The sequence below is a fragment of the Streptomyces sp. NPDC035033 genome (assembly GCF_040636735.1).
Lineage (GTDB): Bacteria > Actinomycetota > Actinomycetes > Streptomycetales > Streptomycetaceae > Streptomyces.
Map to the genome: position 1 here is coordinate 1 of NZ_JBEZUZ010000058.1, position 47,824 is coordinate 47,824.

The following is a 47,824-nucleotide window of genomic DNA, read 5'->3' on the forward strand; positions in this document are numbered from 1 at the left end:
AGCGTTAGGGAAACGCCCGGTTACATTCCGAACCCGGAAGCTAAGCCTTTCAGCGCCGATGGTACTGCAGGGGGGACCCTGTGGGAGAGTAGGACACCGCCGAACAATTCTTCAGGACCCCTGGTCCCAGCGTTCACGCTGGGACCAGGGGTCCTTTTGTTTTTGCTTGACTTTGCCGAGGCGCGGCTGGGTGCCGGCTGCGCGAGAATGACTGCAGTACCCGAAGACAGGAGTCACACCGATGTCCACCAACTCTCCCGACGACCGTCCGGAGCGCGAGCCGCGTCGCAGGGACGGTGCCGGTGGCGACCGGGGCGGCTTCCGTGGGCCGCGCCGGGACGACAACCGTGGTGGTGGCGGCTTCCGCCGCGATGACAGCCGCGGCGGTGGCTTCCGTCGTGACGACCGTGGCGGCGACAACCGCGGTGGCGGTTTCCGTCGTGACGACCGCCGTGACGACCGTGGTGGTGACCAGCGGGGCGGTGGCTTCCGTCGCGATGACAACCGTGGTGGCGGCTTCCGTCGCGATGACCGTGGTGGTGACCAGCGCGGTGGCGGCTTCCGTCGTGACGACAACCGTGGTGGCGGGTTCCGTCGGGATGACCGGCGTGATGAGCGGCCGTCGTCGTTCCGTCGGGACGACCGTCCGTCCTTCCCGCGTGACGACCGGCGTGATGACCGTCGGGACGACCAGCGTGGTGGTTTCCGTCGCGATGACCGGCGTGATGACCAGCGCGGTGGGGGGTTCCGTCGGGACGACCGCCGCGATGACAACCGTGGTGGTTTCCGTCGGGATGACCGTGGCGGTGACCAGCGGGGTGGTGGGTTCCGGCGCGATGACCGGCGTGACGACCAGCGCGGTGGCGGGTTCCGTCGGGATGACCGGCGTGATGAGCGGCCGTCGTCGTTCCGTCGGGACGACCGTCCGTCCTACCCGCGTGACGACCGGCGTGATGACCGTCGGGACGACCAGCGTGGTGGCTTCCGTCGGGACGACCGGCGTGACGACCAGCGTGGTGGCGGGTTCCGGCGCGATGACCGGGGTGGCGACCAGCGCGGCGGTGGGTTCCGTCGGGATGACCGGCGTGATGAGCGGCCGTCGTCGTTCCGTCGGGACGACCGTCCGTCCTACCGGCGTGATGACCGTCGGGACGACCAGCGTGGCGGTTTCCGTCGGGACGACCGGCGCGATGACCAGCGTGGTGGCGGGTTCCGGCGCGATGACCGGGGTGGCGACCAGCGCGGTGGCGGGTTCCGGCGGGACGACAGCCGCGGTGGTGGCTTCCGGCGGGACGACCGGGGTGGCGAGCGCGGCGGGTACCGGGGTCGGGACGACCGGGGTGGGTACGGGCGTCGTGACGACCGCGGGGACCGGGAGCGGAGCGACCGCGCGCCGATCAAGCGGCTGCCGATCCCGCCGGAGGTCACCGGTGAGGAGATCGACGCCGATGTGCGCCAGGAGCTGATGAGCCTGCCCAAGGGGCTGGCCGACGACGTCGCCCGCAACCTCGTCATGGTCGCGCAGCTGATCGACGAGGACCCGGAGAAGGCCTACGGGTACTCCCGGGTGGCCCTGCGGCTCGCCTCGCGCGTCGCCGCCGTCCGCGAGGCCGCCGGCTTCGCCGCGTACGCCAACCAGAAGTACGCCGAGGCACTGGCCGAGTTCCGGGCCGCGCGGCGGATGAGCGGCGGCGTGGACCTGTGGCCCGTCATGGCCGACTGCGAGCGCGGCCTCGGCCGGCCCGAGCGGGCGCTCGCCATGGCCGGCGAACCCGAGGTGCAGAAGCTCGACAAGGCCGGGCAGGTCGAGATGCGGCTCGTCGCCGCCGGCGCCCGCCGGGACATGGGGCAGCTCGACGCCGCCATCGTGACCCTGCAGAGCCCCGAGCTCGCGTCCAGCGCCCACCACCCGTGGACCGCGCGGCTGCGGTACGCCTACGCCGACGCCCTGCTCGCCGCCGGGCGGGAGCAGGAGGCCCGCGAGTGGTTCGCCAAGGCCCTGGAGGCCGACAAGGACGGGGCGACGGACGCCTCCGACCGGCTCGCCGAGCTGGACGGGGTCGAGTTCGTCGACGCCTTCGACGAGTCGGACGACGAGGCCGAGACCGAGGACGAGGCCACGGACGTCGTCGACGAGGACGTCGAGGACGACGAGAGCTGAGAAGCGGTGACATGAGGAAGGGGCGGCACCCGTCGGGTGCCGCCCCTTCTGTCGTTCTGCGTCGTTCTCCGCCGCTCTCCGGGGCGTCAGTCGAGGGCGAGGCTGCGGAGGACCAGGCCCGTCGCCGGCTTGGGGCCGAACGAGGTCGACTTGCGGGGCATCGTGACGCCCTGGCGGGCCAGGTCCCGGACGACCTCCTCCCGTACCGGGTGCATCAGGACCGCCGTGCCGCCGCGGCGCTCGGCCTGGGCGACGGCCGCCGCCGTGTCGTGGATGTAGGCGATGTCCTCGGGGGCGTCCGGCACGTGCCAGACGTGTTCCAGGAGCGTGGCGTGGAGGACCGTCGCGTCCAGGGTGCGCCACGCCTCGGGGCGGTCCGCGCGGACCGTGCGGGCCAGCAGCGCCGGGTCGGGGCGGTCCAGGAGGTGGAAGGCGCCGTCGCCGGCGAGGAGGAAGGCGTTGCCCTCGGCGGCCGCCCCGGCCAGGGCCTCCAGGGCCTCGGGGAGCGGGCGTTCGACGCGGCGGACCCGGAAGGCGTCGCCGACGGCGTCGAGGGCGTCGGCGACCGGCAGGCGGCTGAGGAGACGGTGGATCGCGCGGACCCGCAGCGGATAGCGGGCCGTGTCGATGAGCAGCACCAGGCCCTGGCCCCAGGGGCCGGGCGAGGGGTGCTCGTCGCGCAGGCGCAGATAGGTCGCCCAGCGGTGGTGGCCGTCGGCGATCAGCGCCTGGTGGCGGGCGAGTTCGGTCGCCACCGCCGTCTGCTCGGCCGGGTCGGTGACCGCCCACAGCCGGTGCCGGAAGCCGTCCTCCGTCGTCGTCGCGAGCAGCGGCTCGCGCAGGACCGCGCGCTCGATGACGGCGTCCGCGCCGTCGCCGTCGCCCGGGTAGGTGAGGAGCAGCGGCTCCAGGTTGGCGGCGGTCGTGCGCATCAGCGCCGCGCGGTCCTCGACGACGTGCGGCATGACGTCCTCGTGGGGGAGGACCACGCCCTCGTCGGGGGTGGAGAGTTCGAGGGCGCCGATGATGCCGCGCTGGAGGACGCCGTCGCCCCGCTGCTCGTACACGTACAGCGCCGGGTCCGGGTCGGGGGCGAGGACGCCCTCGGCCAGCCAGCGGTCCAGGGTGACCGCCGCCTTGCGGTGGCGGGTGCCCGCCGTGACCGCCTGGGGGAGGATCAGCCGGACGATGTTGTGCGGGTCGGCGGACTCCAGGTGGAGCAGTCCGTCAGGTCGTACGACGACGTCGTAGGGCGGGGACGTCACGGCCGCGAGGCTGCCGACCCGCTCGGGGACGTACCGGATGCCGCGGAACGGATGCAGGCGCAGCCCCGCCGTGTCGTCGCGGACGTCGCTGGCCGCGTGACCTGAGGTGTTCATCTCGTCATCGTAGGCGCGCGGCGGCGATGAGCGATGATCGGGGGAGCGGGGGATTTTCCGGCGGTGGAGTGAGGAGCGGTGGTCATGGCGCGAGACGGCCAGGAGCGGCGGACGTGGCGGAGCCGGCCCGGCGGCAGCGCGGTCGCGCTGAGCGAGGCGTACGACACGGCGCTGCTCGACCTCGACGGGGTCGTGTACTTCGCGGGCGGGGCGGCGATCCCGCACGCGGTGCCGGCGCTCGGGGCGGCGCGGGACGGCGGGATGCGGCTCGCGTACGTGACGAACAACGCGCTGCGGACGCCGGACGCGGTGGCCGCGCACCTCACCGAGCTGGGCGTGCCGGCCGAGGCCGGGGACGTCGTCACCTCGGCGCAGGCCGTGGCGCGGCTCATCGCGGAGGACGTGCCCGAGGGCTCCCGGGTGCTCGTCGTCGGCGGCGAGGGGCTGCGGGTGGCGCTGCGCGAACGCGGGCTCGTGCCCGTCGAGTCGGCCGACGACGGGCCGGTCGCCGTCGTCCAGGGGTACGGCGGCCCGGACATGGCCTGGGGCCGGTTCGCGGAAGCCGCGTACGCGGTCGGCCGGGGACTGCCCTGGTACGCGTCCAACACCGACCTGACGATCCCCGGGGCGCGCGGGATCGGGCCCGGCAACGGAGCCGCCGTCGAGGTCGTCCGGATCGCCACCGGCGGGCGGGCCGAGCCGAAGGTGGCGGGGAAGCCGCTGCCGCCGATGCACCGGGAGACCGTGCTGCGGACGGGGGCGGAGCGGCCGCTGGTCGTCGGGGACCGGCTGGACACCGACATCGAGGGCGCGTTCAACGGGGGAGTCGACTCGCTGCTCGTGCTGACCGGTGTCACCGACGTGGCGGCGCTGCTCGCGGCGGTGCCGGAGCACCGGCCGACGTACGTGGCGGCCGATCTGCGAGGGCTGCTCACCGGGCAGCCGGAGGTCGTGGCCGACGGCGACGGCGCCTTCCGGTGCGGGCGGTGGCGGGCCTCGGTGAGCGGCGAGCGGCTCGTGCTGGAGGACTCCGGCGGGACCGACGTGCTCGACGGGGTGCGGGCGCTGTGCGGGGCGGCGTGGACGCGGGCCGGGGCCGGGGCGTGCGGTCTCGACGCGGGGAAGGCGCTGGCGCGGCTCGGGCTGTAGGGGCTTCGGGCGGTGGCCTCCGGTGTTCGGGGCCACCGACCCCTCCTAGATCAATGTTGGGTAGGCTAACCTAACTGCGTGTTGGTCGAGACTCCTTCCCGTACGAGCGCGGAGTCGACGAAGTCCGGGCAGTCTCCGAGGCGCCGGAACACCGTGCGCGCCCTCGGGCTGCTCGCGGCCGTCGGCGCCCTGCTGCTCGTCTGTGTCCTCAGCATCATGATCGGCGCCAAAGCGGTGCCGGTCGGCGACGTGTGGCACGGACTGTTCCACAACAGCGGCGTCGGCAACGACGTCGTGATCCACGACGTGCGCGTGCCGCGCACCCTGCTGGGGCTGCTCGTCGGCCTCGCGCTGGGGCTGGCCGGCGCGGTGATGCAGGGGCTGACCCGCAACCCGCTGGCGGAGCCCGGGCTGCTCGGGGTCAACGCCGGCGCGGCCGCCGCCGTCGTCTCGGCCATCGCCTTCCTCGGCGTCACCGACGTCCGCGACTACGTGTGGTTCGCCTTCGTCGGGGCCGCCGTCGTCTCCGTCGTCGTGTACGTGCTCGGCGGCAGCCGCAGTGCCACCCCGGTGCGGCTCGCGCTCGCCGGCACGGCCGCCACCGCCGCCCTGTACGGCTACGTCAACGCCGTCCAGCTGCTCGACGCGGCCGCCCTCGACCGGCTCCGCTTCTGGACCGTCGGCTCGCTGGCCTCCGCGGACATGGACACCGTCGGCCGGGTCGCGCCGTTCATCGCCGTCGGCGCCGTGCTGGCGCTGGGGATCGCCCGGCCGCTCAACGCCATGGAGATGGGCGACGACGCGGCCCGCGCGCTCGGCGTGAGCATCAACCGGACCCGGATCCTCGCCATGGTCGCCGTCACCCTGATGTGCGGCGCCGCGACCGCCGCGTGCGGCCCGATCGTCTTCCTCGGCCTGATGGTGCCGTACATGGTCCGGGCGGTCACCGGGCCCGACATGCGGTGGATCCTGCCGTACGCGGCCGTTCTCGCGCCCGTGCTGCTGCTCGGCTCCGACGTCCTCGGCCGGGTCGTCGTCCGGCCCGCCGAACTCCAGGTCGGCATCGTGACGGCCCTCGTCGGCGGGCCCGTCTTCATCCGACTCGTACGCCGCAAGAGGATGGCCCAGCTGTGACCACCAAGACCCTGCGGACCGGCGGCGGACTCTCCGTGCGGTACGCGCCGCGGGCCGCGCTCTGCGGCCTCGGGCTGATCCTGCTCACCCTCGCCCTCGGCACCGTGCTCGTCGGCACCGGCGACTTCCCGATGACGCCGGGCGAGGTCCTCGACACGCTCCTCGGCCGGGGGACGGCCGTCCAGGAGTTCGCGGTGATGGAGCTGCGGCTGCCGCGGGTCCTCGTCGCGATCCTCGTCGGCGGGGCGCTCGCCCTCGGCGGGGCCGTCTTCCAGTCGGTCTCCCGCAACCCGCTCGGCAGCCCGGACGTCATCGGCTTCGGCCAGGGCGCCACCGTCGGCGCGCTCACCGTCATCGTCCTCTTCCAGGGCAGCGCCGTCGCCACCGCCCTCGGCGCGGTCGTCGGCGGCGTCGTCACCGGCGCCGCGATCTACCTGCTCGCCTGGAAGCGGGGCGTGCACGGCTACCGGCTCGTGCTCGTCGGCATCGGCGCCGCCGCCATGCTGACCTCCGTCATCCACTACCTCATCACCAAAGCCGACCTGGTGGACGCCACCCGCGCCACCGTGTGGATGACCGGCTCCCTCGACGGGCGCGACTGGACCCAGTTCTGGCCGCTGCTCGCCGTCTGCTGCGTGCTGGTGCCGCTGGTCCTCGGCCACGGCCGGGCGCTGCGGATGCTGGAGATGGGCGACGACGCCGCGTACGCGCTCGGCGTGAAGGTCGAGCGGACCCGGATCGTGCTCATGGCCTCCGCGGTGCTGCTCGTCGCCGTCGCCACCTCGGCGGCCGGCCCCATCGTCTTCGTCTCCCTCAGCGCGCCCCAGCTGGCCCGCCGGCTCACCCGCGCGCCCGGCCCCAACCTGGCGGTCTCCGCCGTCATGGGCTCGGCGCTGCTGCTGAGCGCCGACTGGATCGCCGGCAACGCCTTCGGCGAGCGCCAGCTGCCCGTCGGCGTCATCACCGGCATCCTCGGCGGCTGCTACCTGCTCTGGCTGCTCGTCAGCGAGCGCAAGGCAGGCCGGATATGACCCCGCCCCCGACCCCGCACGCACCCGTCAAGGACACCAGGAGCACCCCCATGAGCGATCGGCAGCAGCAGCGCCTCGGGGCCGAGTCGGTCACCCTCGCGTACGAGCAGCGGGTCATCGCCCGCGACCTGTCCGTCGAGATCCCGGACAACTCCTTCACCGTCATCGTCGGCCCCAACGCCTGCGGCAAGTCCACGCTGCTGCGCGCCCTGTCCCGGATGCTCAAGCCGACGCAGGGCCGGGTGCTGCTCGACGGCCAGTCGATCCACTCGATGCCGGCGAAGAAGGTCGCCCGGACCCTCGGCCTGCTGCCGCAGTCGTCGATCGCCCCCGACGGCATCACCGTCGCCGACCTCGTCGCCCGCGGCCGCTACCCGCACCAGGGCCTGCTGCGCCAGTGGTCGCCCGAGGACGAGCGGATCGTCCGGGAGTCGATGGAGTCCACCGGCGTCGCCGAGCTCGCCGACCGGTTCGTGGACGAGCTCTCCGGCGGCCAGCGCCAGCGCGTGTGGATCGCCATGGCGCTCGCCCAGCAGACCCCGCTGCTGCTGCTCGACGAGCCGACCACGTACCTCGACATCCAGCACCAGATCGACGTCCTCGACCTCTGCGCCGAGCTGCACGAGACGCAGGGGCGGACGCTCGTCGCCGTCCTGCACGACCTCAACCACGCGGCCCGGTACGCCACCCACCTCATCGCGGTGCGCGGCGGCGAGGTCGTCGCCGAGGGCCCGCCGTCGGAGGTGGTGACCGCCGAGCTGGTCGAGCGGGTCTTCGGGCTGCGCTGCCAGGTCATCGACGACCCGGAGACCGGTACGCCGCTCGTCGTGCCCGCCGGGCGGCAGGCACGGGCCCGGCGACCGGTCCCCGCGCAGGAAGCCGCGCAGGGGACCTCCCAGGAGCCCGCCCTACAGAAGTGAGCGCAGCCGCAGCAGGTCGCGGAAGCCGGCCTCCAGCCTGACCCGGCCGGAGGCCCACGCCTTCGCGAAGTTCAGCCGGCCGTCCACCAGCGCGACCAGGTCGTCGCCGGTCATCGCCAGCCGGATCTGCGCCTTCTGGGGCGGCGGGCCCGCCACCGTCGACTCCACGGCCATCCGGCCGCCCGAGAGCCGGCCGGTGAAGGTCGTGTCGAGGTCCGTGAGGTGGCAGCTCAGGGTGCGGTCGAGCGCGGCCGCCCCCCGGACGTCGCCGCCCGCCCCCGCCAGGTTGTCCGCCAGCTTGTCGAGTGCGTCGCGGCACTCCGTGATCGTCGCCATCGCCGTCGACCGTACCCCAGGGCTTCGCGATAGCGTCGGGGCATGAGCGAAGCGATGACGGACGCCGGCGACCCCGGTACGGATCCGGCGACCCGGGACCGTACGGGTCCCGCGGGCGGCGACGGCGGGGCGGAGGAGCCCGCGGCCCCCACGCCCCTGGGGGTCCCCCGGGAGCCCACCGGGCTGCCGGCCGTCGACGCGCTCCTGGAGCGGCTGGCCGAGGCCGACCGCCTCCCGGCCGACGGACACCTCGCGGTGTACGAGGATGTACACGGAGGACTGCGCGCCGAACTGACCTCGCTCGACGCGCACCCCGCCTCCGCGTCCCGTCCGCACGACCCCAGGAGCTGAACCCACCGTGGCAGGAGTGGCACGCCGCCGCCTCGACGCCGAGCTGGTCCGGCGCAAACTCGCCCGCTCGCGCGAGCACGCCAGCCAGCTGATCGCCGCGGGCCGGGTGACCGTCGGCAAGACCGTCGCCACCAAGCCCGCCACCCAGGTCGAGACCGCCGCGGCGATCGTCGTCTCCCAGGACGACTCCGACCCCGACTACGTCTCGCGCGGCGGCCACAAGCTGGCCGGCGCCCTCGCCGCCTTCGTCCCGCGCGGACTGCGGGTCGAGGGCCGGCGCGCGCTGGACGCCGGCGCCTCCACCGGCGGCTTCACCGACGTGCTGCTGCGCTCCGGCGCCGGACACGTCGTCGCCGTCGACGTCGGCTACGGACAGCTCGCCTGGTCGCTCCAGAGCGACGAGCGGGTCACCGTCAAGGACCGCACCAACGTCCGCGAGTTGACACTCGACGCCATCGACGGCGTCCCCGTGGACCTCGTCGTCGGCGACCTCTCCTTCATCCCGCTCGGCCTCGTGCTGCCCGCGCTCGTCGCCTGCACCGCGCCGGACGCCGACCTCGTCCTGATGGTGAAACCCCAGTTCGAGGTGGGCAAGGAGCGGCTCGGCTCCGGCGGCGTCGTCCGCAGCGCCGAGCTGCGCGCCGACGCGGTGAAGAACGTCGCCCGGCAGGCGGCGGAGCTGGGACTCGGCGTGCTGGGCGTCACCGCCAGTCCGCTGCCCGGCCCGTCGGGGAACGTCGAGTACTTTCTGTGGCTGCGGGCCGGGGCGCCCGCGCTCGATCCGGCGGATGTCGACCGCGCCGTGGCGGAGGGACCTCGTTGACACAGACAGCGGCACCACAAGAACCACGTACCGTCCTCCTGCTCGCGCACACCGGCCGGCCGGCCGCCGTGCGCAGCGCCGAACTCGTCGTCCTGGGGCTGCTGCGCAGCGGCATCGGCGTCCGGGTGCTGGAGGCGGAGGCGGCCGACCTGCCGCTGCCGCCCGCCGTGGAGAGGATCCCCGACGACTGCCCCGAGGCGATCGACGGCTGCGAGCTGATCATCGTCCTCGGCGGTGACGGGACGCTGCTGCGCGGCGCCGAGTTCTCCCGCGCCTCCGGCGTGCCGATGCTCGGCGTCAACCTCGGCCGGGTCGGCTTCCTCGCCGAGGCCGAGCGCGACGACCTCGACAAGGTCGTCGACCGGGTCGTCACCCGGGCGTACGAGGTCGAGGAGCGGATGACCCTCGACGTCGCCGTCTACCAGAACGGGGACGTCCTGCACCGCGACTGGGCGCTCAACGAGGCCGCCGTGCAGAAGGTCTCCCCGGAGCGGATGCTGGAGGTCGTCCTCGCCATCGACGGGCGGCCCGTCACCGGCTTCGGCTGCGACGGGGTGATCTGCGCGACGCCGACCGGCTCGACCGCGTACGCCTTCTCGGCCGGCGGCCCGGTCGTCTGGCCCGAGGTGGAGGCGCTGCTCATGGTGCCGATCGGGGCGCACGCGCTGTTCGCCAAGCCGCTCGTCACCACCCCCGACTCCGTCCTCGCCGTCGAGGTCGAGCCGCACACCCCGCACGGGGTGCTGTGGTGCGACGGGCGGCGGACCGTCGAGCTGCCCTCCGGCGCCCGGGTCGAGGTCCGGCGCGGCGCCGTCCCGGTCCGGCTCGCCCGGCTCCACCACGCCTCCTTCACCGACCGGCTCGTCGCCAAGTTCGCCCTGCCGGTCTCGGGGTGGCGGGGCGCGCCCCACTGATCACCCCGCGGCGGGGGTGATGTCGCGTCGCGGCCCGGAAACCTCGTATGGTCTGGGGCGTGCTGGAGGAGATGCGGATACGGTCGCTCGGAGTCATCGACGACGCGGTGGTCGAGCTGTCGCCCGGCTTCACCGCGGTCACCGGTGAGACCGGCGCGGGCAAGACCATGGTCGTCACGAGCCTGGGGCTGCTGCTCGGCGGACGGGCCGACCCGGCCCTGGTGCGGATCGGCGCGGCCTCGGCGGTCGTCGAGGGGCGGATCACCCTGCCGCCCGGCGCGCCCGCCGCGCTGCGGGCCGAGGAGGCCGGGGCCGAACTCGACGAGGGCGCCCTGCTGGTGACCCGCACCGTCTCCGCCGAGGGGCGCTCGCGGGCCCACCTCGGCGGGCGCGCGGTGCCCGTCGGGCTGCTCGCCGAGCTCGCCGACGAACTCGTCGCCGTCCACGGCCAGACCGACCAGCAGGGCCTGCTCAAGCCCGCCCGGCAGCGCGGCGCGCTCGACCGGTACGCGGGCGAGGCCGTGTCCGTGCCGCTGGCCGCCTACGCCGGGGCGTACCGGCGGCTGCGGGCCGTCACCGCCGAGCTGGACGAGATCACCACCCGGGCACGTGAGCGAGCGCAGGAGGCCGACCTGCTGCGCTTCGGGCTCGGCGAGATCGAGGCGGTCGAGCCGCGGCCCGGCGAGGACGTGGAGCTGGCCGCCGAGGCCGAGCGGCTCGGGCACGCCGAGGCCCTCGCCTCCGCCGCCGCGCTCGCCCACGCCGCGCTGGCCGGGAACCCGGAGGACCCGGAGTCCGTCGACGCGACCACGCTGGTCGCCGGTGCGGGCCGGGCCCTGGAGGCCGTACGGGCGCACGACCCGGCGCTCGCCGCGCTCGCCGACCGGATGGGGGAGATCTCCATCCTGCTCTCCGACGTGGCCGGCGAGCTGGCCGGGTACGCGGACGACCTGGACGCCGATCCGCTGCGGCTCGCCGCGGTCGAGGAGCGGCGGGCCGCGCTCACCCAGCTCACCCGGAAGTACGGCGACTCCGTCGCGGCCGTCCTGGCCTGGGCGGAGGAGAGCGCGGAGCGGCTCGGGGAGCTGGAGGGCGACGACGAGCGGATCGGGGAGCTGACCGCCGAGCGGGACCGGCTGCGCGACGAGCTGTCCGTCCTCGCCCAGCGGCTCACCGACGCCCGGACGGAGGCCGCGGACCGGTTCGCCGAGGCGGTCACCGCCGAGCTGGCCTCGCTGGCCATGCCGCACGCGCGGGTGTCCTTCGCCGTCCGGCAGACCGAGGACGAGGAGGGCGTCGAGGTCGGCGGGCGGCGGGTCGCCTACGGGCCGGCCGGCGCCGACGAGGTCGAGCTGCTGCTCGCCCCGCACCCCGGGGCCCCGCCGCGGCCCATCGCCAAGGGCGCGTCCGGCGGTGAGCTCTCCCGGGTGATGCTCGCGGTCGAGGTCGTCTTCGCCGGGGTCGACCCGGTGCCGACGTACCTCTTCGACGAGGTCGACGCGGGCGTCGGCGGCAAGGCGGCCGTGGAGATCGGCCGCCGGCTCGCCAAGCTCGCCCGCACCGCGCAGGTCGTGGTCGTCACCCACCTGCCGCAGGTGGCCGCCTTCGCCGACCGGCAGCTGCTGGTCGAGAAGACCAACGACGGCTCGGTCACCCGCTCCGGCGTCACCGTCCTGGAGGGCGAGGAGCGGGTCCGGGAGCTCTCCCGGATGCTCGCGGGCCAGGAGGACTCCGAGACGGCCCGCGCCCACGCGGAGGAACTGCTGGCCACGGCCAGGGCCGACGGCTGAGCCGGAACCCCCGCGCGGGTGCCCGCCCCCTCACGGGAGGGGGCGGGCACCCGCGCGAAAGGGCGCGCGGATGACGGTGCGCGCTCGCTCGGACGGGTGAACTCGGGGGTGCGGTGGCGCGTCGGGGCGGGGAACGACGCGACGTCGGTGCCGGAACGTGCGTACGGTCGGGCGCCCGGACTGGCATCCTTGGGCGCGTGACACAGCTCCGTACGGTCCAGGTGCTGGGCGGCGGCAGCGCGGGCAGCAGCGCGCACGTCCGATCACTCGCCTCGGGGCTGGTGGCGCGGGGCGTCCGGGTGACCGTGTGCGCCCCGGCCGAACTCGACCGCCTCTACGACTACTCCGGGGTCGGCGCGCACGTCGTGCCGCTGCCGCGCCGCAACGACCCGGCGACCGTCGGCGTGCTCCGCAACGCCTGCATCGGCGCCGACGTCGTCCACGCCCACGGCCTGCACGCCTCCGTCCGGGCCGCGCTCGCCGTCTCCGGCGGCATCGGGCCCGCCCGCACCCCGCTCGTCACCACCTGGCACGGCCGCCCGCCCGCCGAGGGGCCCCGGGCCGGGCTCGTCCGGCTCCTGGAGCGGCGGACCGTACGGGCGGCGGCCGTCGTCCTCGGCACCTCCTCCGACCTCGTCGACCGGGCCCGCCGGCGCGGGGCCCGCGACGCGCGGCTCGCCCCCGTCACCGTGCCAGCCGCCGGCGGACCCGTCTGCCTCCACGACGGCAAGGCCCGGGCCGAACTCGGCGCCGTCGACCGGCCGCTGCTCATGGCCGTCGGCGCCCTCGAACCCGGCCGGGGGTACGGGACGCTGCTCGACGCCGCGCGCGCGTGGCGGGAGCTCGACCCGCAGCCGCTGCTCGTCATCGCCGGCGAGGGACGCGAACGGGCCGCCCTCCAGCGGCGGATCGTCGCCGAAGGGCTCGCCGTCCGGCTCATCGGACGGCGCGACGACGTCGCCGAACTCCTCGCCGCCGCGGACGTCGCCGTCCTGCCGTCCCGCTGGGAGGCCCGGTCCCTGCTCGCCCAGGAGGCGCTGCGGCTCGGCGTGCCGTTGGTCGCCACGGCCGTCGGCGGCGTCCCCGAACTCGTCGGCGACGCCGCCGAACTCGTGCCGTACGGCGACGCCGGCGCCCTCGCGGCGGCCGTGCGCGGCCTGCTGGAGGACGAGGAGCGCCGGATGGACCTCGCGGCGGCCGGCCGGGTGCAGGCGGGGACGTGGCCGACGGAGGACGACACCGTCGCCCACGTCCTCAGCGTCTACGACGAACTGTCGGGCCGTTAGGCGCGGTCCCTACGGCGTGTGCCGCCTCGCCCGGAGCGCCAGCGACAGCGCCAGGACGGTCTGGGGGTCGTCCAGGTCCGTGCCGAGGAGCTCGGAGATGCGGCCCAGCCGGTTGTAGAGGGTCTGGCGGTTGAGGTGGAGCTCCCGGGCCGTCTCCGCCTTGCGGCCCGCGTGCGCCAGGTACGTCTCCAGGGTGGGCAGCAGCGGGGGGCGCGAGGCGCGGTCGTGGTCGCGGAGCGGGCCGATCGCCCGGTCGACGAAGGCCGCCAGGTCCGGGTGGTCGCGCAGCCGCCACAGCAGCAGGTCGATGTCGAGGCGCCGGGCGTCGTACCAGGGGCGGTCGGTGAGGCCCTGCGCCGCCGTCGCGGTCTCCGCCGCGTGCCGCAGCCCCGCCGACGCCGCCGCCCAGCCGCCCGCCATGCCGACGACCACGACCGGCGGGTGCGCGCCGGCGCCCTCCAGACCGGCCCGTTCCACGCCGGCCCGCAGCGCCGCCGCGACCCGGTCCGCGACCGCCGTCCGCTCCGACTCCGAGCGCAGCCCCAGGAGCAGCGGCACCCGCCCCTCGACCGGGCGGACGCCGAGCAGGGCCGGGACGCCGACGGCGGACAGCTCCTCGTGGACGGCGCGGGCGAGCAGCGCCCAGCTGCCGGACGGGGAGAGCTCGGGGGCCAGCCGCATGACCACCGGCAGCAGCGGGCCCTCGCCCGGCTTGAAGCCGAGGACCCGGGCCTGCGCCGGGGCGTCCTCCGCCGAGATCCGGCCCTCCGCGAGGTCCGTCAGGAAGTCGCCGCGGCCGCGCGCCGCCAGCTCCTCCTCCTGCCGGGCCTGCATGAGGACGACGGCGAGGAGCCCGGCCGCCCGTTCGGCGGCCATCCGGTGGACGGGGGAGAGGGCGCCGGAGACCGCCAGGAGGACGAGGCGGGCCCGGACCGAGCCCGTGCCGGGGCCCCCGCCGGGGACGTCGACGAGGACCGTGCCGGTCGGCGGGCCCGACTCGCGGGCCGCGCGCTGGCCGCGGAGCCCGTCCCAGACCTGGAGCGGGTCGGCGGGGCCGGACTCGGTGCCCGCCGCGTACAGCAGCTGCCCCTCGGCGGTCTCCAGGAAGACCGGGTTCGCGGCGAAGTCCGAGAGGATCCGCAGCACCTGCGGGACCCCGCCGCCGCCGAGCAGCGCCTCCGTGCACTGCCGGTGGATCTCCTCGGCCCGCCGCTGGAGCGCGTAGTGGCCGTTGACGATCTCGGTGTGGATCTCCTCCGTGACGGCGACGAACGGCACCTCGCGGTGGAGCTGGACGAGCGGCAGCCCGGCGGCCCGGGCGGTCTCCACTATCGTCGCCGGCAGCCGGGCGAAGCGCGGACCCAGCTCCACGACGAGCGCCGCGATGCCCCGGTCGGCGAGGCGCCGCACGAAGGCCCGCTGCTCGGCCGGGCGGGTGCCCAGGCCCAGACCGGTGGTCAGCAGCAGCTCGCCGCCCTTCAGCAGCGACGCGATGTTGGGCACCTCGCCCGCGTGCACCCACCGCACGGTCCGCTGGAGCCGGTCGGCGCCGGCGACGACCTCCGGGAGGCCGCTGCGGAGCCCCGGGAGTTCGAGTGCCCGTTGTACGGTGATGCCGCCCTGCGTGTCCATGGGCGGACGCTATCGCCGATGGTGTTTCCTGGACATCTCACCACGGTCACGGGGCCGGTCCGATCGCACACAGGGGCGACAACTCGTCGTGGCGCGGCGGGATTTGTACGACCGAATGTCGCTTGTGGCCTACGTCACTCCGGTGGATGCTCTCCCGCCATGGCAGACACCTCCACCCCGAAGCCGGCCCCGCGCGTCGACCGGCTCAAGGCGAACTCCGTCGGGCTCGTCGGCGTCGTCTTCATGGCCGTGGCCACCGCCGCGCCGATCACGGCCATGACCGGCAACCTCCCGATCGCCGTCGGCTTCGGCAACGGCACGGGCGCCCCCGCCGGCTACCTCTTCGCCACCCTCGTCCTGACCGTCTTCTCCGTCGGCTACGTGGCCATGGCCAAGCGGATCACCGCCGCCGGCGCCTTCTACGGCTACATCTCGCACGGCCTCGGCCGGATCGCGGGCATGGCCTCCGGCATGCTCGCCGTCCTCGCGTACATCGTCTTCGAGGCGTCCATCGTCGGCGTCTTCGCCTACTTCGCGAAGACCACCGTCGCCGACCAGCTCGGCGTCGACCTGCCGTGGATCCTGTACGCGGCCGTCATGCTGGCCGTCACCGCCGTCCTGTCGTACTTCGACATCAACCTGACCGCCAAGGCGCTCGGCGTCATGCTGATCGCGGAGATCGCCGTCCTCTTCGCGGTCGCCACCGCCGTCCTCATCCACGGCGGCGGCCCCGACGGCATCCCCGTCGAGCCGGTCAACCCGAAGAACGCCTTCACCGGCGCCTCCGCCGGCCTCGGCCTCTTCTTCGCCTTCTGGTCCTGGGTCGGTTTCGAGTCGACCGCCATGTACGGCGAGGAGTCCCGCGACCCCAAGCGCGTCATCCCCCGCGCCACCCTGATCTCCGTCATCGGCGTCGGCCTCTTCTACATCTACGTCTCCTGGATGACGATCGCGGGCAACGGCCTCGCCGGCTCCGTGAAGCTGTCGTCCTCCGCCACCCCGCTCGACCTCTTCTTCGCCCCCACCCAGAGCTACATCGGCGCCTGGGCCGTCGACGCCTTCCAGTGGCTGCTGCTCACCGGCTCCTTCGCCTGCGGCATGGCCTTCCACCAGTGCGCCTCCCGCTACCTCTACGCCATCGGCCGCGAGGGCTTCCTCCACCCGGCGCTCGGCCGCACCCACCGCCGGCACGGCTCCCCGTACATCGCCTCCTTCGCGCAGAGCGCCATCGCCGTCCTCCTCGTCGGCGCCTTCTGGCTCACCGGCCAGGACCCCTACATCCACCTCTACACCCTGCTCGCGATCCTCGGCACGATGGCGATCCTCATCGTGCAGACCCTCTGCTCCTTCGCCGTCATCGGCTACTTCCGCAAGAACCACCCCGAGGACCGGCACTGGTTCAAGACCCTCACCGCACCCCTCCTCGGCGGCATCGGCATGACCGCCGTCGTCGTCCTCCTCGTCGTCAACATGGAGACCGCGGCCGGTCTCGCCGCCGACTCCCTCTTCTTCAAGGCGATCCCGTGGATCGTCGGCGCCGTCTTCTTCGGCGGCCTCGGCCTCGGCCTCTACCTCAAGGCCAGGCAGCCCGCGCGCTACGAGATCATCGGCCGGATCGTCCTGGAGGACGCCGCCGAACGCGACGACGAGCAGACGGAACCCGTCACCGCGGTCCACGGCTGACCCCGCGGCCGTACGGCCGGCACCGCCACCGGCCGAACCCCCACCTCTCCAGGAGCGCCCCATGGCACGCACCAACCCGATGCACCTCCTGAACCGCCTCGCCGCCGACCACGCCGACGCCCGCCGGCTCGGCCTCCCCGTCGACGAGCTCCGCGGCCTGCGCGGCGACCCGCTGGGCCGCCGCACCCTCCTCAAGGCGGCCGCCGCGGCCGGGATCGCGGTCTCCGCCGCGGCCGCCCCCGCCGTCGCCGCCGTCCCCGACCCGCCGGTCCGGTCCGACGCCCGGATCGCGGTCGTCGGCGCCGGCATCGCCGGACTCACCGCCGCCCTCACCCTCCAGGACGCCGGGCTCGCCCCCGTCCTCTACGAAGCCGACCCGGCCCGCGTCGGCGGCCGGATGTGGACCCAGCGGAACCACTGGGCCTACGGGCAGACCTCCGAGATCGGCGGCGAGCTCATCGACACCAGCCACAAGAAGATGCTGGAACTCTGCCGCCGCTTCGGCCTGACCACCGAGGACTTCCTCGGCGGCGGACCCAACGGCGCCGAGGAGGTCCTCTGGTTCGACGGCGGCTACTACCCGCGCCACCAGGCCGACGAGGACTTCAACGGCGTCTACCAGGCGCTGCGCCGCGACCTCTCCGAGGCGGGGGAGGTCCTCTGGAACCGGACGACCCCCACCGGAACCGCCCTCGACACCATGTCGGTGTACGAGTGGATCGAGAGCCGCGTCCCCGGCGGGCACGCCTCGCCGCTCGGACAGTTCATCGACGTCGCCTACAACGTCGAGTACGGCGCCGACACCACCGAACAGTCCTCGCTCGCCCTCGTCCTGCTCATGGGCTACCAGACCAATCCGGGCAACTTCAACATCTGGGGCCTGTCCAACGAGCGCTACCACATAGTCGGAGGCAACGACCGGCTCCCGAACGCCATCGCCGGCGCCCTGAACCCCGGCACCCTCCGGATGGGCTGGACCCTCCAGGCGGTCCGGGCCAATGCCGACGGCACCCAGACCCTCACCTTCACCGAGGGCGGCACCACCCGGACCGTCACCGCCGACCACACCGTCCTCTGCGTCCCGCTGCCGATCCTCAAGCGGCTCGACCTCACCCGGGCCGGCTTCGACCCGCTCATGACGAACCTGCTGCGGGACGCCCGCATGGGCTACTGCACCAAGCTCAACATGCAGTTCGGCACCCGCCCCTGGCGCGGCACCGGCGCCTGGCCCGGGGTCTCCGCCGGCGACTGCTTCACCGACCTCGACGTCCAGCAGACCTGGGACACCACCAAGATCCAGGGCGGCACCGGCGGCATCCTCATCCAGTACAACGGCGGCAGCCTCGCCCGGAACCTGAACCCGGCCGGCCCCTTCTCCACCGAGGCCGACCCGTACGTGCGGAACCTGGTGAGCCGCTACCTCGCCGGGATCGACTCCTTCTTCCCCGGCACCTCGCGCGCCTGGAACGGCCGCGCCCAGCTCTCCGCCTGGCACAAGAACCCGAACGCGCTGGGCGCCTACTCCTGCTGGCCGGTGGGCTACCTCCACCGGTACGCGGGGTACGAGGGCACCGCCCAGGGCAACGTCCACATCGGCGGCGAGCACTGCTCGTACGACTTCCAGGGCTTCATGGAGGGCGGCGCCACCGAGGGCGAGCGGGCCGCGCGGGAGGTGATCGACGCCCTGCGGTGACGACGGCGGGGGTCAGGCCGCCGGCCGGACGTTGTGGTTGAGGCGGAACACGTTGTCGGGGTCGTACGCCGCCTTCACGGCGGCGAGCCGCGGAAGGTTCTCGGCACCGAACCCGGCGACGACCCGCCTCTCGCCCTCGTCGCCGATGAAGTTGAGGTAGACGGTCTCCGTCGACCACGGCCGCATGTCGGTCCGGACGTCGTGCACCCACTGCACCGCCCGCCCGTCGTCCGCCGGGTCCTCCCAGGTCGCGAACGGGTGCACCACCCACGGCGCGGTCCGCCACGGCAGCGGGTACCCGGACGGACCGGCCGCCACCGCCCCGCCCATCAGGAAGAGCACGTGCTGGGTGGCGGTCCCCTCCGGGATCCGCTCGCCCCGCGCGGCGAAGACGTCCACGGCCTCGTCCGGGAGGGCGCGCAGGTACTCCGCCGACCAGTAGTTCCGCAGCCCCGGCGGGTCGTCGATCATGCACTGGAGGTCCGCGTACGGGATGTCCGTGACGACCTCCACCACCGGCCGCAGCGCCAGCAGCGGCTCGGCGGCCTCCCGGACCAGGGCCACCGGCCCGGCGCACGTCACCAGCGCCCCGCACACCAGCCGCCCGACCAGGTGGGCGGGGACGAACGGCTCCGGCGGGGCCGGGAAGAAGATGACCCCGCCCCCGATCTCGTCCGGCGCCCGCTCGCCCAGGTCCCGGTAGGCGCGCACGACCTCGGGCCCGTACCGGGGCGGGAAGAGCAGCAGGGCCATGCTCATGCGCGGCAGCTCGTGCAGCCGCAGCGTCAGCGAGGTGGCCACCCCGAAGTTGCCCCCGCCGCCGTGCAGCGCCCAGAACAGCTCCGGGTTCTCCTCCGCGCTCGCCACCACGTGCTTCCCCTCCGCCGTGATCAGCTCGGCCGCCAGCAGGTTGTCCGAGGCGAGCCCGAACTTCCGCTCCAGCCAGCCGGACCCGCCGCCGAGCACGAAGCCGCCGACCCCCGTCGTGGAGACCCGCCCGCCCGTCGTCGCCAGCCCGAACGGCTGGGTCGCCCGGTCGAGGTGGCCCATGGTCGCGCCGCCCTCGACCCGCACCGTCAGGTGCTCCGGGTCCGCGACGACCGCGTGCATCCGGCGCAGGTCGACCACGAGCCCTCCGTCGACGACCGAGGCCCCGGCGACGCTGTGCCCGCCGCCGCGCACCGCGATCGGCAGCCCCGTCTCCCGCCCGAAGAGGATCGCGTTGGACACGTCCGCCGGGCCCGCGCACTGCGCGATCACCGCGGGCCGCCGGTCGATCATCCCGTTGTGGACGGCCCTGGCCCCGTCGTAGCCCGGATCGCCGGGTACGTACACCTCACCGGCCAGATCCTCGCGGAGCCCGGCCAGGGCAGTCTCCGGAACGGTGGTGTGGGGAGCCATGGCGCCCCCCTTTCGTACGGGGGCCAGGACACCTTCATCGTAGGTCCGGGCCCCCGGGGGCGCCCCTCAGCCGCCGTAGGCGCCGCTCGCCGTCAGCCGCAGGGCGGTGTCGATCAGCGGGACGTGGCTGAACGCCTGCGGGAAGTTGCCCACCTGCCGCTGGAGCCGCGGGTCCCACTCCTCCGCGAGCAGCCCCAGGTCGTTGCGGAGCGACAGCAGCTTCTCGAAGAGGGTGCGGGCCTCGTCGACCCGGCCGATCATCGCCAGGTCGTCGGCGAGCCAGAAGGAGCAGGCGAGGAAGGCGCCCTCGTCGCCCTCCAGACCGTCGACGCCCGCCTCCTCGCCGGCCGTCGGGTAGCGCAGCACGAAACCGTCCTCCGTGGACAGCTCCCGCTGGATCGCCTCGATCGTGCCGATCACCCGCTTGTCGTCCGGCGGCAGGAAGCCCATCTGCGGGATCAGCAGCAGCGAGGCGTCCAGCTCCTTGGAGCCGTACGACTGGGTGAAGGTGTTCCGCTCCTTGTCGTAGCCCTTGTCGCAGACGTCCCGGTGGATCTCGTCGCGCAGCTCGCGCCAGCGCTCCAGCGGGCCGTCCGCGTCGCCGGACTCGATCAGCTTGATCGTGCGGTCGACCGCCACCCAGGCCATCACCTTGGAATGGGTGAAGTGCCGGCGCGGGCCGCGGACCTCCCAGATGCCCTCGTCGGGCTGGTCCCAGTTCTTCTCCAGGTAGTTGATCAGCTTGATCTGGAGCAGGGAGGCGTAGTCGTTGCGGGACAGGCCCGTCATGTGCGCCAGGTGCAGGGCCTCGGTGACCTCGCCGTACACGTCGAGCTGGAGCTGGCTCGCGGCGCCGTTGCCAACCCGGACCGGGCCCGAGTTCTCGTACCCCGGCAGCCAGTCCAGCTCCGCCTCGCCGAGCTCCCGCTCGCCCGCGATGCCGTACATGATCTGGAGGTTCTCCGGGTCGCCGGCGACCGCGCGCAGCAGCCACTCCCGCCAGGCGCGGGCCTCCTCGCGGTAGCCGGTGCGCAGCAGCGAGGAGAGGGTGATCGCCGCGTCCCGCAGCCAGGTGTAGCGGTAGTCCCAGTTCCGCACGCCGCCGATCTCCTCCGGCAGCGAGGTGGTCGGCGCGGCGACGATCCCGCCGGTCGGCGCGTACGTCAGGGCCTTCAGGGTGATCAGGGAGCGGACCACGGCCTCCCGGTAGGGGCCGTGGTACGTGCAGTGGGCCACCCACTCGCGCCAGAAGTCGGCCGTCGCCTCCAGGGAGCCCTCCGGGTCCGGCAGCGCCGGCGGCTGCCGGTGCGAGGGCTGCCAGGAGAGGGTGAAGGCGATCCGGTCGCCGGGGGTGACGGTGAACTCGGAGTAGGTGGTGAGGTGCTCGCCGTGGGTCTCGGCGTCCGTGTCGAGCCAGACGGAGTCGGGCCCGGCCACCGCGACCGTCCGCTCGCCGACCTTGTGCACCCAGGGCACGATCCGGCCGTAGCTGAACCGCATCCGCAGCGCGGAGCGCATCGGCACCCGGCCGCTGACCCCCTCCACGATCCGGATCAGCTGCGGGGCGCCGTCGCGCGGCGGCATGAAGTCGGTCACCCGGACCGTGCCGCGCGGGGTGTCCCACTCCGACTCCAGGATCAGCGAGTCGCCCCGGTAGCGGCGGCGGTCGGCGGGGGCCGGCTCGGCGTCGTCCGGGCCGGCCGGGCCCACCCTCCAGAAGCCGTGCTCCTCGGTACCGAGCAGGGCCGCGAAGACGGCATGCGAGTCGAAGCGGGGGAGGCAGAGCCAGTCGACGCTGCCGTCCCGGCAGACCAGCGCCGCGGTCTGCATGTCTCCGATGAGTGCGTAATCCTCGATACGCCCGGCCACGTGCTTCACTCCAGTCGAACGGCCTGTCCGCCCCTCGGGGCGCGTGCTGCGGGTGTCGCGTCCGCGCGTCGCGAGACCTGCGGTGGGTGCGAGAGGTGCCCGCGGTGCCAGTGTGCGGGATGGCCGGCCCAGGCAGCGGGTCGAGGGGGGCCGACAGGGCTCCCGGTCCGGTTCCACGGGCGGGGTGGTGCCGTCGGCCGGCCGCCCGGCGACGACGCCCGGGCGGGATGGTCCGCACCTTAATCACCCTGATGATCACCCCGGTAACGCGCTGCTCCATCCGGGTGAACGGAATGTTCCACGAACGTGCGCACGGGTCCTCCCACGGCCTCCGGGTCCCCCGGACGGCCCCCACACGGCCCGTCCCACCCGGTCGGCCGGTGTGCCGACCGTGTGGCCGGAAGCGGTCTCCTGCGGTCACTGATACCCTGGTACCCCGTGGACCGGTGGGAAACGGCGCTCGGCCGAGACCCCCGAAACCGCAGCGACGGCACCCCCGATTCTCCCGGAGGACCTGCCGCTTCGCACCTCCAGAACGCGACCACGGGAGCCCCCTCTTGGCGATGCCGCCCAAATCCACGACGACCAAGCACATCTTCGTCACCGGGGGTGTCGCCTCCTCGCTCGGCAAGGGCCTCACCGCCTCCAGCCTGGGTGCGCTCCTCAAGGCCCGGGGCCTGCGGGTCACGATGCAGAAGCTCGACCCGTACCTCAACGTCGACCCGGGCACGATGAACCCCTTCCAGCACGGTGAGGTGTTCGTCACCAACGACGGCGCCGAGACCGACCTGGACATCGGCCACTACGAGCGCTTCCTCGACGTCGACCTCGACGGCTCGGCCAACGTCACCACCGGCCAGGTCTACTCGCAGGTCATCGCCAAGGAGCGGCGCGGCGAGTACCTCGGCGACACCGTGCAGGTCATCCCGCACATCACCAACGAGATCAAGTCCCGGATCCGCCGCATGGCCACCGACGACGTCGACGTCGTCATCACCGAGGTCGGCGGCACCGTCGGCGACATCGAGTCGCTGCCCTTCCTGGAGACGGTCCGCCAGGTCCGCCACGAGGTCGGCCGCGACAACGTCTTCGTCGTGCACATCTCGCTGCTGCCCTACATCGGCCCCTCCGGCGAGCTGAAGACCAAGCCGACCCAGCACTCGGTCGCCGCCCTGCGCAACATCGGCATCCAGCCCGACGCGATCGTGCTGCGCGCCGACCGCGAGGTCCCCACCGCCATCAAGCGCAAGATCTCGCTGATGTGCGACGTCGACGAGGCCGCGGTGGTCGCCGCCATCGACGCCAAGTCGATCTACGACATCCCGAAGGTGCTGCACTCCGAGGGCCTCGACGCCTACGTGGTGCGCAAGCTCGACCTGCCCTTCCGCGACGTGGACTGGACCGTCTGGGAGGACCTCCTCGACCGCGTCCACAACCCGGAGCACGAGGTCACCGTCGCGCTCGTCGGCAAGTACATCGACCTGCCCGACGCCTACCTCTCGGTCACCGAGGCCATGCGCGCCGGCGGCTTCGCCAACAAGGCGCGGGTCAAGGTCAAGTGGGTCACCTCCGACGACTGCAAGACCCAGGCCGGCGCCGAGAAGCAGCTCGGCGACTGCGACGCCATCCTCATCCCCGGCGGCTTCGGCGACCGCGGCGTCTCCGGCAAGGTCGGCGCCATCCAGTACGCCCGCGAGCACAAGGTGCCGCTGCTCGGCATCTGCCTCGGCCTCCAGTGCATCGTCATCGAGGCGGCCCGGAACCTGGCGGGCATCCCCGAGGCCAACTCCACCGAGTTCGACCCGGCCACCGCGCACCCCGTCGTCTCCACGATGGAGGAGCAGCTCGCCTACGTGGAGGGCGCCGGCGACCTCGGCGGAACGATGCGCCTGGGCCTCTACCCGGCGAAGCTCGCCGAGGGCTCGGTCGTCCGCGAGACCTACGACGGCGAGCCGTACGTCGAGGAGCGCCACCGCCACCGCTACGAGGTGAACAACGCCTACCGCGCGGAGCTGGAGAAGAAGGCCGGCCTGGTCTTCTCCGGCACCTCCCCGGACAACAAGCTCGTCGAGTTCGTCGAGTACCCGAAGGAGATCCACCCCTACCTGGTCGCCACCCAGGCGCACCCGGAGCTGAAGTCCCGCCCGACCCGCCCCCACCCGCTCTTCGCGGGCCTGGTCAAGGCGGCCGTCGAGCGCAAGACGGGCAAGAAGTAGCAAGGCGTTAACGTTGCCGGGGTGCGGGTCCTGACGGGCCCGTACCCCGGTTTTCGTGTGTGGGAGGACGCAGATGCAGGTGCAGGACACCCCGGAGGAGTGGCAGGTCGTCGCCTCCGCCATCCCCTTCAAGGGCAACAAGACGAGTGTCCGCACGGACGACGTGGTCATGCCGGACGGCTCCGTCGTCCGCCGCGACTACCAGGTCCACCCGGGCTCCGTGGCCGTCCTGGCCGTGGACGACCAGGACCGGGTACTGGTGCTGCGGCAGTACCGGCACCCGGTGCGGCAGAAGCTGTGGGAGATCCCGGCCGGACTGCTCGACGTGCCCGGCGAGAACCCGCTGCACGCCGCCCAGCGCGAGCTGTACGAGGAGGCGCACGCCAAGGCGGGGGAGTGGCACGTCCTGACCGACGTCTACACCACCCCGGGCGGCTGCGACGAGGCCGTACGGATCTTCCTGGCGCGCGACCTCGCCGAGGCGGAGGGGGAGCGGTACGCGGTCGCCGAGGAGGAGGCCGACATGGAGGTGGAGCGGGTCCCGCTGGCGGAGCTGGTGCGCGGGATCCTCGCCGGCGAGCTGCACAACAACTGCCTGGTGGTGGGGGTGCTGTCGCTGGTCGCCGCGCGGGCGGGGGACGGTCTGGACGCGCTGCGCCCCGCCGACGCGGCCTGGCCGGCCCGGCCCTTCGAGTCGTAACGCCCCCGGCCCCCGACCACCCCGCTCCGTGCCGCGCCCGCCACCCCGTCACGGGCTGCGCTGCCGCTCCGTTGTGGGCTGCGCCCGGCGGGGCTGGTTGCGGTGCCGCCGCGCCGTTTCGTTGTTGGCTGCGCTGCCGCTCCGTTGTGGGCAGGCGTTCCGCAAGGGGCGGAACGGGTGGGCACAACGGAACGGCACCCTTGCGGGTGCCTCCGCACCAGGGCCTGAACCCGCACCCGTACGGCGCCGTACACCGGGTGCGGGTTCAGGCCCGGAAAGCCTTGGCCCGGCAGGGGGGCGCCGTCCCTGTGCCCACCCGTCCCGCCCCAGCGGGACGATTGCCCACAGGGACGCCGGGCGCGGGGGGCGGTGTGACTGTCGGCTGATCCGATCGGGGGATGTGCCCGCCGCGCTCCGCCGGGGACGCGCGGGGGGCTGAACTACGCTCGTACACGCCCGTGCGGAGTCCCCGCGGGATCGGCTCGTGCGCAGGTGGACGGGAGTGTGGCCCGTGACGGATCAGGCGGTGGCAGCGGCCGGCAGCCGGCAGTTCTACGGCCGGCAGCGGGAGTTGAAGGCCCTCCGCGCCGACATCGAGCGGACCGGCCTGGACACCCTCACCGGCCGCAAGGAGCCCCGCGCCCGTGTCCTCCTCGTCGCCGGCCGTCCCGGCTCCGGCCGCACCGCGCTCGCCGAGGAGCTGATCGCCTCCGTCGCCGACCGCTACCCCGACGGCGTCCACCGGGTCCGGCTCACCGAGCCCGGCGGGGAGCCCGTCCCCACCGCCCGGGCCGCCCGCGAACTCCTCCGCGGCCTCGGGGTCGCCGAACCCCCCGGCGCCGCCGAGGACGAGCTGACCCAGCTGGTCCGCGAGGCGCTCGCCACCCGCCGGGCGGTGCTGCTGCTCGACGACGCCGTCGACGCCGAGCAGGCCGACCCCCTCCTCCCCGACAACCCGGACGCCCTGGTCGTCGCGGTGGCGCGGGGGCCGCTCACCGGCATCCCGGACGTGCGGCCCTGCACCCTCGGCGGCCTCGACCCGAAGTCGGCCATCGAGCTGCTGACCTCCGCCACCGGCTCGGTCCGGATCACCGTCGACCCGCAGGCCGCCGAGGCGCTGGTCGAGGAGTGCGGCGGGCTGCCCGGCGCGGTGGTCCTCGCCGGCGGCTGGCTGGCCGGCCGGCCCGAGACCTCGGTGGCCGACCTCGCCAAGCGGCTCCGGGGCCTGAGCGGCGACCCGCTCACCCGTACCTTCCTCCTCGCCCACCAGGCGCTGCCCCAGCCGGCCGCCCGGATACTGCGCTACCTGGCGCTCGCCCCGCTCGGCCGGGCCGACGCCCACACCGCCTCCGCCCTGGCCGGCTGCTCGGTCTCGGCGGCGGCCACCACCCTCGCGGACTTCGCCCGCCTGGGACTGGTGGCCGACGCGGGGGACGGACAGTACGAGGTCCCCGGCCATCTCGTCCCCCTGCTCCGCGCCCAGCTGGAGGAGCGCGACCGGCCCGCCGAGGTGCAGCTCGCCCGGGCCCGGATGCTGGAGCGGACCGTGCGGCTCCTCCAGTCCTGCCGCGCGGTCACCGAACCCGAGGGCTCCCCGGCCCGGCGCAAGCTCGCCGGCCTGCCGCGCGCCCTGCGCTTCCCCACCCCCGAGGCCGCCGGGCAGTGGCTGGCCTCCCGCAGGCCGGCGCTGCTCGCCTGCGCCCGGATGGCGGTCGCCGACGGCGAGCTCGACACCCTCGCCCGCCGGCTGATCGCCTCCCTGGTGCGGGCGCTCACCGCGCACGGCGGCGCCGAGGCGGCCGCCCCCGACCTCTACGGGCTGCACCGGCTCGTCCTCGACGTGGCCGAGCGGCGCGGACTGCACCGAGAGCGGGCCGCGGCCCTGCTCAACCTCGGCGACCTCGACGCCCGGACCGGGCGCACGAAGGAGGCTCTGCTGCGATATCGGTTGGCATGGGAGGCCGGAAGGCAAGCAAATGACCCGTACGCCACCGGTCGCGCAATGGAATCCGTAGGTGGCAGCTATCAGGAGCTCGGCGACTGGCAGCGGGCCGGCGACTGGTACGGCCGGGCCCTCGCCCAGCGCCTCGCCCGGGACGAGCGGGCCGACCAGGCGCGGCTGTACGCCCGCCTCGGCGCCGTGCAGACCTACGCCGGCCGGTACGGGGAGGCCCTGCGGCACTGGCGGGCGGCCGCGGCCGGCTACCGCAGGCTCGGCGATCTCCCGGGCCACGCACGGGCGTTGAGCGAGGCGGCCCGGGTGCAGGAGTACGCCGGGCGCCCCGAGGAGTCGCTGCGGACCTGCGAGGAGGCGGTCGAGTGGGCCCGCCGCGCCCAGGACACCCGGCTCCAGGCGGCCCTCCGGCTGCGGCTCGCCGACACCCTCGACCGGCTCGGCGACCCCGCCGCGGCCCGGCTGCACCGGACCGCGGCGGACCGGCTGCTGGAAACGGAACGCTTCGCCTACGAAATCCGCAGTGGGTCTGCGGAAGATTAGTACTTTGAAAGGCTAGACAGCGGGAACTCCTTCATTAGACTGGGTCTGCCGCGTTCGAACGTGGTCTGCCCCGGTGCGCCGCAGTGCATCCGGGTATGTATCGCAGTGCACCAGTTATCCCCCTGATTCAAGGACCGTGATCGACGATGAAGGTCGGCATCCCCCGCGAGGTCAAGAACAACGAGTTCCGCGTGGCCATCACCCCCGCCGGTGTCCACGAGCTCGTCCGCAACGGCCACCAGGTCTTCATCGAGCAGAACGCCGGCGTCGGCTCCTCGATCACGGACGAGGAGTACGTCGCCGCCGGCGCCGAGATCCTCGCCACCGCCGACGAGGTCTGGGCCACCGCGGACCTGCTCCTCAAGGTCAAGGAGCCGATCGCGGAGGAGTACCACCGCCTCCGCAAGGACCAGACGCTCTTCACCTACCTGCACCTCGCCGCCTCCAAGGAGTGCACGGACGCCCTCCTGGAGTCCGGCACCACCGCCATCGCGTACGAGACCGTCGAGACCGCGAACCGCGCGCTCCCGCTGCTCGCCCCGATGTCCGAGGTCGCGGGCCGCCTGGCCCCGCAGGTCGGCGCCTACCACCTGATGCGCTCGGCCGGCGGCCGCGGCGTCCTCCCCGGCGGCGTCCCCGGCACCCACGCCGGCAAGGCCGTCGTCATCGGCGGCGGCGTCTCCGGCTGGAACGCCACCCAGATCGCCGTCGGCATGGGCTTCCACGTGACCCTGCTCGACAAGGACATCAACAAGCTCCGCGAGGCCGACAAGATCTTCGGCACCAAGGTGCAGACGATCGTCTCCAACGCCTACGAGCTGGAGAAGGCCGTCGTCGAGGCCGACCTCGTCATCGGCGCCGTCCTCATCCCGGGCGCCAAGGCTCCGAAGCTGGTCACCAACGAGCTCGTCGCCAAGATGAAGCCCGGAAGTGTCCTTGTCGACATTGCCATCGACCAGGGCGGCTGCTTCGAGGACTCCCACCCGACCACCCACGCCGAGCCGACCTTCCAGGTCCACGACTCGGTCTTCTACTGCGTCGCCAACATGCCCGGCGCGGTCCCGAACACCTCCACCTACGCCCTCACCAACGCCACGCTGCCCTACATCGTGTCGCTGGCGAACAACGGCTGGGTCGAGGCGCTCCGCCGCGACTCCGCCCTCGCCCTGGGCCTCAACACCCATGACGGCAAGGTCGTTTACAAGGAGGTGGCCGAGGCGCACGGCTACGAGCACGTCGAGCTGAGCACCCTCATCGGCTGACACCGACATCCCTGACGACGGCCCCGGCGACGCCCCCGTCAACGCCCGCCGTCAATGTCACGCACCCGGCCGGACCTTGTTCGACAAGGTCCGGCCGGCTGTGTCTCCGGCCACGCCAAAACGTTCGGTCAACTCGCCTCGAACGTAACCCTTTAACCGTTTCGCACACCCCTGAAACGTGTGGATGAGTGGCCGCGCACCCTTGACAGAGGCGTGTTCGGTTGCCGACACATCGGGCCGGGTCCGGGCGATTGTGTTGCTGCGGAGCGGTGACACGCCATAGAGTCGCCAACCGTCGGCATGGTGCCACGCTGACCTATCGATAAATGTTCCTGGTCACGTCCAAGGAGGTAAGACGACTTGTGAATGAGTCGACATTTACTCCCGGGAGCGGTGCGCCAGGTGCCCCGGTCGGCTCCGTCGCGGTGCGGACCTTCGCGACGCACCAGCCCATGACGACAACCCACACGCTGAAGACGATGGACGGCCTACACGTGAACGCCACGGCCGGCAACGAGATGGGCCGAGAGTCCACCCACTTCGCCGCCTACGACGAGCTGCCCGAGGGGCACTTCTACGACCCCGACGCCGAGTACGAGCCCGACCCGGAGTACGCGGCCACCCTCGCGCCCGACGCTGCCCGCCAGCGCCGCGAGCGGATCGGCCCGACCGGACGGCCGCTGCCGTACTTCCCGATCCCGGGCCCGCTGACCGACCACGGTCCCGCCAAGATCATCGCGATGTGCAACCAGAAGGGCGGCGTCGGCAAGACCACGTCGACCATCAACCTGGGTGCCGCGCTCGCCGAGTACGGACGACGGGTGCTGCTCGTCGACTTCGACCCGCAGGGCGCCCTGTCGGTCGGCCTCGGCGTGAACCCGATGGAGCTCGACCTCACCGTCTACAACCTGCTCATGGAGCGGGGCATGTCGGCGGACGAGGTGCTGCTCAAGACGGCGGTCCCCAACATGGACCTGCTGCCGAGCAACATCGACCTCTCCGCCGCCGAGGTGCAGCTGGTCTCCGAGGTCGCGCGCGAGTCCACGCTCCAGCGCGCCCTCAAGCCGCTGATGAACGACTACGACTACATCGTGATCGACTGTCAGCCCTCGCTCGGCCTGCTGACCGTGAACGCCCTGACGGCCGCTCACAAGGTCATCGTGCCGCTGGAGTGCGAGTTCTTCGCGCTGCGCGGCGTGGCCCTGCTGACCGAGACCATCGAGAAGGTCCAGGAGCGGCTCAACCCCGAGCTGGAGCTCGACGGCATCCTCGCCACCATGTACGACTCCCGGACCGTGCACTCCCGCGAGGTGCTCGCGCGGGTCGTCGAGGCCTTCGACGACCACGTCTACCACACGGTGATCGGCCGGACGGTGCGCTTCCCGGAGACCACGGTCGCCGGCGAGCCCATCACCACGTACGCCTCCAACTCCGTGGGCGCCGCCGCCTACCGCCAGCTCGCCAGGGAGGTGCTCGCCCGGTGTCACGCCGAGTGAGTCTGCCCGGAGCCGACGAACTCTTCCGTACGACCGGGGGGATGGCGCTCCAGGCGTCCTCACCCCGCCGAACCGTTCCCGCTCCGGCGGGAGAGAGCGACCCGACGGCCGGCGCGGACGGCGGCACCGCCCCCGGCTCCGCCGAGCACGCGGCGGCCGACTCGGAGGCGGCCGAGCCCCGTGCCCGGGAGACGGAGTCGGTCCCCGCGCAGCAGCCCGCCCCCGTGAAGGCGGCCGCCCAGGCGGCGGCGCCCGCACGGCGCCGGGGCCGGACCACCAACCGGCGCCCCAGCGGCCGGGAGCGCCACGACGAGAAGATCACGGTCTACGTCTCCGCCGAGGAGCTGATGGACCTGGAGCACGCGCGGCTCGTGCTCCGCGGCGAGCACGGCCTCGCCGTCGACCGCGGCCGGATCGTCCGCGAGGCGGTCGCCGTGGTCCTGGCGGACCTGGAGTCCCGCGGCGACGCGAGCATCCTCGTCCGCCGTCTGCGCGGCCGCTGACGGTAGCCTGCGGGCGGCCCCGCCCCCGCACCCCTGGAACCGCCCCCGATGCACCCGCACGCCGACGAAACGTCCCGCCCACCGCGCCGCCGCGCGCTGGGACGGGGCGGCGGGCTCCCGTCCGGCGGCCCCGGGCCCGTACCGGCGCCGGACACGCCGGACGGCGGGACCGGGCCCGAACCGGAGCCCGCGTCCGTACCGGATCCCGCGCCCGCGTCCGTACCGGATGCCGTCCCCGAGGGGGCCGGGGAGGCCGGGGACGGGCGGTTCACCGTGCGGCTCGCCAACTTCGAGGGGCCGTTCGACCTGCTGCTCCAGCTGATCACCAAACACAAGCTGGACGTCACCGAGGTCGCCCTCTCGCAGGTCACCGACGAGTTCATGGCCCACATCCGGGCCCTCGGGCCGGACGGGGACCTCGACCAGACCACCGAGTTCCTGGTCGTCGCCGCCACCCTGCTCGACCTCAAGGCCGCCCGGCTGCTGCCCGCGGCCGAGGTCGAGGACGAGGCCGACCTCGCCCTCCTGGAGGCCCGCGACCTGCTCTTCGCCCGGCTCCTCCAGTACCGGGCGTACAAGCGGATCGCCGAGATCCTCGCCGAACGGTGGGAGGCCGAGGGCCGGCGCCACCCCCGGACCGTCGGCCTGGAGCCGCACCATGCCGCGCTGCTCCCCGAGGTCGTCCTCTCGATCGGCGCCGAGGGCCTCGCCCGGCTCGCCGTGAAGGCCCTCCAGCCCAAGGCGAAGCCGCAGGTCTACGTGGACCACATCCACGCCCCGCTGGTCAGCGTCCGCGAGCAGGCGGGGATCGTCGCCGCCCTGCTGCGCGAGCGCGGCACCGCCGACTTCCGGGAGCTCGTCGAGGACGCCGGGGACACCCTCACCGTCGTCGCTCGCTTCCTGGCCCTCCTGGAGCTCTACCGGGAGAAGGCCGTCGCCCTCGACCAGAAGGACCCGCTCGGCGACCTCGCGGTCACCTGGACCGGTGGGGACGGCGAGACCCGCGTCACCGAGGAATTCGACCAGGAAGCACCGGAGCCCGCATGAGCGACCTCAAGCCCGCCCTCGAAGCCGTCCTCATGGTCGTCGACGAGCCCGCCACCGAGGAGCGGCTCGCCCGGGTCCTCGGCCGCGCCCCGCACGAGGTCGCCGACGCCCTGCGCGAGCTGGCCGACGAGTACACCGCCGACGGGCGCGGCTTCGAGCTGCGCCGGGTCGCCGGCGGCTGGCGCTACTACACCCGCCCCGACCACGCCGCCGCCGTCGAGGCCTTCGTCCTGGACGGCCAGCAGGCCCGGCTGACCCAGGCCGCCCTGGAGACCCTGGCGGTCGTCGCGTACCGCCAGCCGGTCAGCCGGTCCCGGGTCTCCGCGGTCCGCGGGGTCAACTGCGACGGCGTGATGCGCACCCTCCTCCAGCGGGGTCTGGTCGAGGAGGCGGGCACGGAACCCGAAACAGGTGCGATCCTGTACAGGACGACGAACTACTTCCTGGAGCGGATGGGCCTCAGGGGCCTGGACGAACTCCCGGAGCTCGCGCCCTTCCTCCCCGAGGCGGACGCGGTCGAAGCGGACTCCCTGGAAGGCGTTCCGTCGTTCGATCCCGACAGGGACGAACCAGCGGACGAAGAGACGACGGAAGTTTGATGCGAAGCAGCAGCGGCAGGAACAGCGGAAACAACGGCGGGAGCCGTGGTGCCAAGAGCGGCGGCCGCGGCAACTACCGGGGCGCGGGCAACAACCGCGACGAGCGCGGCCAGAGCGCCGGCCGTCCCCGCAAGACCCGTCCCGAGGAGCGCAGCTACGACGTGAGCATGCCCTCGGACAGCGGCAGGGGCGGCTCCGGCGGCCCCCGCAAGGGGCGCGGCGACGCGGCCCGCGGCGGTGCCAAGGGCGGCCCCAAGCAGTCCCCGAAGCAGCCGCAGCGGGGCGGGCGCACGGCCCCGGCGCGCTCGCGCGAGTACGAGGCCAGGGCCGAGGAGCGCAACCGCGAGCGGTACGCGAACAAGCCCGAGATCAAGACCCCCAAGACCTTCCCGGGCGCCGAGCAGGAGGGCGAGCGCCTCCAGAAGGTGCTGGCCCGGGCCGGTTACGGCTCGCGGCGCGCCTGCGAGGAGCTGATCGAGCAGGCCCGCGTCGAGGTCAACGGCGAGATCGTCCTGGAGCAGGGCCTCCGGGTGAAGGACAGCGACGAGATCCGGGTCGACGGCCTGACCGTCGCCACCCAGTCGTACCAGTTCTTCGCCCTGAACAAGCCGGCCGGCGTCGTCTCCACCATGGAGGACCCGGACGGCCGCCAGTGCCTGGGCGACTACGTCACCAACCGCGAGACCCGGCTCTTCCACGTCGGCCGGCTCGACACCGAGACCGAGGGCATCATCCTGCTCACCAACCACGGCGAGCTGGCCCACCGTCTCACCCACCCCAAGTACGGCGTGAAGAAGACCTACCTGGCCGCCGTCACCGGCCCGCTGCCCCGCGAGGTCGGCAAGCGGCTCAAGGAGGGCATCCAGCTGGAGGACGGCTACGCCCGCGCCGACCACTTCCGCGTGGTCGAGCAGACCGGCAAGAACTACCTGGTCGAGGTCGTGCTGCACGAGGGCCGCAAGCACATCGTGCGCCGCATGCTCGCCGAGGCGGGCTTCCCGGTCGAGAAGCTGGTCCGCACCGCCTTCGGCCCGATCACCCTGGGCGACCAGAAGTCGGGCTGGCTGCGCCGCCTGTCCAACACCGAGGTCGGCATGCTGATGAAGGAAGTCGGTCTGTAGGACCCCTCCGGAGGAGGCCCGTATCCGCGTGGATACGGGCCTCCTCTCTTTTCGGCCTTGTGTGCGAGCACCGCCGCCATTTATAGTCAGGGTGACTCTTAAGGAGGCGGGCGTGAGCCTCGCGGACATCCTCGAACCCCTCCAGCGGCCCCTCTTCACGCTGCTGGACACCCCGGTCGCCTGGACCGAGGTCCTCGGCTTCGGCAGCGGCGCCCTCTGCGTCTGGCTCGTCGCCCGGCAGCACGTCGCCAACTGGCCGGTCGGCATCGCCAACAACCTCTTCTTCGTGCTGCTCTTCGCCCAGGCCGGCCTCTACGCCGACGCCGGCCTCCAGATCGTCTTCATCGTCCTCGCCGCCTACGGCTGGCGGACCTGGACCCACGGGGGTGGACCAGGCTCCGCGGAGGCCCTTCCGGTGCGGCGCACCACGCGCGCCGAAGGGGCCTGGCTGGCGGCGGCGGGGACGGTGGGGATCCTCGCCCTCACCCTCCTCCTGGACCGGGCCACCGACTCCACCGTCCCCTTCTGGGACGCCCTCACCACCGGCCTCTCCCTCATGGCCACCTACGGCCAGTGCCGCAAGCGCCTGGAGTCCTGGTGGCTGTGGATCGCCGCCGACGTGGTCTACGTCCCCCTGTACGCCCACAAGGGCCTCTACCTGACCTCGCTGCTGTACCTCGGCTTCATGGCCCTGTGCGTCCTCGGCCTGCGCGGCTGGAGCCGCGACCTCGCCGCCGCGCGGCGCCCGCTGGAGGCGGCGGCGTGACCCGGTACGGCCACGGCCTCGTCCTCGGCAAGTTCTACCCGCCGCACGCCGGCCACCACCACCTCGTCCGCACCGCCCTCGCCGCCTGCGAGCGCGTCACCGTCCTCGTCTGCGCCTCCTCCGTGGAGTCCCTGCCGCTGGAGGACCGGGTCGCCTGGATGCGCGAGGTCCACCCGGACGCCCTCGTCGTCGGCGCCGTCGACGACATCCCCGTCGACCTCACCGACCCCGGCGTCTGGGACGCCCACATGGCCGTCTTCAGGGCCGCCGTCCCCGAGGCCGTCGACGCCGTCTTCACCTCGGAGACGTACGGCGACGAGCTCGCCCGCCGCTTCGGCGCCGTCTCCGTCCTCGTCGACCCGGACCGCACCGCCTTCCCCGTCTCCGGCACCGCCGTCCGCGCCGACCCCGCCGGCCGCTGGGACTTCCTCGCCCCGCCCGTGCGGGCCGCGCTCACCCGCCGGGTCGTCGTCCTCGGCGCCGAGTCCACCGGCACCACCACCATGGCCCTCGCCCTCGCCGACCACTACCGGCGGCGCGGCGGGGTCTGGGCGCGCACCCGGTACGTCCCCGAGTACGGCCGCGAGTACAGCGAGCTCAAGCTCGCCGAACTCCGCGCCGAGCGCCCCGGCGCCGACTGGTCCGAGGTCGTCTTCCGCTCCTCCGACTTCCCCGTCATCGCCCAGCGCCAGGCCGAGCTGGAGGAGGAGGCCGCCCGCGACGGCTCGCCCGTCCTCTTCTGCGACACCGACGCCTTCGCCACCACCATCTGGCACGAGCGCTACCTGGGCACCACCAGCGCCGCCACCGGCGAGATCGCCGCCCGGGGCCGCCAGCACCTGTGGCTCCTCACCGACCACCGGGGCGTCCCCTTCGAGGACGACGGCCTGCGCGACGGCGAACACCTCCGGCCCTGGATGACCGCCCGCTTCCTCGCCCAGCTCGCCCACAGCGGCCGCCGCACGGTCGTCCTCACCGGCCCCCACGAGGAACGCCTCGCCACCGCCGTCGCCGCCGTCGACGCCCTGCTCGCCGAGGGCCCGCACCTCACCGACCCCCTGCCGGAGCGCCGATGAACCTCCCCGAGGGGTACGACCCCCGGGCCTTCGAGCCCTTCGCCGTCACCGTCGACCTCGCCGTCCTCACCGTCCGCGCCGGCCGGCTGCACGCCCTGCTCGTCCAGCGCGGCCAGGAGCCGTACGCGGGCGCCTGGGCGCTCCCCGGCGGCTTCGTGCTGCCCCGCGAGTCCGCCGGCGCCGCCGCCCGCCGCGAACTCGCCGAGGAGACCGGACTGCCCGGGGCCACCGTCGCCGGACTCCACCTCGAACAGCTCCGCACCTACACCGAACCCGACCGCGACCCCCGGATGCGGGTCGTCTCGGTCGCGTACACGGCGCTCGTCCCCGACCTGCCCGAACCCCGCGGCGGCGGCGACGCGGCGGAGGCCCGCTGGCTGCCCTACGACGAGGTCCCGCCGCTCGCCTTCGACCACGACCTGATCCTCGCCGACGCCCGCGAACGCGTCGGCGCCAAGCTGGAGTACACCTGCCTCGCCACCGCCTTCTGCCCGCCCGAGTTCACCCTCGGCGAGCTCAGGGAGGTGTACGAGACGGTCTGGGGCGTCCCGCTGGACCGCCCCAACTTCCGGCGCAAGGTCCTCACCACGCCCGGCTTCGTCGAGGCCGTGGAAGGACCGCCGCGCCGCACCGGCGGACGGGGGAAACCGGCCGCGCTCTACCGGGCGGGGGAGGCCACCACCCTCCACCCGCCGCTGCTCCGACCGGAAGGACGATCCGCATGACCCGCACGCCGAAGAAGGCCGCGACCGGGACGCTGATGGGGCTGGCGCTGGGGGACGCGCTGGGCTTCCCCACCGAGTTCAACGACGTGCCGTCGATCCTCGCCAAGTGCGGGCCGTGGCGGACGATGGAGCTGCCGGTGACGCGGGGGACCGCGTACATCACCGACGACACCCAGATGACGCTCGCCTTCGCCCGGGGCATCCGGACCGCCATGGAACGGGGCCCGCTCGCCCCGCTCCGGCTCGCCCGGCCGGTCCGCGACGAGTACGTCGACTGGTACCACTCCCCGGAGAACAACCGCGCCCCCGGCAACACCTGCATGCGCGCCTGCATGCTCCTCGACAGCGACCGGGCCTGGCAGGACGCCAGCCAGATCCACTCCAAGGGGTGCGGGGCCAACATGCGGGTCGCGCCCATCGGACTCGTCCCCGGCCTGAGCGAGGAGCAGCGGGCCGGCGCCGCCCAGCTCCAGGCCGCGCTCACCCACGGGCACCCCACCGGGCTCGCCGCCTCCGACCTGACCGCGCGGGCCGTGTGGCTGCTCGCCCAGGGGGTCGACCCGGCCGGGCTCGTCGGGCAACTGCGCTCGTACGCGTACGAGAGCCGGGACACCTACCGCGAGCGCTGGCTCGGCGACCTGTGGACCCGCTCCCAGGACCCCGACGCCCGGCACTTCGTCCGGCGCGGCTGGGACGAGTGCCTCGCCGTGCTCGAACGGCTCGACGCCGTGCAGCGCACCGCCGACCCGGAGCTCGACCCCTGCACGTACACGGGCGACGGCTGGATCGCGGAGGAGGCGCTCGCCACCGGGCTGCTCTGCTTCCTGCTCTTCCCCGGCGAACCGCTGACCGCCCTGCGCCGGGCCGCCTGCACCCGTGGCGACTCCGACTCGATCGCCGCCCTCGCCGGCGCCTTCGCCGGGGCCCATCTGGGCGCGGACGCCTGGCCGGCGGAGTGGACCGCGCGGATCGAGCACCGGGACGAGCTGCTGGAGCTCGGGGCCCTCTGGGACGCCTGATCGAATTCTGGGAGGCTTCGGTCCCATGACGCTCACCCTTCAGGCCCACGAGGCCGACCTGACCGCCGTCGTCGCCGAGGAGCCCGACCCCCTGCTCTTCGCGACGGTCTCCGGCGCCCACCTGTACGGCTTCCCGTCCCGCGACTCCGACGTGGACCTGCGGGGCGTCCACCTGCTGCCGGCCGGGGCGCTGGTCGGGCTCCGGGAGCCCGAGGAGACCCGGGAACGGATGTGGACCCGGGACGGCGTCGAGATGGACCTCGTCACGCACGACCTGCGGAAGTTCGCCCGGCTGATGCTGCGCCGCAACGGCTACGTCCTGGAGCAGCTCACCTCCCCGCTGGTCGTGCACACCACCCCGGTCCACGCCGAGCTCGCCGCCCTCGTGCCCGGGGTGCTCACCACCCACCACGCCCACCACTACCGGGGCTTCGCCGCCACCCAGTGGCGCCTCTTCGAGAAGAGCGGCGAGCTCAAGCCGCTGCTCTACACCTACCGGGCGCTGCTCACCGGCATCCACCTCATGCGCTCCGGCGAGGTCCAGGCCCACCTGCCCGCCCTCGTCGGCGAGGTGCCGGAGGCCCCGGCCCGGATCCCCGACCTGGTCGCCGCGAAGACGGCCGCCGAGCACGGCGCCGCCGCCGTCGCGGTGGAGGAGGTACGGGCCGAGGTCGAGGCCCTGCACGGCGTGCTGGACGCGGCGCGGGCCGCCTCGGGCCTCGCGGACGAGGTGAGCGCGTACGACGCCCTCCACGACCTCGTCGTACGGGCCCGGCTAGAGCTCTTGGAGGGCTGAGGCGCGGCGGGCGCGGACCAGGAGGTCCTGCACGCGCGCGTGGTCGGGGGCGGACGGGAGCGGGGAGGCGGCGAGCGCGTCGTCGGCCTCGTCCTGGAGGCGGTTCATCCACGCCTCCACCTCCGGCCACGGCACCTCGCCGCGCTTGACGGCGAGCAGCCGCTCCCGGTCCCCGCCCACCTCGATCCGCAGCTCGCCGGTGCGTAGCAGGTCCCGGCAGCTCGCCAGGAGGCGCAGCAGGTGCATGGCGTGCTTCCAGCGCGGATGCCCGTACTGGCGCACGTCCGCCTCCAGCTTGCGGCGCTGGCCGCCCGCGTACCGCACGAAGGTGCCGTGGGCCTGCCGGGAGAGGAAGGCGCCGCGCAGGTCGAGGAGTTCGCGTCCCCACTCGGTGGCGTGGGTGACGAGCGGGGAGTGGAGGCACTCCAGGACGTTGGGGTTGTTGCGCAGGGCCAGTTCGCAGAAGCGTTCCAGCTCCCAGCTGAACTGCTCCGGGGCCGGACCCTCGACGTGGGCCGGGGGCTTGTCGAAGCGCCAGAAGAGCGGCGTCGGGGCGAGGTAGACGCCCCGCACGTCGGTGTCGCTCTCCTCGGTCGCCAGGCCGAAGGCGCGCGACCCCATCACACAGGCGTACACGGTGTGTTCGCGCACCAGCGCCTCGGGGGACATGTCCATGGCGGCCAGGCTACGCCAGGGTGATCGTCTCCCCGGAGACGGTGATCTCCTCGGCGGGCAGCGGACGCGGCGCCGGACCGGCCTTCACCGCGCCGTCGGCGATGGCGAACTTCGAGCCATGACAGGGACAGTCGATGGTGCCGTCCGCGACCTTGTTCACCGTGCAGCCCTGGTGGGTGCAGATCGCCGAGAAGGCCCGGAACTCGCCCTCCACGGGCTGGGTGACGACCACCTTGCGGTCCGCGAAGACCGTGCCGCCGCCCACCGGGATCTCCGAGGTGCTCGCCAGCGGGGTGCCGCCGCCCGGCGCGCTGGAGGCGGTGCCGGTGGGCTCCGCGGAGGCCGGGGCGCCCGACTCCGTACCGCCGTCGCCGCCCGTGCCGTCGTCCGAGCCGCAGCCGGTGGCCGTCGCCGCGGTCGCCGTCGTCAGGGCCGCCGCGGCGAACAGGACCGTCCTGCGGGGTGTCGTCCGTGAAGTCATGCGGACCAGCTTCGCCGGGTCCGCACCGCCGCCCCCGCAACACGCCGGGACCCGGCTAGACCCAGGGCGCCAACTCCCTCGCACGGCCGTCCGCCTCCCGCACCGCCTCCAGGACGGCGGTCACCGCGGCCCGCTCGACCGGCCCGTACACGTGCGGGAAGAGCCGGTCCTCCGAGCCCTCCCAGCGGACCTCGGCGGAGAGCAGGGACTCGTCGATCACCAGCGCCAGGAGCGGGCCCGGCACGTCCCGGTAACGGGCGTCGGCGACCGCCAGGGCCGCCTGCTCGTCCGCCGAGCAGTGCACGAAGCCCTCGGCGGCGAGCGACGGCGGGGCGTAGGGGAGGGCGGGGTCCGCGGACCACTCGTCCCACTTGTCCAGGGGAATGACATGGAGCAGCATCCGCCCTTTCTATCCCTTCGCGGTTCCGGGACTACTCCGGGTGGCGGAGTGTCCGGACATGGGTGAGATTGTCCCTGTCCGGTCTTCCTCCGGACCCGTTCTCACCGGTCTTCTCGACCCGTTCTCACCGGTCCTCACCGGTCCTCACCGGCTCTCACCGCGCGAAAGGCGGAACCATGGCGGGAAACGATCTCGGCAGTCTCCTCGGCTCCCTGCTCGGCGGGGGCGGTGGCGGGGGCCAGGGCGGCGGGGGCGCCGGCGGCATCCTGGGCTCCCTCCTCGGCGCCCTCGCGGGCGGCGGGCAGGGTGGTGGCCAGGCCGGCGGGCAGGGCGGCGGCGCGGGCGGCCAGAACCCGCTCGGCGGACTCCTCGACATGCTCACCAGGTCGGGCCTCGCCGACCAGGCGCAGTCCTGGATCGGCACCGGTGAGAACAAGCCCGTCGACGGCGCCCAGATCGCCCGGGCCCTCCCCGACGAGACCCTCCAGAAGGTCGCCCGGGACGCCGGGGTCACCCCGGAGCAGGCCGCCGACGAGATCGCGCAGTCGCTGCCGCGGGCGGTCGACAAGCTGACGCCCGGCGGATCGCTGCCGCAGGGCGAGTCGCTGGAGGACATCATCCGGGCCCAGAAGCTCTGAGCTCCCCGCCGCCCCCGCGCGCCCGTCCCGCGTCTCGTGGGGCGGGCGCACGCGCGGGTGCGGGGCGCGGCTGACTAGGCTGGGCGTTCACCCCTTCGCGCCCCAAGGACAGCCCCCGTGAGAACAGCGCTCGTCATCGGAACCGGACTGATCGGCACCTCCGCCGCCCTCGCCCTCGCCGGCCGGGGCGTCACGGTCCACCTCCGCGACCACGACCCGGCGAGCGCCCGGACCGCCGCCGCGCTCGGCGCGGGCACCGACGCGGAGCCCGAGGGGCGGGTGGACCTCGCGATCGTCGCCGTACCGCCGGCGCACACCGCCGCCACCCTCGCCGAGGCCATGCGGGCCGGGGTCGCCCGGGGCTACCTCGACGTGGCCAGCGTCAAGGGCGGCCCGCAGCGGGAGCTGACGGCGATGGGCCTCGACCTCACCCCGTACATCGGCACCCACCCCATGGCCGGCAAGGAGCGCTCCGGCCCGCTCGCCGCCGGCGCCGACCTCTTCGAGGGCCGGCCCTGGGTCCTCACGCCCACCCGGGACACCGACACCGAGGTCCTCAACCTCGCGCTCGAACTCGTCGCGCTCTGCGGGGCCGTGCCCGTCGTCATGGACGCCGACGCCCACGACCGGGCGGTGGCCCTCGTCTCCCACACCCCCCAGCTGGTCTCCTCGATGGTCGCGGCGCGCCTGGAGGAGGCGGAGGAGTCGGCCGTACGGCTCTGCGGGCAGGGCATCCGGGACGTCACGCGGATCGCCGCGTCCGAGCCGCGCATGTGGGTGGACATCCTCTCCGCGAACCCGGGGCCCGTCGCCGACGTGCTGGCCGGCGTCGCCGCCGACCTCGACGAGACGGTCCGGGCCCTGCGGGCGCTGGAGTCCGCGGACGAGGAGAAGCGGCGGGACGGCGTCGCGGGCGTCGAGGACGTCCTGCGGCGCGGCAACGCCGGGCGGGCCCGGGTTCCCGGCAAGCACGGGGCCGCGCCCACGGCCTACGAGACCGTCGCGGTCCTCATCAGCGACCAGCCCGGGGAGCTGGCCCGGATCTTCGCGGACGCCGGGCGGGCGGGGGTCAACATCGAGGACGTCCGGATCGAGCACGCGACGGGGCAGCAGGCGGGTCTCGTCCAGCTCATGGTCGACCCGGCCGCCGCGCCCGCCCTCTCCCAGGCCCTCCGCGACCGAGGCTGGTCCCTCCGCACCACCTGACCCGCCCCCGGACCGACCCTTCGCGTGCCGCGCCCGCCGTTTCGTCGCGGGCTGCGCCCGGCGGGGGCGGTCGCGCCGCTCCGTTGTGGGCAGGCGTTCCGCAGGGCGGAACGGGTGGGCACAACGGAACGGCACCCTCTGCGGGTGCCTCCGTACCGGTGCCTGGACCCGCACCGGTACGGCGTCGTACAAGGGGTGCGGGTTCAGGCCCGGGAAGCCTTGGCCCGGCACGGGGCGCCGTCCCTGTGCCCACCCGTCCCGCCCTGCGGGACGCCTGCCCACAGGGACGGGGGCGCAGCCCGCACGGGACGCCTGCCCACAGCGACGGCGGGCGCAGCCCAGCCGGGGGCGCCGGGCGCGGCCCGTGCGGGGTGACGGGCTCGGGTCCGTGGGGGTGGTGGGCGTTGGGCCGGATGGGGGTGGGGGACTCGGTAACCTTGTAGGGGTCCCGGACTGCCGCCGGGGCCGCCGCCCACCCCAGGAAGGTCCCCCTCACCGTGGAATCCGTGATCGTCGCCATCGACGGCCCCTCCGGCACGGGCAAGTCGAGCACCTCGAAGGCGGTCGCCGCCAAGCTGGGGCTGAGCTACCTGGACACCGGCGCCCAGTACCGGGCCATCACCTGGTGGATGATCAGCAACGGGGTGGACGTCGCCGACGCCGACGCCGTCGCGAACGCCGCCGGCAAGCCGGTCATCGTCTCCGGCACCGACCCGTCCCGGCCCACCATCACCGTGGACGGCGTCGACGCCTCCGGCCCGATCCGCACCGAGGAGGTCACCTCCAAGGTCAGCGCGGTCAGCGCCGTCCCGGAGGTGCGCACGCTCATCACCGAGCTCCAGCGGTCGATCGCCCGCGGCGCCGAGACCGGCATCGTCGTCGAGGGCCGGGACATCGGCACCACCGTCCTCCCCGACGCCGACCTCAAGATCTTCCTCACCGCCTCGCCCGAGGCCCGCGCCGCCCGCCGCTCCGGCGAGCTGAAGGGCGCCGACGTGCGCGCCACCCAGGAGGCCCTGGTCAAGCGGGACGCGGCCGACTCCAGCCGCAAGACCTCCCCGCTCGCCAAGGCCGACGACGCCGTCGAGGTCGACACCACCGAGCTCACCCTCGACCAGGTCATCGAGTGCGTCGTCACCCTGGTGGAGGAGAAGCGGGCGGGCGGCAAGTGACCCAGCCCTCCGCGAAGGGCGCCGCCGTCGGCCGTCGCATCGGCATCGGGCTGATGTACGGCTTCTGGAAGCCGCGCGTGCTCGGCGCCTGGCGGGTCCCGGCCTCCGGCCCCGTCATCCTCGCCGTGAACCACGCGCACAACATCGACGGCCCCATGCTCATGGGCACCGCCCCGCGCCCCGTGCACTTCCTCATCAAGAAGGAGGCGTTCGTCGGGCCGCTGGGTGGTTTCCTGGAAGGCATCGGGCAGCTCAAGGTCGACCGGGAGTCCACCGACCGGAAGGCGATCGGCGACGCGCTGGGCGTGCTGGAGCGGGGCGGTGTCCTCGGGATCTTCCCCGAGGGGACCCGCGGCGAGGGCGACTTCGCCTCGCTCCGCGCTGGCCTCGCCTACTTCGCCGTCCGCTCCGGCGCCCCGATCGTCCCGGTCGCGGTGCTGGGCAGCACCGAGCGGCCCGGACGGCTGGTGAAGGGGCTGCCGGCCCTCCGCAGCCGGGTGGACGTCGTCTTCGGGGACGCCTTCGAGGCCGGCGACGGCAGCGGCCGGCGCACCCGCAAGGCACTGGACGAGGCCACGCTCCGCATCCAGGAGCACCTCACCGACCACCTGAAAAACGCCAGGCGTCTCACCGGGCGCTGAGCGACACTCTGAGTAGTGGCCCCACGGCTCCGGCCGGCCGGGACCACCGACCACGAATGATCAAGGAACGGACTTCATGAACGACCAGCACGACCACGGGGCACTTGGCGACGCCGAGTACGCGGAGTTCATGGAGCTCGCCGCGGAAGAGGGCTTCGACATCGAGGACGTCGAGGAGGCGATCGAGGAGGCCGGCCACGGCCCGCTCCCCGTCCTCGCCGTCGTCGGCCGTCCGAACGTCGGCAAGTCCACCCTGGTGAACCGCATCATCGGCCGCCGCGAGGCCGTCGTCGAGGACCGGCCGGGCGTCACCCGCGACCGCGTCACCTACGAGGCCGAGTGGGCCGGCCGCCGCTTCAAGGTCGTCGACACCGGCGGCTGGGAGCAGGACGTCCTCGGCATCGACGCCTCCGTCGCCACCCAGGCCGAGTACGCCATCGAGGCCGCCGACGCCTGCCTCTTCGTCGTGGACGCCACCGTGGGCGCCACCGACACCGACGAGGCCGTCGTCAAGCTGCTCCGCCGCGCCGGCAAGCCGGTCGTGCTGGCCGCCAACAAGGTCGACGGCCAGTCCGGCGAGGCCGACGCGGCCATGCTCTGGTCCCTGGGCCTCGGCGAGCCGTTCCCGGTCTCCTCGCTGCACGGCCGGGGCACCGGCGACCTCCTCGACGAGGTGCTGCGGAAGCTGCCCGAGGCCCCCGAGCAGACCTTCGGCAAGGCCGTCGGCGGCCCCCGCCGGATCGCCCTCATCGGCCGCCCCAACGTCGGCAAGTCCTCCCTGCTCAACAAGGTGGCCGGCGAGGACCGCGTGGTCGTCAACGAGCTGGCCGGCACCACCCGCGACCCGGTCGACGAGCTGATCGAGCTCGGCGGGAAGACCTGGAAGTTCGTCGACACCGCCGGCATCCGCAAGAAGGTCCACCTCCAGGCCGGCGCCGACTACTACGCCTCCCTCCGCACGGCCGCCGCCGTCGAGAAGGCCGAGGTCGCGGTCATCCTGATCGACACCACCGACAACATCTCGGTGCAGGACCAGCGGATCATCACGATGGCCGTCGAGTCCGGCCGCGCCATCGTCATCGCCTACAACAAGTGGGACGAGCTCGACGAGGAGCGCCGCTACTACCTGGAGCGCGAGATCGAGACCGAGATGCAGCAGGTCTCCTGGGCGCCCCGGGTCAACGTCTCCGCGAAGACCGGCCGCCACATGGAGAAGCTGGTCCCGGCGATCGAGACCGCCCTCGCCGGCTGGGAGACCCGCGTCCCCACCGGCCGGCTCAACGCCTTCCTCGGCGAGCTGGTCGCCGCCCACCCGCACCCGATCCGCGGCGGCAAGCAGCCCCGCATCCTCTTCGGCACCCAGGCCGGCACCAAGCCCCCGCGCTTCGTGCTCTTCGCCTCGGGCTTCCTGGAGGCGGGCTACCGCCGCTTCATCGAGCGCCGGCTGCGCGAGGAGTTCGGCTTCGAGGGCACCCCGATCCACATCTCGGTGCGCGTGCGCGAGAAGCGCGGCAAGAAGAAGTGACCCCGCGGGCGGCCCCGTGAGGGGAGCCCACGGGCAAGGCCGAGGGCCGGAGTCGTCACCGTACGACTCCGGCCCTCGGCCGTGCTCCCGGCGTGCTCAGGGGCTCCTGCGGAGCCCCGGCGGCAGCGCCGCGTGCGGGGGATGGTGCTGCGCCGGCCAGGCGGCCGGATACGCCGTGGGATGGTGGCCGTAGAGGCCCGGGAGGCCGGGGCTCCGGGCCGTGCCGAAGCCCCGGAACGCCAGCTCCTCCTCGCCGCTGCGGTCCCCCGGAAGCGTGCGGAACGACCGGCGGTACTCCGAGTACAGGGCATCGAAGATCGGCGTCGCAGAGAAGCCGGCCGGTCCGTCCTGCGCCGGGCGCATGGCGGGGATCGGACTCGGATGCGGCGGGGGGAAGGGGTCGTATGCGTGCACGTAGGTGCCAACGACCCCGCCGTCCGTCGGATGCGGGCGGCTCTCCGAAAGGGGGGCCCGCCGCGGCCGCGGCACGGTCGGCACCCCGGACGGGCGCGCCGGCCCTATCCCGGGTCGCCCCTGGTCCATCAGGTACCGGCCAGCGGCATCGCGGCGGCGACCAGGCGCCCGTTGGCCGCGGCCTTCTCCAGGGCGTCGCGCAGCAGGTCCTCGCGCGGCTGCTGGCCGATGGAGCCGACGGGCGCGGCGAAGACCAGCACCGTGTGCGACTTGTTGGCCGCCGAGCGCCAGCCCTCGGTGACCTGGAGCGGCTGGTGCGCCTGCCACCACGCGGTCTGGCCCGTGCCGCCCGCGCCGGGCTGGAGCACCGAGTGCAGCTGGCCCATCGCGACCAGGACGGACCAGCCGGGCAGCGCGGCCGGCTTGGTGTTCAGGTCGGAGACCGGCTGGAAGCCCTGCTCCATGAGGAGCGACAGGAACTCGTCGGTGAGCCCGCCCGAGCCGGGGCGCGCCACCGGCGCGGTCGGCTCCACGACCAGCGCCGGGTGCAGCTCGCCGTCGATCAGGACGAGGCCGCTGGTGACGCCGAGCACCGCCTGCTCGGGGTGGGCGGCGGTCAGCGCGTCGGCCGCGTCGGCGGCCGTGATGGAGGCGACGGCGCCCTGGAGCTGCTCCTCGGCGACCCGGACGACCTGGGACGGGATGCAGCTGGCGTGGGCGAACGCGAGGACCGCGGTCTCCTCGCCGACGAACAGCACCGTGGAGGTGCGCTCCTGCTCGGAGTCGCCCGGCGTGCGGCAGGAGGTGCAGTCGTAGCTGCCCGGGGCGTTGTCGCCGGCGAGCAGCCGGTCGGCTTCTTCGTCGCCGATCTCGGCGCGTACGTCCTCGCTGACGTCGAGCATGCGCGGCACGGAGGGCTCCCTGGAATCGGTACGGACGGACCCCGGGCCTTTCCCGGGCGTCTCATGCCGAGTTCAACGGGCCAGGCGCGGGCGGGGTCACGCGCCGGAGGGAGGCAACTTGCCGGAGGGCCGCGCGGAAACGGGGCGGACGGCGGCGCGGGGAGGGCCCGGGCGCGGGTGCCTCCGACCGGGTGGGAAGTGAACAGTGTTCCGCGCGGCACGGGTCCGGGCCGCGCGGGGCCGACCTAGCCTGCGGCGATGTCGATGATCCGATTTTGGACGGCCGGCTCGCTCGTGGCGGCCTCCGCGGCGACGCTGCTCGCCCTCCACCAGGCGCCCGCCGCCCTGGCCGCGCCCGGTGACGACGGGCCCGCCCCCGGGGCGCCCGCGGTACCGGCACCGCCGGACGCGGCGGCCCTGGCCGGGACCCTCGCCGAGGTCGGGGCGGGCGAGGCCGCCGCCGCGCTCGAAGCCGCCGCGGCCGCCGTCGCGGCCGCCCGGGGCGAGGGCACGGACACGGCCGGCGGGACCGCGGAGACCGGGGAGACCGGGGCCGTCCCGCCGCCGCCCGCGGCGGGACCGGCGGGCGCGCCCGCGTACGCCTGCGCGAAGGACCAGTGGCCCTGGGGCTGCGTCGCCGAGTGCGAGAGCAGCGGGCGCTGGGACGTCAACACCGGCAACGGCTTCTACGGCGGGCTCCAGTTCTGGCAGCCCACCTGGATCGAGTTCGGCGGCCTGAAGTTCGCCCGCCGCGCCGACCTGGCCACCCGGCAGCAGCAGATCACCGTCGCCGAGGACGTCCTGCGCGTGCAGGGCTGGGGCGCCTGGCCCGTCTGCTCCAAGCGGTACGGGCTCAGCGGCCGCGTCCACACCGTGCAGGCCGGCGACACCCTCGGCTCCGTCGCCCGCCGCTTCGCCGTCAAGGGCGGCTGGCAGCGCCTGTACGAGGCCAACAAGAGCGTCATCGGCCCCGACCCGAACCGGCTGTACGTCGGCACGATGCTGCGGATCGCGCCGCTCTGATCCCCTAGGGGGCACGGGGCTCCGCCACCTCCGCCACCTCGGCCGCCTCGCCGCTGAAGACGCGGGTGCCGCGGCGCAGTTCGTGCAGGAGGGTGCCGGGCGGCAGGCCGTCCGGCACCCGCTGCTCGGCCAGGACCACCGCCGTGCCGTCCCGTACGGCGAGCGCGGCGAGCAGCGCGTACGTCCGGGCCGCGACCGGCGGCGCCATGCCCAGGGCCGGCTCGTCGGCGAGCACCACCCGGGCCGGGCGCAGGAGCGCCCGCGACACGGCCAGCATCCGCCGCTCCCCGCCGGAGAGCGTCCCCGCCGGACGGGGCAGCAGCGGGAGGAGCGCGGGGTACGGGACCGGCGCGTCCGGCCCCGCGAGCGCCAGGTTCTCGGCGACGGTCAGCCCCTCGTACACCGCGCCCCGGTCCGGCACGAAGCACAGCCCGCGGCGGGCCCGCTCGTCCGGCGGCAGCCCGGTCACGTCCTCGCCGCGCCAGAGCACCCGGCCCGCGGCGAGCCGCACCGTCCCGGCCAGCGCGCGCAGCGCCGTGGTGCGGCCCGCGCCGTTCCGGCCGGCCAGGACCGTCACCGTGCCCGCCGGGACCGGCAGGTCCAGGCCGTGCAGGGCCTCCAGCGGGCCGTAGCGCACCCGGGCGCCGCGCAGCTCCATCTCGACGCTCATGACCGCAGCCGGCCCCCCTCCATGGTGCGGACGGCACGGGCGGTGCCGGCGACGAGGTCCGGGTCGTGCTCGACCACCAGCACCGTCAGGCCGTCGGCGGCGAGCGCGGCGAGCAGCCGGGACAGGGCCGCCGCCTCCGCCGCGTCCAGGCCCGCGGCCGGCTCGTCCAGGAGCAGCGTGTGCGGTCCGCCCGCCAGCGCCCGGGCCAGCTCGACCCGGCGCAGCGTCCCGGTCGGCAGCCCCGCGGCGGGCCGGTGCCGCACCGGTCCGGCGAGGCCGGTCAGGAGCAGCGCCCGCTCGGTGGCGGCGTCCGGGGACTCCCGGCGGCCCCGGCGGCCGTGCTCGGCGCCCACCCGCACGTTCTCCTCCACGGAGAGGGACGGGAACACGGCGAGCCGCTGGAAGGTCCGGGCGATCCCCAGCCGGGCCCGGACGTGCGCGGGCCGGCCTGTGATGTCCGCGCCGTCCAGCAGGACCCGGCCGCGGCGGGGCCGCGCCGACCCGGCGAGGCAGTCGAAGAGCGTGCTCTTCCCGGCGCCGTTCGGCCCGACGAGCGCGGTGACCCGGCCGGCCGGCAGCGCGAGCGTCACGTCCCGCAGGGCCGTCACCCCGCCGGGGCGCTCCCAGCGCGCCCCTGACCACCTCGGCCGACCGCGGATTGTCCGCGCACCCCCACACCCCGTGCGGGCAGTAGTCGGTCAC

The 47,824-nt window shown here is 74.1% G+C and carries 44 protein-coding genes, 1 rRNA gene and 1 pseudogene; 34 read left to right on the forward strand and 12 right to left on the reverse strand.

The window, feature by feature from the left end; translation table 11 throughout:
* The 3 genes from rrf to AB0E83_RS22600 all read left to right on the forward strand — a co-directional run.
* Nucleotides 1–105: ribosomal RNA gene (gene rrf / locus AB0E83_RS22590) — 5S ribosomal RNA — on the forward strand; the annotation flags it as partial.
* A 197-nt stretch (nucleotides 106–302) separates the two neighbouring features.
* Complete coding sequence (locus AB0E83_RS22595) at nucleotides 303–1,466, forward strand: hypothetical protein (protein ID WP_362114758.1); 1,164 nt, start codon at nucleotides 303–305, stop codon at nucleotides 1,464–1,466.
* Nucleotides 1,406–2,161 (forward strand): tetratricopeptide repeat protein, encoded by a 756-nt coding sequence (locus AB0E83_RS22600; protein WP_362114761.1) that lies wholly within the window; start codon nucleotides 1,406–1,408, stop codon nucleotides 2,159–2,161. Before AB0E83_RS22595 ends, AB0E83_RS22600 begins: the two co-directional genes overlap by 61 nt.
* Before the next feature lie 86 nt (nucleotides 2,162–2,247).
* On the opposite strand, the gene AB0E83_RS22605 is transcribed toward AB0E83_RS22600, so the two are convergent.
* Entirely contained in the window at nucleotides 2,248–3,540 is a 1,293-nt protein-coding gene (locus tag AB0E83_RS22605) for a DUF1015 domain-containing protein (RefSeq protein ID WP_362114646.1), read from the reverse strand.
* A gap of 84 nt (nucleotides 3,541–3,624) precedes the next feature.
* Between AB0E83_RS22605 and AB0E83_RS22610 the strand changes: the two genes are divergently transcribed.
* The 4 genes from AB0E83_RS22610 to AB0E83_RS22625 all read left to right on the forward strand — a co-directional run bounded on the left by AB0E83_RS22610 (nucleotide 3,625) and on the right by AB0E83_RS22625 (nucleotide 7,774).
* Nucleotides 3,625–4,689 carry an HAD hydrolase-like protein gene (locus tag AB0E83_RS22610; RefSeq protein ID WP_362114649.1) on the forward strand — a complete coding sequence of 355 codons (1,065 nt, stop codon included), beginning with the start codon at nucleotides 3,625–3,627 and terminating at the stop codon, nucleotides 4,687–4,689.
* A gap of 153 nt (nucleotides 4,690–4,842) precedes the next feature.
* Nucleotides 4,843–5,823, forward strand: coding sequence for an iron chelate uptake ABC transporter family permease subunit (locus AB0E83_RS22615; protein ID WP_362114652.1), 981 nt, complete (start codon nucleotides 4,843–4,845; stop codon nucleotides 5,821–5,823).
* A complete protein-coding gene (locus AB0E83_RS22620; RefSeq protein WP_362114654.1) occupies nucleotides 5,820–6,854 on the forward strand; it encodes an iron chelate uptake ABC transporter family permease subunit in 1,035 nt (344 codons plus the stop codon). The genes AB0E83_RS22615 and AB0E83_RS22620 overlap by 4 nt, the downstream gene beginning before the upstream one ends.
* A gap of 50 nt (nucleotides 6,855–6,904) precedes the next feature.
* Nucleotides 6,905–7,774, forward strand: a complete 870-nt coding sequence (locus AB0E83_RS22625; RefSeq protein WP_362114657.1) for an ABC transporter ATP-binding protein — start codon at nucleotides 6,905–6,907, stop codon at nucleotides 7,772–7,774.
* Here AB0E83_RS22625 and AB0E83_RS22630 read toward each other — a convergent pair.
* Nucleotides 7,763–8,110: an SCP2 sterol-binding domain-containing protein gene (locus AB0E83_RS22630; protein ID WP_362114660.1), complete on the reverse strand. Its 348-nt coding sequence runs from the start codon at nucleotides 8,108–8,110 to the stop codon at nucleotides 7,763–7,765. The genes AB0E83_RS22625 and AB0E83_RS22630 overlap by 12 nt on opposite strands.
* Before the next feature lie 42 nt (nucleotides 8,111–8,152).
* On the opposite strand from AB0E83_RS22630, the gene AB0E83_RS22635 reads away from it, so the two are divergent.
* The 5 genes from AB0E83_RS22635 (at nucleotide 8,153) to AB0E83_RS22655 (ending at nucleotide 13,274) form a co-directional block, all read left to right on the forward strand.
* Nucleotides 8,153–8,461, forward strand: a complete 309-nt coding sequence (locus AB0E83_RS22635; protein ID WP_362114663.1) for a hypothetical protein — start codon at nucleotides 8,153–8,155, stop codon at nucleotides 8,459–8,461.
* Nucleotides 8,462–8,468: 7 nt separating this feature from the next.
* Nucleotides 8,469–9,284 (forward strand): TlyA family RNA methyltransferase, encoded by an 816-nt coding sequence (locus AB0E83_RS22640; RefSeq protein ID WP_362114666.1) that lies wholly within the window; start codon nucleotides 8,469–8,471, stop codon nucleotides 9,282–9,284.
* On the forward strand, nucleotides 9,281–10,198 hold the full coding sequence (locus AB0E83_RS22645; RefSeq protein ID WP_362114669.1) for an NAD kinase: 918 nt from the start codon (nucleotides 9,281–9,283) through the stop codon (nucleotides 10,196–10,198). Before AB0E83_RS22640 ends, AB0E83_RS22645 begins: the two co-directional genes overlap by 4 nt.
* 47 nt (nucleotides 10,199–10,245) lie before the next feature.
* Nucleotides 10,246–11,988, forward strand: a complete 1,743-nt coding sequence (gene recN, locus AB0E83_RS22650) for a DNA repair protein RecN (RefSeq protein WP_362114672.1) — start codon at nucleotides 10,246–10,248, stop codon at nucleotides 11,986–11,988.
* Between the two features lie 197 nt (nucleotides 11,989–12,185).
* Complete coding sequence (locus AB0E83_RS22655; RefSeq protein ID WP_362114675.1) at nucleotides 12,186–13,274, forward strand: glycosyltransferase family 4 protein; 1,089 nt, start codon at nucleotides 12,186–12,188, stop codon at nucleotides 13,272–13,274.
* Nucleotides 13,275–13,283: 9 nt separating this feature from the next.
* Here AB0E83_RS22655 and AB0E83_RS22660 read toward each other — a convergent pair whose 3' ends face one another.
* On the reverse strand, nucleotides 13,284–14,906 hold the full coding sequence (locus AB0E83_RS22660) for a PucR family transcriptional regulator (protein ID WP_362114677.1): 1,623 nt from the start codon (nucleotides 14,904–14,906) through the stop codon (nucleotides 13,284–13,286).
* Nucleotides 14,907–15,065: 159 nt separating this feature from the next.
* Here AB0E83_RS22660 and AB0E83_RS22665 point away from each other — a divergent pair, with 159 nt between their 5' ends.
* Together AB0E83_RS22665 and AB0E83_RS22670 are read left to right on the forward strand one after the other, a co-directional pair.
* Nucleotides 15,066–16,589, forward strand: coding sequence for an APC family permease (locus tag AB0E83_RS22665; protein ID WP_362114680.1), 1,524 nt, complete (start codon nucleotides 15,066–15,068; stop codon nucleotides 16,587–16,589).
* A 61-nt stretch (nucleotides 16,590–16,650) separates the two neighbouring features.
* Nucleotides 16,651–18,282, forward strand: a complete 1,632-nt coding sequence (locus AB0E83_RS22670) for an NAD(P)/FAD-dependent oxidoreductase (RefSeq protein ID WP_362114683.1) — start codon at nucleotides 16,651–16,653, stop codon at nucleotides 18,280–18,282.
* A 12-nt stretch (nucleotides 18,283–18,294) separates the two neighbouring features.
* On the opposite strand, the gene AB0E83_RS22675 is transcribed toward AB0E83_RS22670, so the two are convergent.
* Complete coding sequence (locus tag AB0E83_RS22675; RefSeq protein WP_362114686.1) at nucleotides 18,295–19,683, reverse strand: FAD-binding oxidoreductase; 1,389 nt, start codon at nucleotides 19,681–19,683, stop codon at nucleotides 18,295–18,297.
* 66 nt (nucleotides 19,684–19,749) lie between these two features.
* Entirely contained in the window at nucleotides 19,750–21,552 is a 1,803-nt protein-coding gene (locus tag AB0E83_RS22680) for a glycoside hydrolase family 15 protein (protein WP_362114689.1), read from the reverse strand.
* A 563-nt stretch (nucleotides 21,553–22,115) separates the two neighbouring features.
* On the opposite strand from AB0E83_RS22680, the gene AB0E83_RS22685 reads away from it, so the two are divergent.
* From AB0E83_RS22685 to AB0E83_RS22750, 14 genes are all read left to right on the forward strand, one after another.
* The gene (locus AB0E83_RS22685; protein ID WP_030751257.1) at nucleotides 22,116–23,768 is read left to right on the forward strand and encodes a CTP synthase; all 1,653 of its coding nucleotides are present in this window, start codon (nucleotides 22,116–22,118) and stop codon (nucleotides 23,766–23,768) included.
* 73 nt (nucleotides 23,769–23,841) lie between these two features.
* Complete coding sequence (locus AB0E83_RS22690; RefSeq protein WP_362114692.1) at nucleotides 23,842–24,468, forward strand: NUDIX hydrolase; 627 nt, start codon at nucleotides 23,842–23,844, stop codon at nucleotides 24,466–24,468.
* 511 nt (nucleotides 24,469–24,979) lie between these two features.
* Nucleotides 24,980–26,965, forward strand: a complete 1,986-nt coding sequence (locus tag AB0E83_RS22695; protein WP_362114695.1) for a tetratricopeptide repeat protein — start codon at nucleotides 24,980–24,982, stop codon at nucleotides 26,963–26,965.
* 146 nt (nucleotides 26,966–27,111) lie between these two features.
* The gene (gene ald / locus AB0E83_RS22700) at nucleotides 27,112–28,227 is read left to right on the forward strand and encodes an alanine dehydrogenase (protein ID WP_362114698.1); all 1,116 of its coding nucleotides are present in this window, start codon (nucleotides 27,112–27,114) and stop codon (nucleotides 28,225–28,227) included.
* Between the two features lie 452 nt (nucleotides 28,228–28,679).
* Nucleotides 28,680–29,723 (forward strand): ParA family protein, encoded by a 1,044-nt coding sequence (locus AB0E83_RS22705; RefSeq protein ID WP_226651714.1) that lies wholly within the window; start codon nucleotides 28,680–28,682, stop codon nucleotides 29,721–29,723.
* Nucleotides 29,708–30,226, forward strand: a complete 519-nt coding sequence (locus tag AB0E83_RS22710; RefSeq protein ID WP_362114701.1) for a hypothetical protein — start codon at nucleotides 29,708–29,710, stop codon at nucleotides 30,224–30,226. Before AB0E83_RS22705 ends, AB0E83_RS22710 begins: the two co-directional genes overlap by 16 nt.
* A 48-nt stretch (nucleotides 30,227–30,274) precedes the next feature.
* Complete coding sequence (locus tag AB0E83_RS22715) at nucleotides 30,275–31,273, forward strand: segregation/condensation protein A (RefSeq protein WP_362114704.1); 999 nt, start codon at nucleotides 30,275–30,277, stop codon at nucleotides 31,271–31,273.
* Nucleotides 31,270–31,872: an SMC-Scp complex subunit ScpB gene (gene scpB / locus AB0E83_RS22720; RefSeq protein ID WP_362114707.1), complete on the forward strand. Its 603-nt coding sequence runs from the start codon at nucleotides 31,270–31,272 to the stop codon at nucleotides 31,870–31,872. The genes AB0E83_RS22715 and scpB overlap by 4 nt, the downstream gene beginning before the upstream one ends.
* Nucleotides 31,872–32,993, forward strand: a complete 1,122-nt coding sequence (locus AB0E83_RS22725; RefSeq protein WP_362114710.1) for a pseudouridine synthase — start codon at nucleotides 31,872–31,874, stop codon at nucleotides 32,991–32,993. The genes scpB and AB0E83_RS22725 overlap by 1 nt, the downstream gene beginning before the upstream one ends.
* A gap of 112 nt (nucleotides 32,994–33,105) precedes the next feature.
* Nucleotides 33,106–33,759, forward strand: coding sequence for a nicotinamide riboside transporter PnuC (gene pnuC, locus AB0E83_RS22730; RefSeq protein ID WP_362114713.1), 654 nt, complete (start codon nucleotides 33,106–33,108; stop codon nucleotides 33,757–33,759).
* Nucleotides 33,756–34,835 (forward strand): AAA family ATPase, encoded by a 1,080-nt coding sequence (locus tag AB0E83_RS22735; RefSeq protein WP_362114716.1) that lies wholly within the window; start codon nucleotides 33,756–33,758, stop codon nucleotides 34,833–34,835. Before pnuC ends, AB0E83_RS22735 begins: the two co-directional genes overlap by 4 nt.
* Nucleotides 34,832–35,560 carry an NUDIX domain-containing protein gene (locus AB0E83_RS22740; RefSeq protein ID WP_362114719.1) on the forward strand — a complete coding sequence of 243 codons (729 nt, stop codon included), beginning with the start codon at nucleotides 34,832–34,834 and terminating at the stop codon, nucleotides 35,558–35,560. The genes AB0E83_RS22735 and AB0E83_RS22740 overlap by 4 nt, the downstream gene beginning before the upstream one ends.
* Nucleotides 35,557–36,579, forward strand: a complete 1,023-nt coding sequence (locus AB0E83_RS22745; protein ID WP_362114722.1) for an ADP-ribosylglycohydrolase family protein — start codon at nucleotides 35,557–35,559, stop codon at nucleotides 36,577–36,579. The genes AB0E83_RS22740 and AB0E83_RS22745 overlap by 4 nt, the downstream gene beginning before the upstream one ends.
* 25 nt (nucleotides 36,580–36,604) lie before the next feature.
* The gene (locus AB0E83_RS22750) at nucleotides 36,605–37,375 is read left to right on the forward strand and encodes a nucleotidyltransferase domain-containing protein (protein WP_362114725.1); all 771 of its coding nucleotides are present in this window, start codon (nucleotides 36,605–36,607) and stop codon (nucleotides 37,373–37,375) included.
* On the opposite strand, the gene AB0E83_RS22755 is transcribed toward AB0E83_RS22750, so the two are convergent.
* From AB0E83_RS22755 to AB0E83_RS22765, 3 genes are read right to left on the reverse strand one after another with little or no spacing between them, the layout of a single operon-like run.
* Nucleotides 37,355–38,044, reverse strand: coding sequence for a nucleotidyltransferase domain-containing protein (locus tag AB0E83_RS22755; protein WP_362114764.1), 690 nt, complete (start codon nucleotides 38,042–38,044; stop codon nucleotides 37,355–37,357). The two genes, AB0E83_RS22750 and AB0E83_RS22755, sit on opposite strands and share 21 nt — an antisense overlap.
* Before the next feature lie 16 nt (nucleotides 38,045–38,060).
* Nucleotides 38,061–38,531, reverse strand: coding sequence for a Rieske (2Fe-2S) protein (locus AB0E83_RS22760; RefSeq protein ID WP_362114728.1), 471 nt, complete (start codon nucleotides 38,529–38,531; stop codon nucleotides 38,061–38,063).
* Nucleotides 38,532–38,586: 55 nt separating this feature from the next.
* Nucleotides 38,587–38,931 (reverse strand): DUF952 domain-containing protein, encoded by a 345-nt coding sequence (locus AB0E83_RS22765; RefSeq protein WP_362114731.1) that lies wholly within the window; start codon nucleotides 38,929–38,931, stop codon nucleotides 38,587–38,589.
* Nucleotides 38,932–39,107: 176 nt separating this feature from the next.
* Between AB0E83_RS22765 and AB0E83_RS22770 the strand changes: the two genes are divergently transcribed.
* The 5 genes from AB0E83_RS22770 to der all read left to right on the forward strand — a co-directional run bounded on the left by AB0E83_RS22770 (nucleotide 39,108) and on the right by der (nucleotide 44,113).
* Entirely contained in the window at nucleotides 39,108–39,569 is a 462-nt protein-coding gene (locus AB0E83_RS22770; RefSeq protein WP_362114734.1) for a YidB family protein, read from the forward strand.
* 117 nt (nucleotides 39,570–39,686) lie between these two features.
* Nucleotides 39,687–40,775 (forward strand): prephenate dehydrogenase, encoded by a 1,089-nt coding sequence (locus AB0E83_RS22775; protein ID WP_362114737.1) that lies wholly within the window; start codon nucleotides 39,687–39,689, stop codon nucleotides 40,773–40,775.
* Between the two features lie 497 nt (nucleotides 40,776–41,272).
* On the forward strand, nucleotides 41,273–41,947 hold the full coding sequence (gene cmk, locus AB0E83_RS22780) for a (d)CMP kinase (RefSeq protein ID WP_362114740.1): 675 nt from the start codon (nucleotides 41,273–41,275) through the stop codon (nucleotides 41,945–41,947).
* Nucleotides 41,944–42,588, forward strand: a complete 645-nt coding sequence (locus AB0E83_RS22785; protein WP_362114743.1) for a lysophospholipid acyltransferase family protein — start codon at nucleotides 41,944–41,946, stop codon at nucleotides 42,586–42,588. The genes cmk and AB0E83_RS22785 overlap by 4 nt, the downstream gene beginning before the upstream one ends.
* A 76-nt stretch (nucleotides 42,589–42,664) precedes the next feature.
* Complete coding sequence (gene der / locus AB0E83_RS22790; RefSeq protein ID WP_362114746.1) at nucleotides 42,665–44,113, forward strand: ribosome biogenesis GTPase Der; 1,449 nt, start codon at nucleotides 42,665–42,667, stop codon at nucleotides 44,111–44,113.
* Nucleotides 44,114–44,209: 96 nt separating this feature from the next.
* Here the strand turns inward: der and AB0E83_RS22795 are convergent, their stop codons facing one another.
* Both AB0E83_RS22795 and AB0E83_RS22800 read right to left on the reverse strand, forming a co-directional pair.
* Complete coding sequence (locus AB0E83_RS22795; protein ID WP_362114749.1) at nucleotides 44,210–44,476, reverse strand: hypothetical protein; 267 nt, start codon at nucleotides 44,474–44,476, stop codon at nucleotides 44,210–44,212.
* 179 nt (nucleotides 44,477–44,655) lie between these two features.
* Nucleotides 44,656–45,438 carry a hypothetical protein gene (locus AB0E83_RS22800; protein WP_362114752.1) on the reverse strand — a complete coding sequence of 261 codons (783 nt, stop codon included), beginning with the start codon at nucleotides 45,436–45,438 and terminating at the stop codon, nucleotides 44,656–44,658.
* A 408-nt stretch (nucleotides 45,439–45,846) separates the two neighbouring features.
* Here AB0E83_RS22800 and AB0E83_RS22805 point away from each other — a divergent pair, with 408 nt between their 5' ends.
* Nucleotides 45,847–46,452 carry a transglycosylase family protein gene (locus tag AB0E83_RS22805; protein WP_362114767.1) on the forward strand — a complete coding sequence of 202 codons (606 nt, stop codon included), beginning with the start codon at nucleotides 45,847–45,849 and terminating at the stop codon, nucleotides 46,450–46,452.
* Nucleotides 46,453–46,456: 4 nt separating this feature from the next.
* Here the strand turns inward: AB0E83_RS22805 and AB0E83_RS22810 are convergent, their stop codons facing one another.
* Nucleotides 46,457–47,122 (reverse strand): ATP-binding cassette domain-containing protein, encoded by a 666-nt coding sequence (locus tag AB0E83_RS22810; RefSeq protein ID WP_362114755.1) that lies wholly within the window; start codon nucleotides 47,120–47,122, stop codon nucleotides 46,457–46,459.
* Nucleotides 47,119–47,733 (reverse strand): annotated as a pseudogene (locus AB0E83_RS22815) (ATP-binding cassette domain-containing protein); the annotation flags it as partial. The pseudogene AB0E83_RS22815 and the gene AB0E83_RS22810, both read right to left, overlap by 4 nt.
* Between the last annotated feature and the right edge of the window lie 91 nt (nucleotides 47,734–47,824).

Excerpts from the sequence above, each read along its gene's own strand:
- AB0E83_RS22605 (WP_362114646.1), bottom strand. The coding sequence starts at position 3,540 with ATGAACACCTCAGGTCACGCGGCCAGCGACGTCCGCGACGACACGGCG.
- AB0E83_RS22610 (WP_362114649.1), top strand. The coding sequence starts at position 3,625 with ATGGCGCGAGACGGCCAGGAGCGGCGGACGTGGCGGAGCCGGCCCGGC.
- AB0E83_RS22625 (WP_362114657.1), top strand. The coding sequence starts at position 6,905 with ATGAGCGATCGGCAGCAGCAGCGCCTCGGGGCCGAGTCGGTCACCCTC.
- AB0E83_RS22630 (WP_362114660.1), bottom strand. The coding sequence starts at position 8,110 with ATGGCGACGATCACGGAGTGCCGCGACGCACTCGACAAGCTGGCGGAC.
- AB0E83_RS22635 (WP_362114663.1), top strand. The coding sequence starts at position 8,153 with ATGAGCGAAGCGATGACGGACGCCGGCGACCCCGGTACGGATCCGGCG.
- recN (WP_362114672.1), top strand. The coding sequence starts at position 10,246 with ATGGTCTGGGGCGTGCTGGAGGAGATGCGGATACGGTCGCTCGGAGTC.
- AB0E83_RS22660 (WP_362114677.1), bottom strand. The coding sequence starts at position 14,906 with ATGGACACGCAGGGCGGCATCACCGTACAACGGGCACTCGAACTCCCG.
- AB0E83_RS22665 (WP_362114680.1), top strand. The coding sequence starts at position 15,066 with ATGGCAGACACCTCCACCCCGAAGCCGGCCCCGCGCGTCGACCGGCTC.
- AB0E83_RS22670 (WP_362114683.1), top strand. The coding sequence starts at position 16,651 with ATGGCACGCACCAACCCGATGCACCTCCTGAACCGCCTCGCCGCCGAC.
- AB0E83_RS22675 (WP_362114686.1), bottom strand. The coding sequence starts at position 19,683 with ATGGCTCCCCACACCACCGTTCCGGAGACTGCCCTGGCCGGGCTCCGC.
- AB0E83_RS22685 (WP_030751257.1), top strand. The coding sequence starts at position 22,116 with ATGCCGCCCAAATCCACGACGACCAAGCACATCTTCGTCACCGGGGGT.
- AB0E83_RS22690 (WP_362114692.1), top strand. The coding sequence starts at position 23,842 with ATGCAGGTGCAGGACACCCCGGAGGAGTGGCAGGTCGTCGCCTCCGCC.
- ald (WP_362114698.1), top strand. The coding sequence starts at position 27,112 with ATGAAGGTCGGCATCCCCCGCGAGGTCAAGAACAACGAGTTCCGCGTG.
- AB0E83_RS22705 (WP_226651714.1), top strand. The coding sequence starts at position 28,680 with ATGACGACAACCCACACGCTGAAGACGATGGACGGCCTACACGTGAAC.
- AB0E83_RS22715 (WP_362114704.1), top strand. The coding sequence starts at position 30,275 with ATGCACCCGCACGCCGACGAAACGTCCCGCCCACCGCGCCGCCGCGCG.
- scpB (WP_362114707.1), top strand. The coding sequence starts at position 31,270 with ATGAGCGACCTCAAGCCCGCCCTCGAAGCCGTCCTCATGGTCGTCGAC.
- AB0E83_RS22725 (WP_362114710.1), top strand. The coding sequence starts at position 31,872 with ATGCGAAGCAGCAGCGGCAGGAACAGCGGAAACAACGGCGGGAGCCGT.
- AB0E83_RS22740 (WP_362114719.1), top strand. The coding sequence starts at position 34,832 with ATGAACCTCCCCGAGGGGTACGACCCCCGGGCCTTCGAGCCCTTCGCC.
- AB0E83_RS22745 (WP_362114722.1), top strand. The coding sequence starts at position 35,557 with ATGACCCGCACGCCGAAGAAGGCCGCGACCGGGACGCTGATGGGGCTG.
- AB0E83_RS22750 (WP_362114725.1), top strand. The coding sequence starts at position 36,605 with ATGACGCTCACCCTTCAGGCCCACGAGGCCGACCTGACCGCCGTCGTC.
- AB0E83_RS22755 (WP_362114764.1), bottom strand. The coding sequence starts at position 38,044 with ATGTCCCCCGAGGCGCTGGTGCGCGAACACACCGTGTACGCCTGTGTG.
- AB0E83_RS22760 (WP_362114728.1), bottom strand. The coding sequence starts at position 38,531 with ATGACTTCACGGACGACACCCCGCAGGACGGTCCTGTTCGCCGCGGCG.
- AB0E83_RS22765 (WP_362114731.1), bottom strand. The coding sequence starts at position 38,931 with ATGCTGCTCCATGTCATTCCCCTGGACAAGTGGGACGAGTGGTCCGCG.
- AB0E83_RS22770 (WP_362114734.1), top strand. The coding sequence starts at position 39,108 with ATGGCGGGAAACGATCTCGGCAGTCTCCTCGGCTCCCTGCTCGGCGGG.
- der (WP_362114746.1), top strand. The coding sequence starts at position 42,665 with ATGAACGACCAGCACGACCACGGGGCACTTGGCGACGCCGAGTACGCG.
- AB0E83_RS22795 (WP_362114749.1), bottom strand. The coding sequence starts at position 44,476 with ATGCGCCCGGCGCAGGACGGACCGGCCGGCTTCTCTGCGACGCCGATC.
- AB0E83_RS22810 (WP_362114755.1), bottom strand. The coding sequence starts at position 47,122 with ATGAGCGTCGAGATGGAGCTGCGCGGCGCCCGGGTGCGCTACGGCCCG.